This is a genomic window from Streptomyces sp. NPDC058678 (assembly GCF_042714835.1).
Classification (GTDB): Bacteria; Actinomycetota; Actinomycetes; order Streptomycetales; family Streptomycetaceae; genus Streptomyces.
In genome coordinates, this window is record NZ_JBHXSG010000049.1 from 1 (window position 1) to 55,526 (window position 55,526).

General features: G+C 70.0%; 50 protein-coding genes and 1 pseudogene. 20 read left to right on the forward strand and 31 right to left on the reverse strand.

Going from position 1 to position 55,526, the window contains the following annotated elements:
- Positions 1 to 41 precede the first annotated feature (41 nt).
- A complete protein-coding gene (locus ACFWWR_RS34275; protein WP_383872655.1) occupies positions 42 to 635 on the reverse strand; it encodes an NADPH-dependent FMN reductase in 594 nt (197 codons plus the stop codon).
- Positions 636 to 1,106: 471 nt separating this feature from the next.
- Between ACFWWR_RS34275 and eno the strand changes: the two genes are divergently transcribed.
- From eno to ACFWWR_RS34300, 5 genes are all read left to right on the forward strand, one after another.
- Entirely contained in the window at positions 1,107 to 2,417 is a 1,311-nt protein-coding gene (gene eno / locus ACFWWR_RS34280) for a phosphopyruvate hydratase (RefSeq protein ID WP_383872652.1), read from the forward strand.
- A 69-nt stretch (positions 2,418 to 2,486) separates the two neighbouring features.
- Positions 2,487 to 3,491: a VOC family protein gene (locus tag ACFWWR_RS34285; protein ID WP_384307403.1), complete on the forward strand. Its 1,005-nt coding sequence runs from the start codon at positions 2,487 to 2,489 to the stop codon at positions 3,489 to 3,491.
- A 35-nt stretch (positions 3,492 to 3,526) separates the two neighbouring features.
- The gene (locus ACFWWR_RS34290; RefSeq protein WP_383872647.1) at positions 3,527 to 4,078 is read left to right on the forward strand and encodes a carboxymuconolactone decarboxylase family protein; all 552 of its coding nucleotides are present in this window, start codon (positions 3,527 to 3,529) and stop codon (positions 4,076 to 4,078) included.
- A gap of 70 nt (positions 4,079 to 4,148) precedes the next feature.
- A complete protein-coding gene (locus ACFWWR_RS34295; protein ID WP_384307405.1) occupies positions 4,149 to 5,246 on the forward strand; it encodes an alcohol dehydrogenase catalytic domain-containing protein in 1,098 nt (365 codons plus the stop codon).
- A gap of 162 nt (positions 5,247 to 5,408) precedes the next feature.
- The gene (locus ACFWWR_RS34300; protein WP_384307408.1) at positions 5,409 to 6,329 is read left to right on the forward strand and encodes a LysR substrate-binding domain-containing protein; all 921 of its coding nucleotides are present in this window, start codon (positions 5,409 to 5,411) and stop codon (positions 6,327 to 6,329) included.
- Positions 6,330 to 6,657: 328 nt separating this feature from the next.
- Here the strand turns inward: ACFWWR_RS34300 and ACFWWR_RS34305 are convergent, their stop codons facing one another.
- From ACFWWR_RS34305 to ACFWWR_RS34340, 8 genes are all read right to left on the reverse strand, one after another.
- Complete coding sequence (locus ACFWWR_RS34305; protein ID WP_384307410.1) at positions 6,658 to 7,623, reverse strand: electron transfer flavoprotein subunit alpha/FixB family protein; 966 nt, start codon at positions 7,621 to 7,623, stop codon at positions 6,658 to 6,660.
- A gap of 26 nt (positions 7,624 to 7,649) precedes the next feature.
- Entirely contained in the window at positions 7,650 to 8,426 is a 777-nt protein-coding gene (locus ACFWWR_RS34310; RefSeq protein ID WP_384307412.1) for an electron transfer flavoprotein subunit beta/FixA family protein, read from the reverse strand.
- Between the two features lie 37 nt (positions 8,427 to 8,463).
- Positions 8,464 to 9,642 carry an acyl-CoA dehydrogenase family protein gene (locus tag ACFWWR_RS34315; RefSeq protein ID WP_384307415.1) on the reverse strand — a complete coding sequence of 393 codons (1,179 nt, stop codon included), beginning with the start codon at positions 9,640 to 9,642 and terminating at the stop codon, positions 8,464 to 8,466.
- A 62-nt stretch (positions 9,643 to 9,704) separates the two neighbouring features.
- On the reverse strand, positions 9,705 to 10,958 hold the full coding sequence (locus ACFWWR_RS34320) for a CaiB/BaiF CoA transferase family protein (protein ID WP_383872631.1): 1,254 nt from the start codon (positions 10,956 to 10,958) through the stop codon (positions 9,705 to 9,707).
- 59 nt (positions 10,959 to 11,017) lie between these two features.
- Positions 11,018 to 11,446, reverse strand: coding sequence for a hypothetical protein (locus ACFWWR_RS34325; protein ID WP_384307418.1), 429 nt, complete (start codon positions 11,444 to 11,446; stop codon positions 11,018 to 11,020).
- A gap of 446 nt (positions 11,447 to 11,892) precedes the next feature.
- Positions 11,893 to 12,873, reverse strand: coding sequence for a cytochrome c oxidase assembly protein (locus ACFWWR_RS34330; RefSeq protein ID WP_383872626.1), 981 nt, complete (start codon positions 12,871 to 12,873; stop codon positions 11,893 to 11,895).
- A gap of 568 nt (positions 12,874 to 13,441) precedes the next feature.
- The gene (gene lpdA / locus ACFWWR_RS34335) at positions 13,442 to 14,854 is read right to left on the reverse strand and encodes a dihydrolipoyl dehydrogenase (protein WP_384307420.1); all 1,413 of its coding nucleotides are present in this window, start codon (positions 14,852 to 14,854) and stop codon (positions 13,442 to 13,444) included.
- Positions 14,855 to 15,001: 147 nt separating this feature from the next.
- Positions 15,002 to 16,165, reverse strand: coding sequence for a saccharopine dehydrogenase NADP-binding domain-containing protein (locus ACFWWR_RS34340; RefSeq protein WP_384307423.1), 1,164 nt, complete (start codon positions 16,163 to 16,165; stop codon positions 15,002 to 15,004).
- A 91-nt stretch (positions 16,166 to 16,256) separates the two neighbouring features.
- Here ACFWWR_RS34340 and ACFWWR_RS34345 point away from each other — a divergent pair, with 91 nt between their 5' ends.
- Entirely contained in the window at positions 16,257 to 16,886 is a 630-nt protein-coding gene (locus ACFWWR_RS34345) for a TetR/AcrR family transcriptional regulator (RefSeq protein ID WP_384307426.1), read from the forward strand.
- 140 nt (positions 16,887 to 17,026) lie between these two features.
- Here ACFWWR_RS34345 and ACFWWR_RS34350 read toward each other — a convergent pair whose 3' ends face one another.
- From ACFWWR_RS34350 to ACFWWR_RS34365, 4 genes are all read right to left on the reverse strand, one after another.
- A complete protein-coding gene (locus tag ACFWWR_RS34350; RefSeq protein WP_383872614.1) occupies positions 17,027 to 18,088 on the reverse strand; it encodes an LLM class flavin-dependent oxidoreductase in 1,062 nt (353 codons plus the stop codon).
- A 17-nt stretch (positions 18,089 to 18,105) separates the two neighbouring features.
- The gene (locus tag ACFWWR_RS34355) at positions 18,106 to 18,621 is read right to left on the reverse strand and encodes an SRPBCC family protein (RefSeq protein WP_384307429.1); all 516 of its coding nucleotides are present in this window, start codon (positions 18,619 to 18,621) and stop codon (positions 18,106 to 18,108) included.
- 122 nt (positions 18,622 to 18,743) lie between these two features.
- The gene (locus ACFWWR_RS34360; RefSeq protein WP_383872608.1) at positions 18,744 to 19,241 is read right to left on the reverse strand and encodes a winged helix-turn-helix transcriptional regulator; all 498 of its coding nucleotides are present in this window, start codon (positions 19,239 to 19,241) and stop codon (positions 18,744 to 18,746) included.
- Positions 19,242 to 19,378: 137 nt separating this feature from the next.
- The gene (locus ACFWWR_RS34365; RefSeq protein ID WP_383872605.1) at positions 19,379 to 19,798 is read right to left on the reverse strand and encodes an SHOCT domain-containing protein; all 420 of its coding nucleotides are present in this window, start codon (positions 19,796 to 19,798) and stop codon (positions 19,379 to 19,381) included.
- Positions 19,799 to 20,763: 965 nt separating this feature from the next.
- On the opposite strand from ACFWWR_RS34365, the gene ACFWWR_RS34370 reads away from it, so the two are divergent.
- Positions 20,764 to 21,132: an amphi-Trp domain-containing protein gene (locus ACFWWR_RS34370; protein ID WP_383872603.1), complete on the forward strand. Its 369-nt coding sequence runs from the start codon at positions 20,764 to 20,766 to the stop codon at positions 21,130 to 21,132.
- 122 nt (positions 21,133 to 21,254) lie between these two features.
- Here the strand turns inward: ACFWWR_RS34370 and ACFWWR_RS34375 are convergent, their stop codons facing one another.
- The 4 genes from ACFWWR_RS34375 to ACFWWR_RS34390 form a co-directional block, all read right to left on the reverse strand.
- The gene (locus ACFWWR_RS34375) at positions 21,255 to 22,097 is read right to left on the reverse strand and encodes a carbohydrate ABC transporter permease (protein WP_384307431.1); all 843 of its coding nucleotides are present in this window, start codon (positions 22,095 to 22,097) and stop codon (positions 21,255 to 21,257) included.
- Between the two features lie 3 nt (positions 22,098 to 22,100).
- Entirely contained in the window at positions 22,101 to 23,033 is a 933-nt protein-coding gene (locus ACFWWR_RS34380) for a carbohydrate ABC transporter permease (RefSeq protein ID WP_384307433.1), read from the reverse strand.
- A gap of 128 nt (positions 23,034 to 23,161) precedes the next feature.
- Positions 23,162 to 24,502 (reverse strand): ABC transporter substrate-binding protein, encoded by a 1,341-nt coding sequence (locus tag ACFWWR_RS34385; protein ID WP_383872594.1) that lies wholly within the window; start codon positions 24,500 to 24,502, stop codon positions 23,162 to 23,164.
- 69 nt (positions 24,503 to 24,571) lie between these two features.
- The gene (locus ACFWWR_RS34390) at positions 24,572 to 25,594 is read right to left on the reverse strand and encodes a LacI family DNA-binding transcriptional regulator (RefSeq protein ID WP_383872591.1); all 1,023 of its coding nucleotides are present in this window, start codon (positions 25,592 to 25,594) and stop codon (positions 24,572 to 24,574) included.
- A 181-nt stretch (positions 25,595 to 25,775) separates the two neighbouring features.
- Between ACFWWR_RS34390 and ACFWWR_RS34395 the strand changes: the two genes are divergently transcribed.
- Together ACFWWR_RS34395 and ACFWWR_RS34400 are read left to right on the forward strand one after the other, a co-directional pair.
- Positions 25,776 to 27,125 carry a mucin-1 gene (locus ACFWWR_RS34395; protein WP_384307435.1) on the forward strand — a complete coding sequence of 450 codons (1,350 nt, stop codon included), beginning with the start codon at positions 25,776 to 25,778 and terminating at the stop codon, positions 27,123 to 27,125.
- A gap of 29 nt (positions 27,126 to 27,154) precedes the next feature.
- Positions 27,155 to 28,388: pseudogene (locus ACFWWR_RS34400) on the forward strand (glycoside hydrolase family 1 protein).
- 144 nt (positions 28,389 to 28,532) lie between these two features.
- On the opposite strand, the gene ACFWWR_RS34405 reads toward ACFWWR_RS34400, so the two are convergent.
- On the reverse strand, positions 28,533 to 28,865 hold the full coding sequence (locus tag ACFWWR_RS34405; RefSeq protein ID WP_383872585.1) for a hypothetical protein: 333 nt from the start codon (positions 28,863 to 28,865) through the stop codon (positions 28,533 to 28,535).
- 400 nt (positions 28,866 to 29,265) lie between these two features.
- Between ACFWWR_RS34405 and ACFWWR_RS34410 the strand changes: the two genes are divergently transcribed.
- The gene (locus tag ACFWWR_RS34410) at positions 29,266 to 29,793 is read left to right on the forward strand and encodes a DUF1062 domain-containing protein (protein WP_383872664.1); all 528 of its coding nucleotides are present in this window, start codon (positions 29,266 to 29,268) and stop codon (positions 29,791 to 29,793) included.
- Between the two features lie 451 nt (positions 29,794 to 30,244).
- Here the strand turns inward: ACFWWR_RS34410 and ACFWWR_RS34415 are convergent, their stop codons facing one another.
- On the reverse strand, positions 30,245 to 31,123 hold the full coding sequence (locus ACFWWR_RS34415) for an oxygenase MpaB family protein (RefSeq protein ID WP_383872582.1): 879 nt from the start codon (positions 31,121 to 31,123) through the stop codon (positions 30,245 to 30,247).
- An 858-nt stretch (positions 31,124 to 31,981) separates the two neighbouring features.
- Here ACFWWR_RS34415 and ACFWWR_RS34420 point away from each other — a divergent pair.
- The 5 genes from ACFWWR_RS34420 (at position 31,982) to ACFWWR_RS34440 (ending at position 36,111) form a co-directional block, all read left to right on the forward strand.
- Positions 31,982 to 32,296, forward strand: coding sequence for a hypothetical protein (locus ACFWWR_RS34420; RefSeq protein ID WP_384307438.1), 315 nt, complete (start codon positions 31,982 to 31,984; stop codon positions 32,294 to 32,296).
- Positions 32,287 to 33,129 (forward strand): UbiA family prenyltransferase, encoded by an 843-nt coding sequence (locus ACFWWR_RS34425; RefSeq protein ID WP_384307440.1) that lies wholly within the window; start codon positions 32,287 to 32,289, stop codon positions 33,127 to 33,129. Before ACFWWR_RS34420 ends, ACFWWR_RS34425 begins: the two co-directional genes overlap by 10 nt.
- 314 nt (positions 33,130 to 33,443) lie before the next feature.
- Positions 33,444 to 34,532: a type III polyketide synthase gene (locus ACFWWR_RS34430; protein ID WP_384307443.1), complete on the forward strand. Its 1,089-nt coding sequence runs from the start codon at positions 33,444 to 33,446 to the stop codon at positions 34,530 to 34,532.
- Positions 34,529 to 35,047 (forward strand): isoprenylcysteine carboxyl methyltransferase family protein, encoded by a 519-nt coding sequence (locus ACFWWR_RS34435; RefSeq protein WP_383872571.1) that lies wholly within the window; start codon positions 34,529 to 34,531, stop codon positions 35,045 to 35,047. The genes ACFWWR_RS34430 and ACFWWR_RS34435 overlap by 4 nt, the downstream gene beginning before the upstream one ends.
- 11 nt (positions 35,048 to 35,058) lie before the next feature.
- A complete protein-coding gene (locus tag ACFWWR_RS34440) occupies positions 35,059 to 36,111 on the forward strand; it encodes an NAD(P)/FAD-dependent oxidoreductase (protein WP_384307445.1) in 1,053 nt (350 codons plus the stop codon).
- Between the two features lie 532 nt (positions 36,112 to 36,643).
- Here ACFWWR_RS34440 and ACFWWR_RS34445 read toward each other — a convergent pair.
- A complete protein-coding gene (locus ACFWWR_RS34445; protein WP_384307448.1) occupies positions 36,644 to 37,198 on the reverse strand; it encodes a winged helix-turn-helix transcriptional regulator in 555 nt (184 codons plus the stop codon).
- Positions 37,199 to 37,292: 94 nt separating this feature from the next.
- On the opposite strand from ACFWWR_RS34445, the gene ACFWWR_RS34450 reads away from it, so the two are divergent.
- Complete coding sequence (locus tag ACFWWR_RS34450; protein ID WP_384307450.1) at positions 37,293 to 38,060, forward strand: class I SAM-dependent methyltransferase; 768 nt, start codon at positions 37,293 to 37,295, stop codon at positions 38,058 to 38,060.
- 296 nt (positions 38,061 to 38,356) lie between these two features.
- Here the strand turns inward: ACFWWR_RS34450 and ACFWWR_RS34455 are convergent, their stop codons facing one another.
- From ACFWWR_RS34455 to ACFWWR_RS34470, 4 genes are all read right to left on the reverse strand, one after another.
- Positions 38,357 to 38,902 (reverse strand): hypothetical protein, encoded by a 546-nt coding sequence (locus tag ACFWWR_RS34455; protein ID WP_384307453.1) that lies wholly within the window; start codon positions 38,900 to 38,902, stop codon positions 38,357 to 38,359.
- Positions 38,903 to 38,951: 49 nt separating this feature from the next.
- Positions 38,952 to 39,998: a DUF5937 family protein gene (locus tag ACFWWR_RS34460; RefSeq protein WP_384307455.1), complete on the reverse strand. Its 1,047-nt coding sequence runs from the start codon at positions 39,996 to 39,998 to the stop codon at positions 38,952 to 38,954.
- Between the two features lie 27 nt (positions 39,999 to 40,025).
- Complete coding sequence (locus ACFWWR_RS34465) at positions 40,026 to 41,249, reverse strand: M20 family metallopeptidase (RefSeq protein WP_384307456.1); 1,224 nt, start codon at positions 41,247 to 41,249, stop codon at positions 40,026 to 40,028.
- A gap of 203 nt (positions 41,250 to 41,452) precedes the next feature.
- Positions 41,453 to 42,460, reverse strand: coding sequence for an ArsR/SmtB family transcription factor (locus tag ACFWWR_RS34470; RefSeq protein ID WP_383872552.1), 1,008 nt, complete (start codon positions 42,458 to 42,460; stop codon positions 41,453 to 41,455).
- 147 nt (positions 42,461 to 42,607) lie between these two features.
- Here ACFWWR_RS34470 and ACFWWR_RS34475 point away from each other — a divergent pair, with 147 nt between their 5' ends.
- Positions 42,608 to 43,138, forward strand: coding sequence for a peptidoglycan-binding protein (locus ACFWWR_RS34475; RefSeq protein WP_383872549.1), 531 nt, complete (start codon positions 42,608 to 42,610; stop codon positions 43,136 to 43,138).
- Between the two features lie 259 nt (positions 43,139 to 43,397).
- Here the strand turns inward: ACFWWR_RS34475 and ACFWWR_RS34480 are convergent, their stop codons facing one another.
- Positions 43,398 to 44,153: a helix-turn-helix domain-containing protein gene (locus tag ACFWWR_RS34480; protein ID WP_384307459.1), complete on the reverse strand. Its 756-nt coding sequence runs from the start codon at positions 44,151 to 44,153 to the stop codon at positions 43,398 to 43,400.
- A gap of 245 nt (positions 44,154 to 44,398) precedes the next feature.
- On the opposite strand from ACFWWR_RS34480, the gene ACFWWR_RS34485 reads away from it, so the two are divergent.
- Positions 44,399 to 45,070 (forward strand): DUF4097 family beta strand repeat-containing protein, encoded by a 672-nt coding sequence (locus ACFWWR_RS34485; RefSeq protein ID WP_383872661.1) that lies wholly within the window; start codon positions 44,399 to 44,401, stop codon positions 45,068 to 45,070.
- 13 nt (positions 45,071 to 45,083) lie between these two features.
- A complete protein-coding gene (locus tag ACFWWR_RS34490) occupies positions 45,084 to 45,641 on the forward strand; it encodes a GtrA family protein (protein ID WP_384307461.1) in 558 nt (185 codons plus the stop codon).
- Between the two features lie 87 nt (positions 45,642 to 45,728).
- On the opposite strand, the gene ACFWWR_RS34495 is transcribed toward ACFWWR_RS34490, so the two are convergent.
- From ACFWWR_RS34495 to ACFWWR_RS34520, 6 genes are all read right to left on the reverse strand, one after another.
- Positions 45,729 to 46,523 carry an alpha/beta fold hydrolase gene (locus tag ACFWWR_RS34495; protein ID WP_384307463.1) on the reverse strand — a complete coding sequence of 265 codons (795 nt, stop codon included), beginning with the start codon at positions 46,521 to 46,523 and terminating at the stop codon, positions 45,729 to 45,731.
- A 155-nt stretch (positions 46,524 to 46,678) separates the two neighbouring features.
- Positions 46,679 to 47,830, reverse strand: coding sequence for an alginate lyase family protein (locus tag ACFWWR_RS34500; protein ID WP_384307465.1), 1,152 nt, complete (start codon positions 47,828 to 47,830; stop codon positions 46,679 to 46,681).
- Positions 47,831 to 47,919: 89 nt separating this feature from the next.
- On the reverse strand, positions 47,920 to 50,847 hold the full coding sequence (locus ACFWWR_RS34505; RefSeq protein ID WP_384307467.1) for a Tat pathway signal sequence domain protein: 2,928 nt from the start codon (positions 50,845 to 50,847) through the stop codon (positions 47,920 to 47,922).
- A 10-nt stretch (positions 50,848 to 50,857) separates the two neighbouring features.
- Positions 50,858 to 51,739: a carbohydrate ABC transporter permease gene (locus ACFWWR_RS34510; protein WP_384307469.1), complete on the reverse strand. Its 882-nt coding sequence runs from the start codon at positions 51,737 to 51,739 to the stop codon at positions 50,858 to 50,860.
- Positions 51,736 to 52,689, reverse strand: coding sequence for a carbohydrate ABC transporter permease (locus ACFWWR_RS34515; protein WP_383872530.1), 954 nt, complete (start codon positions 52,687 to 52,689; stop codon positions 51,736 to 51,738). Before ACFWWR_RS34515 ends, ACFWWR_RS34510 begins: the two co-directional genes overlap by 4 nt.
- Positions 52,690 to 52,729: 40 nt before the next feature.
- Complete coding sequence (locus ACFWWR_RS34520) at positions 52,730 to 54,058, reverse strand: ABC transporter substrate-binding protein (RefSeq protein WP_384307471.1); 1,329 nt, start codon at positions 54,056 to 54,058, stop codon at positions 52,730 to 52,732.
- Positions 54,059 to 54,415: 357 nt separating this feature from the next.
- Here ACFWWR_RS34520 and ACFWWR_RS34525 point away from each other — a divergent pair, with 357 nt between their 5' ends.
- Positions 54,416 to 55,429, forward strand: coding sequence for a hydroxyacid dehydrogenase (locus ACFWWR_RS34525; RefSeq protein WP_384307473.1), 1,014 nt, complete (start codon positions 54,416 to 54,418; stop codon positions 55,427 to 55,429).
- Positions 55,430 to 55,526 lie beyond the last annotated feature (97 nt).

Below are 55,526 nucleotides of genomic sequence, written 5' to 3' on the forward strand. Positions count from 1 at the left end.
GAGCCAATGTGCTCCGGGCGCCTTCGCATGGGCGGCGCGGGTCAGTGCGTTCCGCTGCGCAGCCGCCTCATGACGCGGGCGGTGCGGGCGAGTTCGTCGAGCACCTGCTCTGCAGCGGCCTCGTGGATCTTGCCGGGCCTGAAATCGCCGTCCTCGACGCGTTCGCTGACGAACGGGATGCTCACGGTCGGACCGATCGGCAGCATCCTGAGGTTCGCCACGACCTGCTTTCCCATCTGCACCGCCCGGGTGCCCGCCGAGACACCCCCGTAGCTGACGAAGGCGGCCGGCTTGTGCTGCCACTCCACGGCGAGGAAGTCCCACGCGTTCTTCAACGGGGCAGGGAAGCCGCCGTTGTATTCCGGGGTGACGAAGACGAACGCGTCCGACGCGTCGACGATCCGGCTCCACTCGCGGGTGTGGCTCTTCGTGTACTGCCGCAGAGCGGGCGGATGCGGCTCGTCGAAGAAGGGGAGAGCGAGCTCGTACAGGTCGACGGTGTGCGCCGCGAACTGGTCGTGATCCGCGGCCCGGAGAGCGAACCAGTCCGCGACGGATCTGCCCACCCGTCCGGGGCGCGTGCTGGCCACGACGGTGGTGAGGGTCATGGGGGCCACGGAGGGCTGGGGTGTCATGTCGGGCTCACTTTCCTGTCGGCCGGGATGCGGGCCGGCGGACCCGTGCCCCCTGTGCTGTCCGTCCGTCCAGGAGAGCGCGGGTCCGCCGGAGTTCTTGCCGGAACACCGCAGGCTGTGCGAACGATAGCATTCGCAGCCCGGCCGACCAAGAGGACATAAACCACGAGTCTGCTGGATCAAGCGTCCCCCTGCCCCTTGACAGAGCAGTCGCCGCTTTGCACGATTGCGCTATCGTTAGCACGAAGAGCCGCAGTGAACGAGCAACCCTCGCCATCACCTTCTCGCTCGCGCCCGACGCCCCCGCGTCTCTTCAGGAGCCGCCCCGCGGGGGCCGGACCGCGCTTGTTCGTCGGCGAGGACTTTCTCCGTACGCCCTCCGTCGCCTCCGGCTGCGGGGACACCCCAGGACGGTAGGCACGGGCCTCTTCCATCGCCCCGATCGTCCGAACTTCGAAAGGTTGCGCCGCAATGACAGACGCGCGGATCGCCAAGCTCTACGGCCGCAGGGTGTGGGACTCCCGCGGTCGGCCGACCGTCGAGGTCGAGGTACACCTCGCAGACGGCGCGACCGGCCGGGCCATCGCCCCGGCGGGGGCCTCGACGGGCCAGGGCGAGGCGCTCGACCTGCGCGACGGCGGCAGCCGCTTCGGTGGGCTCGACGTCCAGCGCGCGGTGGGCTCGGTGAACCACGAGATCGCCCCCGCCCTCGCGGGCCGTGACGCGGGTGACCAGGAGGCCGTCGACCGGCTCCTCGTGAACCTCGACGGCACTCCCGACCGCGGCCGCCTGGGCGGCAACGCGATCGTGGCCACGTCCATGGCGGTCCTGCACGCCACCGCCGCGTCGGCGGGCGTGCCCCTGTGGCAGCACCTGGCGGGCGGACGGCCGGTCCGCATCCCGCTGCCGGAGATCCAGATCTTCGGCGGCGGAGCCCACGCGGACCGTCGCGTCGACGTCCAGGACTTCATGGTGGTCTGCCCGGCGGCACGCAGCTTCTCCGAGGCCCTGGACTGGACGGCGGAGATCTACCGGGCGGCCGGAGCCCTGATGCGCAAGGCCGGCAAGGCGCAGGGCGTGGCCGACGAGGGCGGGTTCTGGCCCGCGTTCGACTCCAACGAGGAGGCGCTGGAGATGCTGACCCTGGCCATCGAGAGCGCGGGCTTCGCGCCCCTCTCCCAGGTGGGCATCTCGCTGGACGTCGCGGCCTCGCAGTTCGGCAGCGGCGGGCAGTACACGCTGGCCCTGGACGACCGCACACTGGACACCGAAGCGCTGATCGACATGCTGGGCGGCTGGGTCGAGCAGTATCCGATCCTCTCCGTCGAGGATCCGGTGGGCGAGGACGACCACGAGGGCATGGTGGAGTTCACCCGGCGCTACGGCCACCGCTGCCAGGTGATCGGCGACGACTACCTGGTCACGAACGCCAAGCGAGTGGAGGCCGCCGCCACCAGCGGGGCGGCGAACGCCGTCCTCGTCAAGCCGAACCAGGCCGGCACCGTCACGGAGGCCTTCCAGGCACTGCGCGCCGGAAAGGACGCCGGTTTCGGCACGATCGTCTCGGCCCGGTCCGGGGAGACCGAGGACGTCACCATCGCCCATCTGAGCGTCGGCTGGGACGCCGGTCAGCTGAAGGTGGGCTCGTTCACCCGCTCCGAGCGAATGGCCAAGTGGAACGAGGTTCTGCGAATCGAGGAGGCCCTCGGCACATCCGCGGAATTCAGCGGATGGTCCGCCTTCACATTCGCGGATCCCGCGGCCTCCACACCCAAGCCGTAAAACGGCACTCGAAGTATTCGAGTATTACAGTCATCGAAATCCAGAGCCGATCGGAGCCCGGAGACCACCATGCTGCCTCCCGTCAATCTGCGCCCCAGTTTCAACATCACCCGCTCCAGTCATGTGCGTCTCACCGTGGCCGACCTGGCCGAGAGCCGGAACTTCTACGTGAACGCCCTGGGCCTCGTCGTCAGCGACGAGGACGAGCGCACCTGCTACCTCCGCGGCCTCGCCGAGGCCTGCCACCACAGTCTCGTCCTGGAGCTGGACGAAGAAGGCGGCGGCACCTGCAAGAGGGTCGGCTACCGGGTGTTCTTCGAGGAGGACCTCGACCTGACATACGACTGGTTCCGTGAGCGGGGACTGCCCGCCGAGTGGGTCGACGTCCCGTACCAGGGCCGCACCCTGCACGTCAGCGACCCCATCGGCACGCCGCTCGAACTGTGCGCGACCATGGAGACGCGGCCGCGGCTGCACATCGACTTCGCGTCCTACAAGGGTGCCCACGCGCAGCGGCTGGACCACTACCAGATCTTCGCGCCCGACGCCTACGAGCTGTGCGCCTTCTACAGCGAGCTCGGCTTCCGCAACTCGGAGTACCTGGAGCACGGCGACAAGCTGCTGGGTGCCTTCATGTACCGCAAGGGCACCTGCCTGGACCTGGCGATCATCGAGAACACCGGGCCCGCCCTGCACCACTTCGCCTACACCGTCTCCGAGAGCCACGACATCTTCACCGCCTGCGACTGGGCGGGCATTCTCGGCTACGGCGACGGCGTGGAGCGCGGCCCGGGGCGTCACGGTCCGGGCGGGATGCTCTTCGCCTACCTCCGCGACCCCGACGGCCACCGCGTGGAGGTCTTCAACAGCCACTACCAGACGATCGACACCGAGATCGAGCCCGTGCGCTGGGACGCGGCCGCCCTGAGCACCAACGCCCGATGGGGCCTGCCCGCGCTGGAGAAGTGGTACTTCGAGGCATCGCCCTTCGTCGGCGTGCCGCAGATCCCGCCGGCCGAACTGCCGAAGCCGATGTCCATGGAGCGGTTCCTGCTCGAGAAGTCCGCCCGCTGACCATTCGTACGATCACGTCCCCAGAAGGAGACACCATGGCACGAGTCCCCTACCTGCGCCGCGAGGACGCGGACGAGGCGCAGAAACCCCTGTACGACCGGCTGGAAGCCGAACGCAAGGTGCCGACGGCGAACATCTTCCTCGCCCTCACCAACGCGCCGACCCAGCTGGACGCCTTCCTGACCTACGCCAACTCGCTGCGCGCCGCCGACCTCAGTCCCAAGCTGCGTGAACTGGCCATCCTGACCGTGGGCCACGCGACCCGGTCCGCGTACGAGGTCGCGCACCACCAGTCGCACGGACTGGGGGCCGGGCTCACCGAGGAACAGCTCGCGGCGGTGGCCGTTTTCGAGTCGTCCGACCTGTTCGACGGGGTGGAGAAGGCGGTGATGCACCTCGCCAAGGAGTCGACGCTCCAGGTCGAGGTCTCGAAGGAGACGTGGAGTGCCGCCGCCGAGCACCTGACGGACAAGCAGATGGTCGAACTGTCCTTGTCCATCGCCTGGTACAACTCCGGCGTCCGCATCATGGGGCTGCTGGACATCGACCTCGAGGACAATTACCCGAACCCGTTCCCGAATTCCTAGGCAATTCTTTATGTCTCCGCCTCCGGCCGCCTGGGACGGAGCAGTTTCAAGGAGTATTTCAATGGCGAAAATGCTCGCTGCACGACTGCACGCGCTCGGTGAGCCGATGTCGGTGGACACCATCGACGTGCCCACCCCTCGGCCGACCGACGTGCTGGTGCGGGTCAAGGCGTGCGGGATCGTGCCGAACATGGCCAACGTGATCAACAACTGGCCCACGTGGTTCCCGCACCAACCCTTGCCCAAGTTCCCCGCCATCTTCGGCCTGGACGCCGCCGGCGTGGTCGAAGCCGTCGGCGAGGCGGTGCTGAACACCAAGCCGGGCGACCGGGTCTACGTCAACCCCCTGCGCGGGTGCGGAAGTTGTCAGGTGTGCCGGGGCGGGGAACTGAGCCGGTGCCGTTACTTCACACTGAACGGCTACTTCAGCACCTCCCGTGACGGTCAGCGGATCTTCGACCTGTACCCGTACGGCGGTTTCGCGGAGTACATGACCGCCCCGCAGTCCTCGATCGTCAACATCCCGGACAACATGACGTTCGAACAGGCCGGCAAGCTCGGCTACATCGGCACGTCCTACGGCGCCCTCAAGAACGCCGCGGCCGGCCCCGGCCAGGTCGCGCTCATCGACGGCGTCACGGGAACCCTCGGTGTCGCTGCGACCATGCTCGCGCTGGCCTCCGGCGCCTCCCGGGTCCTCGGGACCGGCCGCAACGAGGAGCTCCTCAAGCGCGTCAAGGAACTCGACCCGGAGCGGGTCGAGGTCTTCCGGCTGGGTGACGGCTCCACCGGCGAGTGGGCGAAGTCCCGCACCGGTGACGAGGGCGCGGACTACGTGATCAGCGCCCTGGGCGCCAAGGCACCGGTGGAGACCATGCTCGACTCCATGCAGGGCGTCCGTCGGGGCGGCAGGGTCGTCAACGTCGGCGGCGTGGCCGACCGACTGCCCGTGGACGTCAAGTGGCTCATGGACGAGCAGGTCCAACTGATCGGCTCCAACTGGTTCAGCACCGCGCAGGGGCAGGAACTCGCCGACATGGTGGGCACCGGCGCCCTGGACCTGTCCTATCTGCAGGCCAAGCCGTTCCCGCTGTCCAGGGTCAACGAGGCGATCTCAGGTCTCCAGGACCGCGACGGCGGGTTCAGCAACTACGTGGTCATCCCCTGAACCACAGGGCTCAGCGAGTGTCCGGACGTCCCTTGGCCGGCCATGCCCCTGATGCCCCCGTACTCACCCCGCGGCGGACCTGTTCTGCCTTGACGCCGCCGCGGGGTGCTTCACACAAGTTGTGCACACGGCCTGTGCTCTCGTCAGCACAGGCCCGGCAGGATGGAGGAGCCGGTGGAACTGCGCTGGCTGGAATCGTTCGTCATCGTCGCGGAGGAACTGCACTTCGCGCGGGCCGCGGACCGTCTGCATCTTGCTCCGTCGGCGCTCAGCGCCCAGGTCAGGGCGCTGGAGTCGCACTTGGGCGTGCGGCTGATCGACCGCGGACGGCGCAGCCGCCCGGCGTTGACCAGCGCCGGGCGGCTTTTCCTCGAGGAGGCGCGGCTGACCCTCGCCCAGGTCTCCCGGGCCGAGACGGTGGGCCGGCGCGCCGGTCGCGGGGAGTTGGGGCACGCCCAGATCGCGTACGTCGCCTCGGCAACGTTCTCGGGAGTGCTGACCGACGTCCTCACCCGCTGCGCGGCCCCCGGCACCGAGCTGACCGTGCAGGTGCGCGAGCTGGAGACACCGGCCCAACTGGAAGCGCTGGCCTGCGGGGACATCGACGTCGGCTTCCTGCGCTGGCGGCCGGAGTACCCGCCCGAAGTCACGGCCACCTGCCTGCTCACCGAGGATGTCGTCGTGGCGCTGCCGTCCGGCGCGCCGCTGGCGGCGTACGAGGCGATATCGGCGGCGCAGCTGCGCGACGAGTGGTTCGTGGCTCCGCACTTCGACGAGGAGTACGGCTGCCGCGACCAGATTCTCGAGGTGGCTGAGCAAGGTGGGTTCAGCCCGCGTTGTGCTCCCCCGGTGCGGGACTTCATCGCGGCTCTGACGCTGGTGGGCGGTGGTCTCGCGGTGGCTCTGGTCCCTGATTCCCTGCGCCGCGTGCACATCCCCGGGGTGGCCTACCGTCCGCTGGCGGACGTGTCGCTGACCACCCGGCTGGTGGGTGCCTACCGCAGGGGCGAGACCTCGCCCGCGGTGCGCGGCCTGATCCGCCGCCTGCGAGAGGCCGCCGCCGCCACGGTCACCGCCGGCTGAATCGGTGTGTGCCCGCGGTGCTCCTGCGGGCGGCTCCGGCGCGGGCCGCACTCCGTGATCCGCAGTCCGCTCAGGGTGCCTCGGCCCCCTCCCCGGCAGCGCCGTCAGGTCCGTCCGGGGCTGCCGTCCTCGACGCCCGCGACGGCCTTCTCCGCGCGGAGGCCTGAGGGAAAGGTCGTATCACCTCGCTGAGCTTGTCACTGAACGTGGGTGAGCGCCTTGCTGCTGCGGTTCGGTGCCGCCTGGTGTTGCCCCTCATGGTCCGTGACGGACGGTCCGGACCAGAAGGCCCGGACCGCGAGAACGGCGTCCATCTCAGGCGGCCGTCTCAGTCGACGGTGCGGCGGTCGGTCAATTCCTTCGTGAGCTGGGGAGCCACCGAGAAGAGGTCGCCCACTACGCCGTGGTCGGCGAGACCGAGGATGGGTGCCTCCGGGTCCTTGTTGACCGCGAGGATGGTCTTGGAGGTCCGCATCCCGGCGAGGTGCTGGATGGCCCCGGAGATGCCCAGGGCGATGTACAGCTGCGGGGAGACGGTCTTGCCGGTCTGACCGATCTGGTACTGGTGCGGGTAGTAGCCGGCGTCGACCGCGGCGCGCGAGGCGCCCACGGCGCCCCCCAGAGCGTCGGCCATCTCCTCCACGACCTTGAAACCGTCCGCTCCCGCGACACCGCGGCCTCCGGAGACCACGACGGTCGCCTCGGTGAGTCCGGGCCGGTCGCCCGCGAGGGCGGCGCGCCGGGCGGTGATGCGGGCGGACGCCGCGGGGTCGATCGGCGGCGGGGCCAGCTCCTGCTCCCTCGCCTCCACGGGATGCTCCTCCGGCTCGAAGGCGCCCGGACGCACGGCGATCACCGGTATGCCATGGGTGACCCGTGAGCGCACGGTGTAGGACCCTCCGAAGACGATCTGGGTGACCACCCCGGACGAGTCCAGGTCGACCGCGTCGATCAGCAGCCCCGCGTCCAGCCGTGCGGCCAGACGCCCGGCCACCTCCTTGCCGTCCGTCGTGGCGGAGACCAGAACGGCGACGGGAGAGGTCTCCCGGACCGCGAGCTCCAGGGCGTCGACGGCGGGCGTGACGAGAAATCCGGCCGCGTCGGCGGATTCCGCGGCGTGGACGCTCATGGCGCCGTGCCGGGCGAGGGACTCCATGAGGCGCGCGGCTGTGCCGGGGATTCCCACGACGACGGCGGCCGGGTTCCCCAGCCGCCGTGCGGCGGTCAGGAGTCCGTATGTTGATTTGTTGACACGTTCCCCGTCGTGGTCGACGAGTACGAGGACTTCGGGCATGGGGGCCTGTCTCCTGGTCGGGCGGTTCAGACGAGCTTCTGGGCGATCAGGTACGCGGCGAGCTGTCGGCCGGCCGAACCGTCGTCCGTGATCCGGGTTCCGGCGGTTCGCGGGGGACGCGGGACGGCCTCCACCACACGCGTGCGGGACACGAGGAACCCGGCCGTGTCGGGGAACAGGTCGTCGAGGTCGACCGTGTCCACCGGCTTCTTCTTGGCGGCCATGATCCCCTTGAAGGAGGGGTAGCGCGGCTCGTTGATCTTTTCGGTGACGCTGACCAGCGCGGGCAGCGGAGCGTCCAGCGTCGCCTCGCCGTCCTCGGTCTCGCGCTCGGCGCTCACCCGTCCCGAGTCCACGTCCAGCTTTCGTACGTGGGTCACCTGCGGCAGGCCGAGCAGGTCCGCGACGACGGCGGGGACCGCGCTCGCCTGACCGTCGGTGGTCGCGTCACCGGCGAGCACCAGGTCGACGTCCGCCACGGTCCGCACGGCGGCCGCCAGGACCTTCGCGGTGGTCGGCACGTCGGCGCCGTGCAGTCTGTCGTCGCAGATGTGGATCCCCCGGTCGCCGCCCATCGCCAGGACCTTGCGGATCGCGTCGAGTGCGGACTCGGGTCCCATGGAGACGACGGTGACGTGGGCGTCCGCCGTCTCCTTCAGCGTCAAAGCCTCTTCGGCGGCACGCTCGTTGATCTCGTCCAGGACGAGTTCGGCGCCCTCGCGGTCGAGGGTGTGGTCGGCCTGGGACAGGGCGCGTTCGGCACCGGAGTCCGGAACCTGCTTGACGAGTACGACGATGTTCACGGGTGTCTTCCCTCAGCCGTCGTGGTCGGCGTCGTGGTCATCGGAACGCCGCCTGGCCGGTGATCGCCTGCCCGACGACCAGGGTGTGCATCTCACTCGTGCCTTCGTACGTCAGCACGGACTCCAGGTTGTTGGCGTGCCGCAGCGGCGAGTACTCCAGGGAGATGCCGTTGGCCCCCAGGATGGTGCGGCACTCCCGTGCGATGGCGATCGCTTCCCGGACGTTGTTGAGCTTGCCGACACTGATCTGCTCGGGCCTGATGCGGTGCTGGTCCTTGAGCCGGCCCAGGTGCACGGCGAGAAGCGCGGCGTTGCCCACGGACACGCTCATGTCGGCGAGCTTCTTCTGGGTGAGCTGGAAAGCACTGATCGGCTTGTCGAACTGGATGCGGGAGTCGGCGTACTCGATGGCGGCCTGGATCGAGTCGCGGGCCGCGCCGACCGCGCCGAACAGGATGCCGAAGCGGGCCTCGTTCAGGCAGGACAGCGGTCCGCGCAGGCCTTCCGCGAGGGGCAGCCGCGCCGAGTCGGGGAGCCGTACGTTGTCGAAGTAGAGCTCCGAGGTGATGGAGGCGCGCAGCGACATCTTCTGCTTGATGTCCTGCGTGGTGAAGCCGGGCGTCCCGCGGGGCACGAGAAAGCCGCGGACGCCGTCCTCGGTCTGTGCCCAGACGGTGGCCACATCGGCGATACCGCCGTTGGTGATCCACATCTTGGAGCCGTTCAAAATCCAGTCGTCGCCGTCGCGTACGGCCCTGGTGCGCATCCCGGAGGGGTTGCTGCCGAAGTCGGGCTCGGTCAGGCCGAAGCAGCCGATGGCCTCGCCGGCGGCGAGCCGGGGCAGCCACTCCTGCTTCTGCTCCTCCGAGCCCCACTTCCAGATGGAGAACATCGACAGCGAGCCCTGTACGGAGACGAAGCTGCGGAAGCCGGAGTCCGCCGCCTCCAGCTCCAGGCAGGCCAGTCCGTAGCTGACAGCGTTGGTGCCGGCGCAGCCGTACCCTTCGAGGTGCATGCCGAGCACGCCCAACTTGCCCAGTTCCGGAGCGAGTTCGCGAGCGAAGTGGGCGTTCTCGAACCACTCGCCGATGTGCGGGCGCACCCGGTCGGCGAGGAACTTGGCGACGGTGGCCTGGATCTCCCGCTCCTCGTCGCTGAGTGTGGAGGAGAAGTCAAGCAGGTCGAGAGGGTCCTTCATCGGCTTGGCGCCGCTCATGGTGAGCTCCTGGAGGTGGTGGTGAGTGATCGGTTCGGTCGGGGTGTCCGCGACGGGAAGGGTCAGGTGGCCGCTTCGTCCGGCGCGGAATCGTGGTCGGAGAGGCGGTGCAGAATCTCTGCGGTGTGCTGGCCCAGGCGCGGCGGCGGCAGGCGGTACTGCGCCGGCGTGCCGCTCAGCGTGATGGGGCTCGCGACCTGGCGCGAGGGCGTGCCCTGTGCTCCCTCTGCTCCGTCTGCGGGTGCGGCGGGGATGTCGACGATGCCGGGGAGGCCGAGCTTTTGGGCGAAGGCGAATGCGTCGTCGAGGGTGTTGACCGGTCCGGCGGGCACTCCCGCGGAGAGCAGGACGGCCGACCAGTGGTCCGCGCCGGCGCCCCCCAGCCGTTCGGTCAGGATGTCCCGTAGGGCGGCGCGGTGGGCGACCCGGTCGGCATTGGTGCGGAAGCGGTCGTCGGCTGCGAGACCGGGGTCCCCGACCACCTTGGCGAGCTCCGCGAACTGGCGGTCGTTGCCCACCGCGATCGCGATCGGGCGATCGGCTGCCGGGAAGGTCTCGTACGGGGCGATACTGGGGTGCGCGTTGCCCATACGGCCCGGAACCACGCCGGCGACGGCGAACGCCGACGCCTGATTGACCATGGCCGACAGCAGCGAGCCGAGCAGGTTCACCTCCACACACTGCCCCTCCCCGGTGGCGTCCCGGTGCCGGAGGGCGGCGAGGATGCCGAGCGAGGCGTGCAGGCCGGTGATCACGTCGACCAGGGCCACGCCCGCCTTCACGGGCTCGCCGGCCGTGTGGCCGGTCACGCTCATCAGCCCGCCGACGGCCTGCACGAGCAGGTCGTATCCTGGGATCTCCGCGCCCTCGCCGCTGCCGAAACCGCTGATCGAGCAGTAGATCAACCCAGGGTGGCGGGCACGGAGTTCGCCAGGGCCGAGCCCCAGCCGTTCCATCGTGCCGGGACGGAAGTTCTCCACCAGCACGTCGGACTCGGCTACCAGGGCGCGGGCCTGTTCGACGCCGGCGTCGGTCGTGAGGTCCAGGACGACGGACCTCTTGTTCCGGTTGACGCCGAGGAAATAGGTCGACGTGCCGTCGTGGTCCGCAGGAGGGTGCCAGGCCCGGGTGTCGTCCCCGATGCCCGGCCGTTCCACCTTCACCACGTCGGCGCCGAGGTCGGCGAGGAGCATCGTGGCGTAGGGCCCCGCGAGAACCCGGGAGAAGTCGGCGATACGCAGACCGTCCAGCGCGCCGCGCCCCACTCCGTCGAGAACGCCGTCCCATCCGTCCGGTGCGTTGTGCTGGGTACTCACGCACCCTCCTCTCTGATCGTCCTGTGTGTGCGAGGTGACGGTGTCTCGGCCGTCTCCCGTTACCACCAGCGCTCCGGGGGCGGCGCCGGGTGGGTGAGTTCCACGAGCGGCAGGCCTTGGCCGAGGGGGGCGTCGGACCGTACGACGCTCACCCGCGTCCCCACCGTGACCGTCGCCGACCCGGTGACCTGGCACAGCAGGTTGAAGCCCTCGTCCATCGCGACGAACCACGTGTTGTGCGGGACATGGCCGTACCGGCGCACGACGACCCCGGAGCCCTCGCTGCGCTCCCGCTTGAAGGCCATCGACCCGCAGGCACGGCAGAACGAACGGCGGTAGGCCGGAGTGCCGCACCAGAGGCAGCGCTGAAAGAGGAGTTCAGGGCAGACCGCCGGTGCGTTCGGCGTGGCGGCCGCGGCCGTGGCCGTGGCGTCGGCCTTGTGGTCGTCCGTGAACTCGGTGTGTTCACGGGTGTCTGTCTGGGGCATCACGGCCTCCTGCACGCATTTCGGTGACCGGAAAACGGGTGGTCGCCATCCGATGTGGCTCCCTCACCCTGGCCCTGTCGCGGTTCGCCGGTCAACGACGTACTGACGCATCTTTGTGCGCGGAAAGCGCTCTGTTCGCTGAGGTCAGAGCGGGTTTCTCCGCGCTAGTCTCGCTTGGGAGCGCTGGTTGCGCGCAGGCCCTGTCGGCGAGCGGCAGCCCCGGAGGGCGAGTTGTGGACTTCGAGGCCGCCGGACCCGCCTCGGCAGATCTTCGCGGCGGGAGAAGCCGACCGGAGCCGAGCACTCGGACGGACCAACCGGGGCCGCAGCACCACCGGATGGACGGCGGCGAGCCCTGCGAGGGCGACAGTGTGTGGACGGCGCGGGGCCGACTCGGCCGACGCCCCCCCCGACCGCGGCAACGGCCGCTACCGCGGCCGCCTGTGTCAGCGTCCTGGCCGCTGCTGCCGAATCCGCTGGGCGACTTCGCTGTTCTCGGTCTCCCACCACGGACGGACGAGGTCCGGCCCGTGCACGGGCCCCGTCGCCGAGGGCCCCGCGGGGACCAGTTCCGCGTCCAGGCGGCGGTCCAGGGCGGTGGTCTCGGCGCGTTCGGTGCGCGACCACTGCACCAGGACGGCGAGCAGGAAGGGCAAGGCCACCAGTTCGGCGATGCCGATCATGGCGCCGCCGCCGAGCTGCTGGTCATGGTGTACGTCCGGCGCCCATGAGGGAGCGTGGCCCAGGTACCAGGCCCCGGCGATCAGCGTGCCGTGGGTCATCACCACGATGCCCGGCACCGCGTCGATGACCCCGTCGAGGAACACCAGCGCCGCCCGGACCGGATGAGTGCACCACCTCGGCAGCGCCTCCTCACGGGTGAGCACCGGCACCACGAACAGGCATCCGACGAGCAGCAGGTGCAGGTACATCAGCTCATGCAGCCAGCCGTCGCGCAGAGCGGTCTCGAAGTAGGGGGTGAAGTACACCGTCAGTTCGGTCACCAGCACGAGGGCCGTGCTGACCAGCGGGAAGGTGAGCAGGCGCACCGTCCGCCCGGTCAGCACCCGCCGTACGCGACCGGCGGCGGGCTCGGGCAGGGCCCGCAGGGCCAGGCTCAGCGGATCGCCCAGGGCCAGTCCGAGCGGAGCGATCAGGTCGAGAAGAACGTTCTGGACAGCGGCCGGCCAGAAGAGCACACGGTCGTACACCGACAGCGCGGACATCGTGGCCACGACGAGCGTGCCGAGACCGAGCAACGCGAAGGCCGCGACACGGGACCCGGGCCAGCTCTCGCCTCTCCGCTTCAAGCGCAGCACCCCCCGGCCGTACAGCGCGCCGAGCAGGACGACCAGTAGCAGCGCCGGCAGATCCAGATGCCACGAAGAGAGCAATCGTCCCGTGCTGAGCTCGGGCAGACTTCCCATCCCCACCTCCCTCCCTTGTGACATCTTCTGCCGTGTACTCCCCCGCGCCGGTCACGGACTCACCTGATTCGCCGTCGTCACACCGGGCTCATACCTCGCCCATACCTGATGGCCGAGCGAGAGGCAGCCCTGTTGCCCGGCCCCTGCTCAGCCGCGTGTTCCGAACGGTCTTGGACACGCCGGTTCCCCGCTGTGACCGCGCGGCCGGTCGCCGCACTCCGGGGGCTGGTTCCGGTTTCCGTGTCCGACGGTGTGCCGCACGCCCCCGGGCGCCGCGATCGGCTTGGACGTTCTCCGAGGCCCGCCGCCATCGCTCCGGTGAGTGCGAGGTGCTTCGTCCGTCGCCGGATCGGGCGCCCGAGGCGCGCCTTCCGATCGCGATGCCCGCCGCGTCGTGACGGGTCATCGCACGCTTCTTGCCGGTGAGGGACGTCTTCCAGTGCTCGGCCTCACTCGGAGGTGTATGCCGGGTCGACGCAGACCAGGGCAAGGCCTTGCTCGGCGGCCATGTTCACCAGCCGGGCTTGACCTTGCCGACGGCGATCGCGGCGGTGCCGCCGATCCGGTCTCACATGTTGATCATGTGCCCTGCGAGGCCGTGGACGGCCTCCTTGACCGCCTCGCCCAGGGTCGGGTGGGCATGGACGTTGCGGGCCACCTCGTGGACGGTGAGGTCCCACTGCTGGGCCAGGGTCAGTTCGGGGAGGAGTTCGGTGACGTCCGGGCCGATCAGGTGGCCGCCGATCAGCTCGCCGTACTTGGCGTCGCTGATGAGCTTCACGAAGCCACTCGCATCCCCCAAGCCGTGTGCCTTGGCGTTCGCGGTGAAGGGGAACTTCGCGACCTTGACGTCGTAGCCCTTCTCCCGTGCCTGGGCCTCGGTGTAGCCGAAGCTGGCGATCTGGGGCTGGCAGAAGGTGGCGCGCGGGATCATCGCGTAGTCGAGCTCCATGGTCTCCGCGTCCGCGAGGGTCTCGGCGGCGATGACGCCCATCGCCTCGGCGGCGTGCGCGAGCATCAGCTTCGCGGTGACGTCGCCGATGGCGTAGATGTGCGGGACCGACGTGCGGCAGCGGCCGTCGACGTCGATGGCGCCGCGGTCAGTGACCGTCACCCCGGTGTTCTCCAGGCCGTAACCGGTCACATTCGGGGCGAAGCCGATCGCCTGGAGCACCTTGTCGGCCTCCAGAACCTGCTGACTGCCGTCCTTGCGGGTGACCGTGACGCGGACCTGCGGGCCGGACTCGTCGATGGACTCGACCCTGGTGGAGGTGAGCACGTCGATGCCCAGGCGCCGGTACTGCTTGGCCAGTTCGGCGGACACCTCGGCGTCCTCCAGAGGCGCCACCCGGTCCAGGAACTCGACGATCGTGACCTTCACGCCGTAGTTGTGCAGGACGTAGGCGAACTCGATGCCGATCGCCCCGGCACCCGCGATCACGATCGACTGAGGGAGGTCCTCGGCCAGGATCTGCTCCTCGTACGTCACCACGCGGGAGGTACGGCGGGTGCCGGGCAGCAGCTTCGGCGTCGCGCCGGTGGCGATGATGCAGTGGTCGAACCCGATCGTCTGCGTCGAGCCGTCGAAAAGTGCCACGTCGAGCGTGTGCGGATCGCGGAACGTGCCGCGCCCGCTCAGCTCCGCGATCTTGTTCTTCTTCATCAGGTAGTGGACGCCCTTGACCCGGCCGTCCGCCACCTTGCGACTGCGCCGGAACGCCTCGCCGTAGTCGAAGGACACCTGCCCCTCGACCTTGATTCCGAAGGTCTTCGCCTCGCGCGTGAAGACGTGCGCCAGCTCGGCGTTGCGGAGCAGGGCCTTGGTCGGGATGCAGCCGACGTTCAGGCAGACGCCGCCCCAGTACTTCTCCTCGACGACCGCTACGCGCTTGCCGAGCTGTGCGGCGCGGACGGCGGCGACATATCCGCCGGGGCCTGCTCCGAGGACGACGACGTCGAAGTGCTCGCCCTGCTCATCCATGGAAAGTTCCTTTCTGACGGGGCGGTCGGCCCACCCCGTACGAGGGCCGACTCACTCCCGGTCCAACAGCTCGTTTTTTCAATTCAGCAGCGGCCACCAGAAAATACTCCGCCAGCATGCTCCATCAATCGCCCATGGACGGCGAGCTCACGTCTTGTCGGCCTCGTTCAGTCCGGCCTCGGCGGCGCCGAGCCTCAGGGTTTCGAGCCCGAAGGCCGCGACCGGACCGTGCGCGCCCGGCTTGAGTTCGACATCCGGCGCAGCCGCCTGGACGGCGGCCCAGGCCAGGAGGGATCCCGTCATCTCGTACGGATCGGGCCCGGTGAGGGCCGTCGTGGCCAGGGGCCGACCGGAGCCGTCACGGGCGACGGCGATCACCAGGGAACGGCCGTCGGAGTCCGGCTCTCGCTGCGATCCCGGCAGCCGCTCGGACAGTCGCGTCAGCGCGGCCCGTACCTTCGCCGACCGCAGCAGGGGGGCCTGGAGCGTGCTGGCGATCTGTACCGGGCGTGTCCAGCGCCCGAACCAGCCCAGACCCACCTCGACGCTCTCCAACTGAGGGAAGACTTCCGGCAGACCGAGGTGCTCCGAGCCGGGAACCGTCATGGCCGTACGGTTGACGCCCGCGTAGCGGAAGGTGCGGACGCGCTTGCCGACGCGCTCTTCGACCACACGGGCGCGAACCCCGGGGCGGGGGCGCCGGTAGGCGAACCCGGTCTCGGCCGCCCCGCCGACCAGCGTCTGCCGCGTGCCGCCCGTGGTCAGGGTGTAGCCATCGCGCAGGGTGCTGCGGTAGCGCAACTCGTCGCCCCGCCCCGAACGGGTGATGAAGTAGCCGACTTCCACCCGGCGCGCCCGCTCGCCGGCCCGCGTCAGGGCAAGCGCACCGGCGAGGTTGCCCGGCACATAGTCGTAGCCGAACGCGGGCACGAGCGTCGCTCCCCGGCCGGCCGCGACGGAGTCCAGCTCGCGCAGGACGCGGCGGGCGAAGGTCCCCTCCCCCGTCGAGTCGAAGTAGTGGGCCCCCGCCCGCGCCGCAGCCGTGACCGTCGCCGTACCGAGCCGCATGAACGGACCGACCGTGGAGACGACCACATCGCTGGGCTCCAGGAGCCGCGCCATGTCGGCCGGCGAGGTGACGTCGACCTCGGCCACCGGGAGGTCCGCCTGGAAACGGTCGGCCAGGGCCGACATCCTGGCGCGGTTTCGTCCGGCCAAGGTCGGCTTCTCGTCCCGCGCGAGGAGTTCCCGGAGCACCCGCTGCCCGGTGTAGCCCGTCGCGCCCAGCAACACGATCCTGCGCCTGTCCATGGCTGCGCCTTCCGGCTGGGGTGTCATGGCGGCCACTGGCCGACCTTGAGTCATTCATTGACTCCAGGTCACTGAATATACGATGGTGCACATGAGAGCGCCAAACCGACGACAGATGTACGCGGAGCAGACCCGGGCGGATCTGACAGCGGCAGCGCGCAAACTGTTCGTCGTCAACGGCTACGCCGACACGTCGGTCGAGGCCGTCACCGGGGCGGCGCAGGTGAGCAAGGGGACCTTCTACCACCACTTCCCTGACAAGAAGGCGATGTTCGCCGAGCTCTACACGGAGCTGATTCAGCAGGTCGCAGCCCTGGTCGACACAGCGTCGGAGGCGATTCGCGCCACACCGGACGAGCCCGCCATGCCCGCGGTGTCCCACCTCACGCACGCCTTCCTACGGCGAACCATCGACGATCCGCTGCACCGTGAGCTGATGGCCCAGGCGCCCTCCGTCCTGGGCGAGCAGTACCGGCAGATCAACGACACCATCGCGCAGCCGCCGATCGAACGGCTGCTGACCGTCCTGGCCGAACGCGGCGACCTGAAGCCGGACGTTCCCGTCACCACTGTCGCTCGTCTGCTGCTGTCCGGCCTGTGCGAGGGCAACCAGATCATCGCCGCCGTGGAGGACCGGGAAGAAGCCCTGACCAGGACGTTCCGGGCGCTCGCCCTTCTCATGTCGGGCCTGGCGGCCGACGCCGGCAGCGCCCTCGGTTGACCCGGACGAGGGTCTCGCGGACGGCGCCGCACAGCGACCTGAGGCGGCCGTCGTCCCGCCACCGTGACGCACAGCGACCCGAGGCGGCCGTCGTCCCGCTAGTGCGCCCGACGCACAGGGATTCTCGCGACCGTCGTCCGCTACCGAGTGCCCGCGTCCTGGATGTGACGCACCAGGTCGATGGCCCGGCCCAGGGTGGCGAGTCGGGCGTCGAGGGTCTCGCCGGCGGGGTAGAGGCGGACGGTGTCGACACCGGCGTCGCGCCACACCCGCAGCCGCTCGCGCACCATGCCCTCGGTCCCGATCAGTGTGGTCGCCAGCACCATCTCGTCGGTGACCAGGCCGGCCGCGCCGTCCCGGTCGCCGGCCTGCCAGCGGGTCCGGACCTCGGCCGCGACATCGGCCCAACCCTGGCGGCTGTAGGCGTTGTTGTAGAAGTTGGTGGTCGCGGAGCCCATGCCGCCCAGGCTGAAGGCCAGCTCCTTCTTGCGTCCGGCCACCATCACGCGCAGCGCGTCCTCGTCGTCCGCGAAGGCGACCTCGGCGCCCTGGCAGATGTCCAGGTCCGCGCGCGTACGACCGGCGGAGGCCAGGCCCTGGTCCAGGTGGTCGAAGTACGCCTCCTTGGCGCCCTCGGGTACGAAACTGGTACCGAGCCAGCCGTCGGCGATCTCACCGGTCAGGTGCAGCATCTTCGGCGAGAGGGTCGCCAGGTAGACGGGGATGTCGTACTCGGCGCGCATGGACAGGCGCATGGGCTTGGCGTCCCCGCCCGGCAGCGGAAGCTGGAACTCCCGCCCTTGGTACGAGAGTTTCTCTCCGGCGGCGGCCTGGCGGACGATCTCGACGGTCTCCCGCATCCGTGACAGCGGCCGGGCGAAGGGCACGCCGTGCAGCCCTTCGATCACCTGCGGTCCGGAGGGGCCGAGCCCCAGGAGGAAGCGCCCCTGGGAGATCTGCGACAGCGTGATCGCGGCGCGGGCGATGGCCATCGGCGTGCGGGTGCCGAGCTGGATGATTCCGGAGCCGAGCTGCATGCGCTCGGTCTTCGCGGCGAGATAGCCCAGCGGTGACGGCGCCTCGGAGCCCCATGCCTCCGCGACCCAGCAGATGTCGAGGCCGAGTTTCTCCGCCTCGGTGACGTAGTCGACGATCTCCCGCCAGTCGCCCCCGGAGGCTTCGATCGTGGTGGACGTACGCATCAGCGACTCACCTCCCCCTAGGCCTGGGCACTCTCGGCCAGCTTTTTGATCGCTTCGAGGGTGGCGGTCATGTTGGCCTCGAACTCCCGCATGCGTACGAAGACAATCTTCTGCTCCTTCTCCGGCATGCGATCGATCGCGAAGGAGAGACCCGAGCGGGCCGGCCCCATCTGCATCCACTGCCGCAGCAGGGTGCCTCCGCCCTGCGGCTCCAGGGTGAACCGCCAGAGTGCCGTGGGGAGTTGTGGGTCCTCGACCGCCCAGGCAAGCACGCTCGACGGCTCGTACTCGACGATGTGGGACGTGGTGGCCCACTCCCCCAGCGCCTCGTGCTTGCTCCGGCCGATGAATCGGGCCCCCTGGGCAGGGCCGCTCCTGCCGTCCAGCCATTCCACCGACTGCAGCTCGGGGCTCATGCGCGGCATCAGCTCGATGTCGGCCACCAGCGCCCACACTTGCGCCGGCGGGGCGGCGATCCAGGTGTGGACCTCGACCGTCGGCTTGTCCGCATACCGTGCACCCGTCCACTCCATGGTCCTGCGACCTCCCTGCCCGATCCGGGGAGACCCCTGAGAAGATCAGGGATCTGACCAGTAAAGTTGCGTAGATAGACTGACTTGTCAAGGGCGGACGCAGCCCCGTGGAGCCTGCTGAGTCAGCCCGCGAACCGCTCGCGCACGTCGGGCCGTTCGGCCAGATGCGGCGGGTAGCCGGGCCCCATCCGGGGACGGGTGTTGTCCACGCTCATGGGCTCGCCGCAGGCGGCGCACACCACCTCGGCGTGGCTCTCCTGCCCGCACGTGTCGTGGTGCATGACCACCGGCGGGCCCGCCTCACCGGCGAGCCAGCGATCTCCCCACCGGCTCATGACCAACAGGACGTCGTAGAAGTCGCGCCCCTTCTCGGTGAGCACGTAGTCGTACCGAACCGGCTCGGTCTGGTACGGCCGCTTCTCCAGCAGCCCTTCGTCCACCAGGCGGCGCAACCGGTCGGTCAGGGTGTTGCGGGCGATCCCCAGCGACTCCTGGAACGCGTCGAACCGCCGGATGCCGTAGAACGCCTCACGCAGCACCAAAGGCGTCCACCAGTCGCCGAGCAGGTCCATGGTCCGCGCGATCGAGCAGGGCCACTGCGCAAAGGATGTCCGTCTCATGACAGCCAGCATAGGTTCGTCCGGTCGTGAGACCCAGCAGGTCAGCGAGAGGAGCCGGTGCGCGCGATGTTCCGACAGGTGCTCGTCGCCGTCGGGCAGCCGACGCGCGCAGTCGCCTCAGATCCCGCGTGTCGCGGTCAGGACGTCAGGACTTTCTGCTTGGCGTGCTGGAACTCCGCCTCGGTGAGCTCACCTCTGCTCTTGAGCTCGGAGAGCTTGGTCAGCTCGTCCGCGTGGCCGCCCGTACCCGAGCTTCCGACGGTCCCCCGGATGTACGCGTCGAGTGACTCCTGCCGCGCCCTGGCGGCCCGCTGTTCACGCTTGCCCATGTCACGGCCCCGGGCGACCAAGTACACGAAGATTCCGAGGAACGGCAGGACGATCACGAAGAAGGTCCACCCCGTTTTCCCCCAGCCACTCAGCGAGTCGTCGAGGAAGATGTCGCCGATGACGCGGAACAGCAGAATGATCCACAGGATCCACAGAAAAACCCACATCATCGTCCAGAACGCACCCAGGAGCGGATAGTCGTATGCCAGATACAGGTTGTCGCTCATAGTCGTCCTCCTGCCCTTGCCGTGCCTCCCGGCGCGGCAGTGTTGTCTCCCGCCCCCGATGTCACTCCCCTTCGGCCGCGACGCGGCCGGTGTGCAGGGCGTCGGTGAATGCCTGGTGGGTGGGTACGTTCGTCCTTTCGGCGTAGCGTTCGGCGAAGACGGTGAGTGCGCGTCGAAGGCCTCGCCAACGCCGAAGTAGGCGGCGATGGCGAGGCGGGCTCCGGTGCGGGCGCGCGCGGGTGGCGCCACACCGTTCACCGGAGGTGAGCATGTATCGGGGGACCATGAGCTGGGCTCTCGCTGACCTGGCCGGCCATGACGCCACCTCCTGGGCGGAGCGGGGAGCACCTGCCCGGTTCCCGACCCTCTCCCACCGTTCCACACCTTGTACCGGCCGGCATCTCGGCCTCTGCGCCGAGGCAACGGGACCGCCCGAGCCGTGCCACTGAACCTGAATGCCTGGTGCGTCAGGGCCCCAGCAGCCAGGAACCACGTGTGCCGGCGCGGCGCGAGCGACGCCGTGGCCCCCTGGTCGGAGCGGCAGGATCACCTGCTGCCCGCAGGGCTGTCGCGCCCGCTCCCCCTGCCGCGACCAACGCGATTCAGCCTCTGGGTGCTCCTTCGGTAGCGAGCCACACGCTGGAAGAGATGCCAGCCGCCCCGACCGCGTCAAGAACACCCTGGCCTGCGCGGATGACCCGCGAACAACTCATCGAGAGCTGCCGGTCAGGCCTCCCAGGTGCGCGGGGCGGCCCACAGGACGAGATTGGAAGTGCGGAGTTCAGCAAGGACGGGTACCGGCAGCGGCAGGGTGGTCTTCGCGAGAGTTCTGAGGGCTGGATCCACCTGAACACGGGCGTAGTCATCACTCTCACTCTTCGTGATCTGGGCACTGTGCACCGCTCCCGGTCCGTCGGAGCGATCTGTCCGTCGGACCGATGCAGCTTTCCGGATCGGAGACACCCATGAAGGACCTCAAGTTCGAGCAGAAGCGCTCGCTGTCACGCCTTGAGGCGGCTGAGCAGCTCACGGCACTCGCAGCCGCGCTGAGAGAAGGCGAGGAGGCCGAACTGGAACTCGACCCGGGAACGCTGAGCTTCCGGATCCCCGACGACCTTCGTAGCGAGATGGAGGTCGAGATCGGTAATGGAGAGATCCAACTGGAGATCGAGTTCAAGTGGAGGACCGCACCGACCCGGACAGCGCCATCGCGGACGGGCACGGACACAAAGGAAGCCACAGCGAGGAAGAGCGCGCCCGCCAAGCCGGGGCGCAGCAGTTCAGGCAGCAACAGGAGCAAAAGCACGAAGCGGTCCGGTACGAAAACACCCTGAGGCGGGCGCCGCGCCAGCTCCGCGGCGCGGCCTGTCTCCTGTTCATGCCTCCTGTCTCCTGTTCTCCTGCCCCAGCTGGCGCGCCCGGAGGCGCGCTTCAGCTGCAAGTCCGCGGCTCCCGCTCAGCCCTTGACGGCGGAGCTGGCGACACCTTGGACGAACCAGCGTTGGAAGAAGGCGAAGATCACCAGCACGGGCAGGACCAGGAGGACGCCGAAGGCGAGGATCTGGCCCCAGTCCGGGGGCTGCTGGCCCTGGAAGACGCTCATCTCCAGCGGCAACGGACGTACCGCCGGGTCGGAGACCATCAGCACCGGCCACAGGAACGAGCCCCACTGGATGAGGAAGGTCAGGATCGCCACGGAGGCGAAGGCCGGCTTCGACATGGGGACGACGATCGCGAAGAAGGTGCGCCAGGGTCCGGCGCCGTCGATGCGGGCTGCTTCTTCGATGCTCGGCGGGATGGAGCGGAAGAACGTGTGGAACTGGTAGACCGAGAAGGCGTTGGCGATGAACGGGAGCGCCAGGATGGGGAGGGTGTTGCGCTGGTCGTTGAACATGTAGAAGAGCGGCACGGCCACCGACTCGAACGGGACCAGCATCAGCAGCAGGATGAGCGTGAAGACGGCCTCCCGCCCGCGCCACTTCAGCCGGGACAGCCCGTAGGCGGCCATCGAGTTGACGAACAGACCGCCTGTGACGACGACGAATGCCAGCAGCAGTGAGAGGCCCATGAAGCGCCAGAAGTAGCCGGTGCTGTCGGAGTTGAGACTGTCGAGGACGGCGGAGTAGTTGTCGAAGGACAGGTGGGTGGGGAGGAAGCCGGACAGGCCGTTCAGGACCTCGCCGGACGGCTTGAGGCTGCCCAGGAACAGGTAGATCACGGGCAGCACGAAGATGAGGGCCAGCACACTGAGTACGGCGTAGTCCATGAAGCGGCGCAGGGGCGTAGGGGTCGTGCCCATGGGTCAGTCCTCGTTTCCGGGCCGGACGACGCGGCGCTGGATGAGCGTCAGGACGACGACGATCAGGAAGAAGACGACGGTGATCGCGGACGCCTGGCCGATGTTGTTCTGGTCGAAGGCGGTGGTGACGGCCTGGTACATCACGGTGCGGGTGGCGTCCTCATCCAGGCCGCCGCCGCGCACGAGGACGTAGACCTGGTCGAAGACGCGGAAGGAGAGCACCGAGGTGAGCATCGCGACGAAGACGAGGGTGCCGCGGATACCGGGCAGGGTGACGTGGCGGAACTGCTGCCAGCGGGAGGCGCGGTCGAGCTCGGCGGCCTCGTAGAGCTCGCCCGGGATCTGCTGGAGGCCGGCGAGCAGGATGACCATCTGGAAGCCGACGCCCTGCCAGATGGACAGGACGATGATCGAGGCCATGGCGGTGGCGCCGTCTCCGAGCCAGTCGAAGGCGCCCCAGTTGCCGAAACTCACCGCGTCCAGCGCGGAGTTGAGCATGCCCTGGTCACTGCGCGCCAGGATGAGGCGCCAGATCACGGCGACCAGCGCCATGGGGAAGACCACCGGCATGAAGAACAGGGACCGGAACAATCCGATCGCCTTGAGCTTTCGGTTCAGCAGGATCGCCAGGGCCAGCGCCAGGCCCGTCTGCACCGGTACGACGACCACGGCGAAGGTCAGGTTGTTCAGCAGGGCCCGCAGGAACGGACCCGACAGGTCCGGGTCGGTGAACAGCCGTCGGTACTGCTCCAGGCCGAAGAAGGACGGTGCCAGTGGGGAGCCCAGGCGGACGTTGTAGAAGGAGAGCACCACGGCGTAGCCGAACGGCACTCCGACGAAGACGATGAGTCCTACGACGGCCGGGGCGGACATGAGCAGTCCGTGCAGCCAGTCGCGGTTCTTGCGGCCCGGCCGCGCCGACGGCGCGGGCTTCATGGATGTCACGGACGGGGCCTGCTCTGGGCCGGGCGGCGCGGCGTGCGCGGGTTCCACGGGTGTCACGGGAGGTCCTGTTCCCGGCGGGGCGGGCGCGCCTTGCGCGGGCCCGCCCCGGCCGATGGGTCCTACGGGATCTGGTAGCCGGCGTTGTCGGAGAAGTCCTGGTCTATGGCGCGGGCGGCCTTTTCCAGGGCGCTCTTCGGGTCGGCGCCGCCGTAGATGGAGTTCAGGGCCTCGCTGAACTTCGAGGTGATCACGGGGTATCCGGCTGTCACCGGCCGGGTGACGGCGACGCAGGACTTGGTGATGTCGGTGTCGCCGCACGGCTTGGCGAGCTGGTCGGCGAAGAGCTGGAGCGGGCCGCCCTGCTTGTAGAGGCTGCTCTTGGCGAGGGCCGTCCTGGTGGCGGGCACCGCTCCGTTGGCCGTCGTCATCGCGGTGATGTTGGCGTCGTCGAGGAGGGTGTCCAGGAAGGTGCCGGCGGCCTTGGCGTTCTTGCTGTTGGCGCCGATGCCCCAGGCCCAGGAGCCCTGGCCGGTCTTGGGGCCGTTGCCGAAGTCGGGCAGCGGCAGGACGACGAGGTCGTCGCCGAGGGCCTGGCTGTAGGCGGGGTACATCCAGTGGCCGACCCAGCTCAGGGCGACGCGGCCCTTGGCGAAGGCGTTGCCGTCGGTGTTGGGGTCGACGTAGGTCTTCCAGGACTGGAACGTCTTCAGGGCCGAGACCACGGCCGGGGTGTCGAGGGCGCCTTCCGCCTTGCCGTCCTTGAGAAGGGAGCCTCCCGCGGACCAGACGACGGGGGCGAAGCCGTAGGTGCCCCACTCGTTGGCGTAGCCGGCGGTCTCCTGGAGGTCGAGGGGCTTGCCGTCGGAGTCCTTGGACTTCAGCGTCTTGAGCGCGGCGGTGAACTGAGCTGCCGTCCAGTCGTCGGACAGGCCCTTGGGGTACTTCACCCCGGCGGCGTCGAGCAGCTTCTTGTTGCCGTAGATCCCGAGCCCGGAGTCGTACATGCCGAGGCCGTAGTGCTTGCCGTCGATCTCGCCCTGCGCCTTGCTGGCCGGCGTGGCGTTCTCCATGGTCTTGGCGGAGACGTAGGTGTCTATCGGCGCGAGCTTCTTGTTGTAGACGAAGTTCGCCATCGTCGGGCCGTCGAACTCCATCACGTCCGGCAGCTCGGAAGCGTCGGTGGCCGTGATGACCTTGGTGTAGTCGACATCGGGGATCAGCTTCAGGTCGACCTTGACCTTGTCCTGCGAGGAGTTGAAGGACTTCACCGCGGTCTGCAGCGCGCTGGTCTCGTTCTTCTGGCCCTGGTGGGCCCAGACACTGATGGTGCCCTTGCCGCTCCCGGCTTCGGCGGAGGCATCGGTACCGCCGCCCGAGCCGCAGGCGGCCAGCGCCAGAAGGGGGGCCAGAGCCAGGCCCGTACAGGCGGTGCGGCGGTACTTTCTACTGGTTGAGCTCATGGCTGTGCCTCCGTGCTGTGGCGAGGGTTCGAGGTGCTGACGTGATTTCCGGGCGTGGGGCTCAGAGGGTTACTGCGGTCCGCGGGGGCGCGGCGGGGCGGTGGTCTCGCGCAGGACGAGGCGGATGGGCATCTGCACGTGCTCGGCGGGTGGTTCGCCGTCGGGCTCGTCCAGCTGTCGCAGCAGCAGCCGGGCGGCCTCGGCGCCCTGGTCGGCGACCGGCTGGGCGACGGTGGTCAGGCCGACCACGTCGGCGAGTTCGTGGTCGTCAAAACCGACGACGGACACGTCGTCCGGCACCTTGAGCCGGTGCCGGCGCAGGGCGCGCAGGGCGCCCATCGCCATCTCGTCGGACTGCGCGAACACTGCGGTCGGCGGGCGGGCGGCGGCCAGCAGTTCGGTCATGGCCCGTTCGCCGCCCTCGACGGTGTAGTCACCGTCCGCCTCCAGAGCCGGGTCGGGTTCTATCCCGGCGTCGGCGAGGACGTCGAGGTATGCCTGGCGGCGCTCGATGGGGGTGGTCCAGTGCAGCGGACCACTGGTCCCGCTGATCATGCCGATCCGGCGGTGGCCGAGGTTGACCAGATGCCGTACGGCGTTCTCGGTGCCGGCTCGGTCGTCGATACCGACCACGGTGAAGCCGGGCCGGGTGCCGCCGACCGTGGTGGCCAGCGGCACCCCCAGTGAGCGCAGGGCGGCCGACTCCTCCTCGTCAGGGATGAGCAGCGACAGCACCGCGTCCACCCGCTTGCGGACCGGCAGCCTGGTGAAGAAACGCTTGCGTGTCTCCGGCGAGCCCAGGTTGTACAGCAGCACGTCGTACCCGGCGGTGCTGAACACCTTCTCGGCGGCGTCCAGCACGGTGCCGAAGAACCAGCGGCCCACGTACGGGACCAGCACGCCGATGGTGAAGGTGCGGCCGCTGGCCAGGCTGGAGGCGGAGCGGGAGGCTGTGTAGCCGAGCTGTGCGGCGATGGCCGTGATCTGGGCGCGCACCTCGTCGGAGACGCCCGGCCGGCCGCGCAGGGCGCGGGACACGGTGGACGGCGAGACTCCGGCGGCGCGGGCGACATCGGTGATGCTGGCCGTCACGGCGTATTCCTCCCGTTGATTTCACGTCGGTGTGATCTGTGGGTGACGTGACCGTAAACCCGCCCACCTTGTTGCGCAAGCGTTTGCGTTCATATTTACTTGGGCCGATCCTCAGGAGACCTTTTCGTTATCAAGCGTCAGCGCACACGTTTGGGCGCTGCGGAGCCGACAGGAACTGTGCATGCGATACGCCCCGCCCGGCCTCTGCGTGAACGACTTCGCCCTCCTGCGCGACGAGGACGGCACCTACACGGTGCTGCACCTTCAGGGCCCCTGGACACCGGAGTTCGACCACCTGCGGATGGAGACCTCCTACGGCCGGGCCACCTCCCCCGACCTGGTCCAGTGGCAGCCGCAGGGCACCGCCTTCGGCAACGGTCTGCCCGGCCGGTTCGACCAGCAGGCGGTGTGGACGATGCACCCGTTCCGGCACGGCGGCGGCATGGCGATGTTCTACACGGGCGTCTCCGGTCTCACGCCCGGCGGCTGGCCGCTCCAGTCGGTCGGGCTGGCGTACTCCGACGGCACCGACGGCACGGGCTGGCGGCGCCACGGGGCAGGACCGGTCGTCGAGGCGGACGCACGCTGGTATCGCACCGGTGAGCACATGGGCTGGCGCGACCCGTTCGTCGTCCGCGACGACGAGTCGGACGGCTGGGTCATGGCCGTATGCGCCAGCGACGCCTCCCTGCCGGTGGAAGTCGGCGGCTGCGTCGCCTGGGCCACCTCCGACGACCTGGAGCACTGGACCGTCCACCCACCGCTCATCTCACCCGGCGACGTCGACGAGTTGGAGTGCCCGGTCCTGGAACGCCTCGACGACGGAACCTGGCTGCTGATCGGCTCCATCGGCGCCACACGCGGCTTCGAGGCATGGACCGCACCCCGCCTGCGCGGGCCCTGGACCCGCCGGGGGCCCCTCGGGCCGACCGGCTCCTACGCTCCGCGCGTCATCGCCGCGCCCGACGGCTCCCGCGTCGTGCTGCACACCACGCCCCGCCGCGTCGGCCTCAGCGACGCCGGTGACCGCTGCCGCGGCATGCTCGCCCAGCCGAAGCTCCTGGTCACGCCCGAGGACTCGGCGCCCCGCCTGGAATGGTGGCCCGGCCTGAACGCCTGGCTCGGCGAGGAGACCGACCGCCCCGTCCTGCACGCGGTCGGCGAGCTCGGCATATCCGGACCCGTCGAGATCACCCTGCGCACCGACACCCCGGACAGCGACGGTCCGGCCCTCGCGGTGGGCTGCGACGGCAAGAACCTCTGGGCCACCGGCCCCGACGGGACCCGGCTCGGCGGGACCGTGCTGACCGAACCGGCCGCCGCCCTGCGCATCCTCACCATCGGCGAGTATGTCGAGGTCTACGCCGACAACGTCTTCGCCCTGACCACCCTGTGCTACTCCGGCCATCCCGCCCGATGGACGGCCGTCGCCGATGGACGCGAACGCGCTGTTCCCGTCCGCCCGATCCGGCTGCCCCATCCCCACCGCGACGACGCCTCGGCCATCTGGCCCGGCCCGTCACCGTGCTGACCCGAACTCTCCTCCGGAAAGGCCCAGTCATGCCCGCCGTGAACGTCACCGCCGACGGTCTCCGCTTCCCCGATGGCTTCCTGTGGGGTGCCTCCACCGCCGCCCACCAGATCGAGGGCAACAACGTCAACAGCGACTGGTGGCAGATGGAGCACAGCGGCGGCTCCATCACCGAGCCCAGCGGCGACGCCGCCGACAGCTACCACCGGTGGCGCGAGGACATGGACCTGCTCGCCCGACTCGGCTTCACCGACTACCGCTTCAGCATCGAATGGGCCCGCATCGAACCCGCACCCGGGCACTTCTCCAAGGCCGAGATCGCCCTCCCCCATAGCCTTAAGGGCATGGGGGTGCCCCCATCCGGCGCATGGTCGACGGCGCCGTCGAACGCGGCCTTCGCCCCATGATCACCCTCCACCACTTCACCGTCCCGCGCTGGTTCGCCGAGCGCGGCGGCTGGACCGCGGACGGCGCCCCCGAGCTGTTCGAGCGGTACGTGCAGGCGACCGCGCCGATCATCGGCACCGGCGTACGGCACGTGTGCACCATCAACGAGCCCAACATGATCGCGGTCGCCGGCGCCATTCGTGAACTGGGCACCGAAGCACCTCCCACGGCGGGACTCGTGCTACCCGACAAGGCCACCACCGACGCCCTGATCCAGGCGCACCATCGCGCGACGGCCGCCGTCAAGGCCGTCTCCGCCGACATCCAAGCCGGCTGGTCCATCGCCAACCAGGTCTACCAGGCCCTGCCGGGCGCCGAAGCCGCCTACAGCCACCCCCGAGAAGACGTCTTCATCGAAGCCGCCCGCGACGACGACTGGATCGGCGTCCAGTCCTACACCGGCACCAGAATCGCCCCCGAGGGCCCCATCCCCGCCCCCGACGACGCCGAACGCACCCTCACCGGCTGGGAGTACTACCCACAAGCCATCGGATACGCCCTGCGCCACACCGCCGAGATCGTCGGCCATGTCCCCCTGATCGTCACCGAGAACGGCATCGCCACCGACAACGACACACGCCGCATCGACTACACCACCGGAGCGCTCCAGGAAGTCTCCGCCGCCTTGGAGGACGGCCTCCACGTACACGGCTACCTGCACTGGAGCGCACTCGACAACTAGGATGGGGCTCCTACCGGCCCACCTTCGGCCTCATCTCCGTCGACCCCGAGACCTTCGAACGTACCCCCAAGCCCTCGGCGGCCTGGCTCGGCGTGCTCGCCCGCACCGGCACACTGCCCCGAGCCACCTCCTGATCGACCCGTGCGGGCCAAGTCCCCGGCTCCACCCCTGTCTTCGCCAAATCACCGACAGCGCGGTGCGGTTCAGAGGTGCTCGCTTCCTGGCCTGACGAAATGCCTCCGCTTTCGCTCGATCACGGGGCGGGTTGCCGGGTCCCGTCAGGTCACCTCCCAGGCCGCGAAGATGTACAGCGCCGCCTCGATCTGTGCCTTTGTACGACTGTCGAGTCCCCCTGCAAACCTGACGAAGACCACAGCAAATCCTGGATCGGCTGCTACGAACAGTGTCAGCGGTACGCGGCCCAACAGCGGGTAGTCGTACCACTCGGACCGTTCGACATCTGTAGTCGGCAGGGCGGTTTCAATGGCCTGCCAGTCCGAGTCGTCGAACTCGTACCCCACGAACCATGCGACCGATTCACACAGCGGCCGCAGGTTGGTCTCGGTGATCCAGCCACCGTCGAGAACGTTTCCAGAATCCAGAGTGGTCATCTTCCACCGTCCGCTCTCGTTCGCCTGGCCCACCGAGGATCGAGCCGCACCTGCAGGGCATCCGTCCCCAGCGGCTATTAGATCAAGGCCAAAGCCCACTTGTACTGCGAGATTTGCCGGACACATGGGGACCGGAGTGCCGTCGCGGGGCTCCGGCTTCGTCCGTGATCCGCCGGATGGGCCCTGGCAGTGTCGCGCTCAAAAACCAGTGGAGCACCGCCGCTGTGCGCCACTACCGTGCTGCCGAACCGAGTCGCCCAGGCAAGGACGTGCCGTTGTACACCCTGTGAGACCTCCCGAGCGCTGATTTGTCGCGCGTCGCACATGTGCGCCGCGCTCCTTTTTGCTGCGGACTTCTCACTGAAACCGGTGTACTTCTGTGCTCAATACCTGGGTGGTCATGCCCACCTGCCTGCCGACCGTGCTCCGCCGTTGCCACACGTGCGCGTCCGGGCGCTTCCGGGCAAACGGTAAGTTTCGCGTCAACGCCAACCACAAGCTCATCGACGCATGGCTCCTCGTGCTGTGTACCGCTTGCGGGGACACGGCAAAGCTCACGGTCCTGGAGCGGATGAACGTGCGCTCCGTACGACCTGAGCTGCTGGACCGGATGCATGACAACGATTCTGGCCTGGCAGCTGAGCTGCTCCGGGATCCGGTCGTGCGGCGCCGTAATCGCATCGCCCTCGACTGGGACAACGCCTGGCGCCTCGACACCGGCGGATCGGATCACCTGGACCGCGAGGTGATCGACGTCTCGGTCCGCTTCGCGGCGCGGATCCCTGTCCGGCCGGTGCGACTGATCGCTGACGGTTGCGGTCTCTCGCGGGCCGAGGCCGGGAGACTGATCATGGAGGGGAAACTCGTCTCGGCAGTCCGGCTGAACGGCAAGCTCTCCGGCGACTTCACCTTCACGCTCAAGCGCTGAGCCTCCTCGGGACCAAGGGCCTGTCCGGCAAGATCGACCGGACAGGCCCTTGGCCAGGGACAGGCTCGTTCATGGAGAGTGGGACAGTTCCTCGCAGATCGCGGGGAAGTCGCGGCGAAGGGTGGTGTTGGCGATCTTCAGGCGGCTGGCGAGTGCGAGGACGCTCGGCGTGTGCCCGGTCTCGGCGGTGATCGCGTCGGCGGCGGCTCGGACGTCCTCGCGACTGGGCAGCGGTCGGCGGGGCGGGCTGTGGAGTGCTCTCGGCGTTGGTGAGAACGGGCCGGAGTTCGTCTCGCGGAGGCGTACGAGGTCGGTCAGGAGGAGCGGCGGGAGGCCGGGGCGGGTGTGGGCTTCGGTGCCGAGGCGGTCGGCCTGGCTGCCGGACGATGCCGACAGGCCATCGGTTCAGTGGCCAGCTCCCCTGTGCTTGACGGCGTGCCGCCGGAATCCCTCACCGGACGTCGGTCGGGGGCGGGGGATTCATGCTCCACCTGATCGCCCTGGTCAGAGCATGGCCGGTGAGCGGTATCGCGACGGCCTCCAGCACGGGGATGCGCGGAAGCCCCAGCAGTCTGCGGGCCCACTCGGGGAGGGACGTCACCGCGTTGGCGGCGAGCAGGGCGTAGGCGGGCCGGGCGGCAAGCGGCAGCGGTGGTTGTACCAGCAGGTAGCGCGCGGTCGCCCTGCTCTCCGGGGTGGCGCGGAGTTCCGGACGGTACGCGGCCAGACGTGCTTCGAGGTCCGCCCGCGTCCGTGGCGGGTCCGGCACCCCGAGGGCCGTGGCCACCTTCGCAGTGTCCGCCACGTAGGCGTCGTAGTCGGTGGAAGCGAAGGGCCGGGCCCCGAAGCGCTCGTGGGCGCGCAGGAAGCTGTCCGTCTCGGTGACGTGCACCCACTCGAGCAGGTGGGGATCGGCGGCGTGGTAGTGCTCGCCCTCCGCTGTCTGGCCGCTCACCCGCTCATGGATCGCACGGACCCGCTCGACGGCGCTGCGGGCGTCTTCGGCGGTTCCGAAGGTTGTCACGGCGAGGAACGTACTGGTGCGCTGCAACCGCCCCCAGGGGTCGCCGCGGTACCCGGAATGAGCGGCCACGGCGGCCATGGCCAGCGGGTGCAGGGACTGCAGCAGCAGGGCGCGCAGTCCGCCGATGAACATGGAGGCATCGCCGTGTACGACGCGGATGGGCCGCTCCGCGCCGAACCATCGCGGCCCCGGGGTGTCGTGGATGCGAGCCCGGTTCGCAGGACCGTCCGGCCCCGCGACGCGGCTGAAGAGCGCCTTGCCGAGCCTGTCCCGCACGCCGGAAACCGTGAGGACGTCCCTGTCCATAGTCCCATTCTGCGACGTCGGCATCCGCGGCGGAACAGATGGCGGCATTGTCGAAGGGCACGACGGGCACGACGCGCAGCGCAGCGAGGGCTTCCGAGGCTGCGGACGTCCGGACGCCCACCAAATGCCGGAGTGCCTCGTGTGAGCGGGCGGGCATCGTGGCAGCGATCCTGTATGCCCCTCATGGTCACACGTGCAACGGCAAGCACCGGCTCCGTTGTTGTACGACGCCCGCATGCCGAGGGCACGCTCGACCTCCTCGACCCGGTCCGGCGGCTTCCCGACGACTCCGGCAGCCGGGGCGTCGACCGGGGCTCGGTCGAGGTGAGCGCCGCGTCCTGCCACGGGACATCGTCGGCAACCGCCGGGTGCGCCGAGCCGTCGCCGGGACCGGCGTCACGCGACTGTTCCACATGGCCTCGCCCAGTGCCTGCTCACCGAAGCAGGACGACCGCCGGCTCGAAGAGTCCTCGCCCACCGAAGGCGCCCGACTCGCGGCACGGCCGACACGAATCGCCGGTCGGGTGCCTCCTCCACCAGCACGACGCCTCCGGCACCGGCTCGCGCTTCACCCGCCTGCAGCCCGTTGTCGTCGGCCCGGGCGCCACCGGCATCCGCCCTCCGACACCGCGCACTGGCGCCCCCGCCATCCGCCCTGTTCCGGTACGGCGAACCGGCGCCACCGGCATCCGCCCTCTTCTGGTACGGCGTACCCGTCAAGATGCTCGGTCTGCTGCCGGTCCCGCCGATGAGCCGAGGGCCGCCCGTCCAGACGGTCCCCACCGCGCTCCGCCGGCGCGCGGGCGGTCCGTTCACATCTGCCGCCGGTACGCCCGTGACCGCGGCGGTATCGCGGACGTGTTCGTCGCCGGGCCGGTGCACGCGCCCAAGGCGGCGGTGGTCCGCGCCGCCCTGTCGGTCGCCTGGCACGTACGCCTTCAGCACGTCGACACCGTGTGGCTCGACATGGACTGCCGACTCCCGATGACTAACCCGAGCAGCGCGCGCACGGAGCCCGGCCGGCCCCCGGCCGAGCACGGCTCGGCCGTGTCCACCGAGGTGGTCGAGAGGATGATGGGCGCCTCGTCCGGCAGAACGCATGTGCCGCGCCCGCGCACGGTGCTCGGCGCCACGATCCGTCCTGGGCCGGTCGGGGTGCGGCGATGCCCGTGACCACCCGCGCGGTCCCGGCGCGCTCCGGACCCTCGCCCGTGCACGCGCTGCTCACCGCCGCCCATGGCGGGCCCGCCCTTGCGGTCACCGCCGTCACGGGCCTGCTCGCACTCCGCGCCGACCTGCACCCGCTCGACGCCGTCGCCGTCACCGCGGCGGTGTTCACCGGCCAGCTCACGATCGGCTGGGGCAACGACCTGCTGGACCTCCGTCGCGACCGCGCCGTCGGTCGCACCGACAAGCCGTTGGCCGTCGGAGCCCTCCCGGTCAGCCGGGTGGTGCCGGCCCTGGTCGTGGCCGCACTCGCCTGCCTCGTGCTGTCCGCGCTGGCCGACTGGCGCAGCGCGCTGGTCAACGCCACCCTTGCCACCGGTGCCGGCCACGCCTACAACCTTGGGCTCAAGGCGACCGCGTGGTCCTGGGCGCCGTACGCCTGCGCCTTCGGGACGCTGCCCTCGGTCGTCACCCTCGCCGACCCCGCCCAGGGCTGGGCGCCGCTGTGGATAACGGGCGCCGGCGCCACGCTCGGTGTCGGGGCTCACCTGCTCAACACGCTGCCCGACCTCGCCGACGACGAACGGACCGGCGTCCGCGGCTTCCCGCACCGGATCGGCGAACGCCGCTCGCGCGTCCTTGCCGCCGTGCTGCTGTCCGCCGCCTCGCTGATCGCCGTGCTCGGCCCCGCAGGACCACCCCCGGCGTGGGCGTGGGCGGTCCTCGCGCTGGTGACCGTCCTGGCACTGCTCACGCTGGTCACCCGCGGTCGTGCACCCTTCCGGGCCGCGGTGGCCATCGCCCTGCTCGACGTCGTCCTGCTCGTGGCGGCCGACTGATGGCGCCCCACCCCGGCAATTCGACCTCCCGGTGGCCGGCGCCGCCACCCCGGGGCTGGTCGCACGCCGGTCCGGGCCTTCGCGTCGCCCTCCTGGACCGTCGGGACCTAGTGCGCCAGCCGTGCCGCACCGCCACGCTCGCAACACGCGGGGCCTCGGAGCGGGCTGCGCGAGCCGGCCGCCGAGCAGCATGTCCTCGACGGCTTCGTCGAACTCGACGGTGCCCGGGGCCGAGTCATCCCGACCGTCGCGCTCGGCCTCGGTCGTGCGATCGTCGCGCCCACCCGCTCGACCAGCCGACCACAGGAGCCAGCATGACCATGCGCGTCCTCAGCGTTCGCGGCGCCCTGCCCGAACACCGCCACCGACAGGAGGACATCACCGAGTCCTTCACCTCCATGCTGGTCGGGGGCACTGCCAAACACGGCATCGTGGAACGGTTCCACCGCAACGTGTGCGTCGAGACCCGGCACACCGTGCTCCCCCTGGAGGAGTACGCCCGGCTCGAGAGCTTCGGCCAGTCGAACGACGTCTTCATCCGGGCCGGCGTCGAGCTCGGCGCTCGCGCGGTCGTCGACGCGCTCAAGAGCGTCGGCCTCACACCGGCCGACGTCGACTACATCGTGTCCTGCACGGTCACCGGCCTGGCCGTCCCCTCGCTCGAGGCCCGCGTCGCAGCGGAGATCGGGCTGCGGCCCGACGTCGTGCGTCTGCCCCTCGTCGGCCTCGGCTGCGTGGCGGGCGTGGCCGGTATCGCCCGCCTGCACGACCTGCTGCGCGGCCGCCCGGACGGGGTCGCGGTGCTGATGTCGGTCGAGCTGTGCTCGCTCACGCTTCAGCGCGACGACGCCTCGGCCGCCAATCTCGTGGCCAGCGGCCTGTTCGGGGACGGCGCCGCGGCCGTGGTCGCCGTCGGGGCCGAGCACCCACTGGCGCAGTCCGACGACCCGGCTCGTCCCGAGGTCCTCGCGTCGCGCAGCCGTCTCTACCCCGACTCGGAGCGCATGATGGGCTGGGACGTGGGCTCCGGCGGGCTGAAGATCGTGCTCGACCCCTCGGTCCCCGACCTGGTACGCCGTCATGTCGGCGACGATGTCCGCGGCTTCCTCGCCGACCACCACCTGGCCGGCGACGACCTCGGCTGGTACGTGGCGCACCCCGGCGGCCCCAAGGTCCTCGAAGCGCTGCAGGACGCCCTCGGGGTCGAGCGGGACGCCCTGGGCGTGACCTGGGACTCGCTTCGCCGGATCGGCAATCTGTCCTCCTCCTCGGTGCTGCACGTCCTGGCGGACACACTCGCCGACCGTCCGCCCCCGCCCGGCTCCTACGGCCTCATGCTCGCCATGGGCCCGGGCTTCTGTTCCGAGTTCGTGCTCCTGCGCGCTCCGGGTGGTGAACAGTGAGCAGCGAGGTCCTCTTCACCGTCCTGGTCCTGGCCGTCGGCCTGGAGCGGGTCGCCGAGCTGGTCGTGTCCCAGCGCAACGCCGCCCTCAGCCTCGCGCGGGGCGGCGTGGAGTCCGGGCGGGGGCACTACCCGTTCATGGTGGTGCTGCACACGGGCCTGCTCGTCGGCGCACTCGTGGAGGTGTGGACGCGCCGACCGGACACGCCACCGGCCCTCGCCTGGTCCATGCTCGCCCTCGTCGTGGCCTCGCAGGCCTTGCGCTGGTGGTGCATCGCCACCTTGGGACGGCAGTGGAACACCCGGGTGATCGTCGTGCCGGGTGCCGCGCGCGTGACGGGCGGCCCCTACCGTTGGATCCCGCACCCCAACTACGTCGCCGTCGTCGTGGAGGGACTCGCCCTGCCCCTGGTGCAATCGGCCTGGGTCACGGCGGTCGTCTTCACCGCGCTGAACGGGTTCCTGCTGGCCACCCGCGTCCGCACCGAGGACGCCGCCCTGGCACAACTGGCCTGAGGGAGACGCACATGGACCTGCTCGTCGTCGGCGGCGGGCCCGCGGGCCTGGCCACGGCCCTGCACGCGGCCCGGGCGGGGCTCGACGTCGCCGTGTGGGAGCAACGCGCCGGCACCGTCGACAAGGCGTGCGGCGAGGGACTGATGCCGGGTGCCGTCACCGCCTTGGCCGCGCTCGGCGTGCACCCGCCGGGGCACGACCTGCGCGGCATCCGCTACGTCGCAGGGCCACGCCGGGTCGATGCCGATTTCGGAGCGGGCCCGGGCCGGGGGGTACGTCGCACGACGCTTCACGCGGCGCTGCGTGAGACGGTGCTCGCCGCGGGCGTACGAGTTGAGCAGCGCACCGCGCACCGTGTCGAGCAGCACGAGGACGGGGTGGTGGTCGACGGCACCCGTGCCGGCCATCTCGTCGCGGCCGACGGCCTGCACTCCCCGATCCGCCGGGCCCTGGGGCTCGACCGGCCACGCCGGGCCCGCACGCGACACGGGCTGCGGCGCCACTACGAACTCGCCCCCTGGAGCGATCACGTCGAGGTGCACTGGGCCCGAGACGCGGAGGCCTACGTGACCCCGGTGGCCGGCGACCTCGTGGGCGTCGCGGTGCTCACCACCGCCCGCGGACCGTACGACGACCACCTCGCAGCCTTCCCCGAACTGCGGGAGCGGCTGGCCGGGGCCGGGCACGCCGGACCGGTGCGCGGGGCGGGCCCGCTCCGCCAGGACACGAGCGCACGCACCGCCGGGCGCGTGCTGCTCGTCGGCGATGCCGCCGGCTACGTCGACGCGCTGACCGGTGAGGGCATCGCGCTGGCGCTCGCGCAGGCACCGGCGGCCGTCCGAGCGGTCACCAGCGGTGACTTGGCGGGCTACGAGCGGGAGTGGCGGCAGCTCACACGGCGATACCGCTGGCTGACCCACGCGCTGCTCGGCGCGACGCGGGTGCCCCCGGCTCGAGCGGCGCTGGTGCCTGTGGCACAGCGGCTGCCGTGGCTGTTCTCCGCGACCGTCGACGCGCTGGCCCGCCCGTCCGGGCAGTATCGGGCGAGCCGGCCGACTGGATAGAGATCGGCGCGGTCACCGGCTCGATCGTTCCCTCACGTGCCTGTTCGTCGACGAGCAGGCACGGTTCGGTCCGGACGGGAGTGCCGTCGCGGCCGGCCTGAACCGACCGTCCTGTCGGCGGCCTACTTGAGCCTCTGGCGGCAACACCATCGCCTCAGGTTCGCCCGGGATCTGGCGCTCGGTCAGCAGCCCGTGGCCCAGGCATGGGCGCTGCCACCAGTCGTTGGCGGTGGCGTTGGAGTGGGCCTTGCCCCCAGGGCGCCGACAGCTCGTCACCGCGCCACCGGTGGACGGCCACTGGATGGCGCGCTGGTGCACCTTGACGAGGGTGCGTGCTCAGGGCTCGCAACACGTGTGGGGGCTGGGCGGGCGCGGCCCGCGTGATGATCCGGCCGTTCGTGGTGCGTGAGCAGTCAGCGGTGGATCGTGGACGACGGACTTCAGATGCGGTCAAGCCGCTACTACCGCCGAGTTCCGCGTGGCCTGCGCCGGGCAGGACGCCCTGGGTAACGAGAGCCGGGCGGCGGCGAGATCAGGAAGGAGCTGATCTGGCGTCATCTGCGGTGGTGGCCGGGGCCGGGCTCTTGTCCCCCCGTGCGGCGATCAGCGGTCCCAACAGCCGCGTGCCCGGCCCTACCTGCCCGCCGGGGCCGGGCAGTTGTGTCGTGTCGGCCACCGTGAGCGGCTTCCGGCAGGCGTCGCAGGCCACGACCGGCACAGTGACGTGGCCGCAGGCGTCGTGGCGGATCCGGGCGGGCGGCCCCGCGGGCCCCGCGTACCACTTGTCGCCCCAGGTCATCAGCGCCAGCAGGACAGGGTAGAGCTCCTGGCCCTTCTCCGTGGCCACGTACTCCTCGCGCGGCGGACCGACCTGGTACCGCTCGCGCGTCAGCACGCCCTCCTCGACCAGCCGGGCCAGCCGCGCGGCGAGGACCTTGCGGGACAGGCCGAGGTCCTCCGCCAACTCGTCGAAGCGGCGGATGCCGACGAGGACGTCGCGCATGATCAGGGCCGTCCAGGCGTCGCCGAACAGGTCAGTCGCGCGGGCGATCGAGCACGCGACGCCGGAGAGGGGAGTACGGGTCACGCTCCCAGCGTATCGTCGCCGGGTTCCCTCAGGGAACCTGGGAATTGGTAGGTTCACTCAGGGAACCTGACCCCGAACGTCGAGGGATCCTGCCATGGTCACCGCCCCACACATCGCACTCGACTCGGCCGGGCCCGCGGCCGTCGACGGCCGCCACATCCGGGCCCTGACCTTCCAGTCCGTACGGCTGGAGTACCTGCGGCACGTGCTGGCGGAGCTGAGCCTCGGGCCGGCCGGCAGTCGGGCGCTCGTCGTCGGCAGCGGGCGCGGCCTTCTGGCCCGCGGCCTCGCCCAGCTCGGTTTCGAGGTCGTCGCCGCCGATCCGTCCCCCGCTGCGACGGCCCTCGCATGGGACGCGGACGACGGGCTGGGCGTCACCTACCTGACGACACCCGCGGAGGAACTGCACCTGCCGGACAATTCCTTCGACCTCGTGTACTGCGCCGACACCCTCGAGATCACCGAACGGCCGGACTCGGTCCTCGAGGAGGCGGCGCGCGTTCTGCGTACCGGCGGAGCCTTCGTCTACGACACGGTGAACCGCACCCCCGTGTCCCGCCTCATCTACCTCGGTGCCTTCCAAGCCTTCCCGGGTACCCGGATCATGCCCCGCGGTCGCTACGCCGCACACCGGCTGCGCCGCCCCGTGGAGCTCGCCGAGTCCCTCGACCGGGCGGGGCTGTCCGCGAAGGACGTCTCGGCGTTCAAGCCGCGAGACGTACGCAGCCTGGTGCGCGCGACGCGCGGGCGCAGGCGTGGCACGCTGACCGACGATCAGCTGCCGGAGCTGGTCGACATGGTGCTCGAGCCGGAGGGCAGCCCGGTGGTGACGTATCTGGGATACGCGGTCTGCCGGGCGTGAGTGACGCCTCCCGACCCCGGCCCGGCCCTCCCGGGCGCACCAACGAGAAGACCGTGTTTCGCTCGCCGTTCGCGACACCGCACGAGAAGTCGTCACGAGCAGGTGCCGCACGCATCGCGCTCCATGGTTCCTCTTCAGACGCCGAGATCAAAAACTGGCGCCCAGCCATCGACGTGCGCTCGGTCACGCAGGTCTGTCCGCCGCCGTGCTTCCCGCGGGGCAGTGAGCTCCCGGATACGGATCTGGTGATCACGGCCGAGCTCCCCTTTCGTGCGGGCGCCTCGCCCCACGCCAGGTCAGGCCTCCATGGCGTGAAGATCTGCGGGCCCCACATCCACATCGGCGAGCACACGCACTCCGGGGACGGTCCTTCGGGCCGACCGCGCCGTGAGCAGCATCGTCAGCGCCCCCCGCAGGCCCCGCTCGTCGCCCGGCGCAAAGGCACCGTCGAGCTCGAACGGCGTGCGGTCCTGGGCGAGGAAGCGGCGGGTGTTCCGGACGGCGTCCGTGTTGCGGGCCCGGACGACCGCGACCGGGTCGAGGACCGTGCAGCGGTAGGTCACCGTGACGGGGAAGTCCAACGCCGAGTCGCGCGCCGCCAGCGTCCACCCGACGACCAGCCCCACGTCGCGGCTCAGATCGACGACGCTCACGGCGGTGGCCCGCGCCGCGAGAGAGGTGTCGGCCGTGCCGGCCGTGTACGTGTCCCGTCCGGTCCGGTACACGAGGATCTCGTCCGCCTCGGCGGCCAGGGGCCGCCGGCGCAGCGCGCTCCACGGAAGGGACGGCCAGAGATCGCGATGCCTGACGATCGGGTAGCGGCGTGTCATATAGCTGGTCACGGCTGGACTCCAAGGTCCGGGAAGGCACTTCCAAGTGGCGTCGGAGCGGTCAGTACTGCAGCGCCGTCGCCACGTCCCGGCCGATGCGCTCGACAGCGGTGAGATCGAGGCCGTAGTGGACGTAGCGGCCGTTGCGCTGCACGCGTACGAGCCCCAGGTCGCGGAGGGTGCGCAGATGACGGGAGACCTGAGGGCGGGTCATCTGCAGCCGGTCCGCGAGGTCGGCGGTGGTCATGGCCTGACGGGCGATCAGCCGGCACAGCCGTACCCGGCGCGGATCGGTGAGCGCGAGCATGCGGCTGCGGGCCAGGGTGACGCCCACCTCCGGGGTGTCGACCGGGAAGTGCACGACCGGCGGCAGGCCCGGCTCGTCCTTCACGAGCAGGTGCGGCGCTCCGTACCTGGTGGGGATCAGCAGTACGGGCGTACGGGCCGGGGTGATCACCGCGTGGTGGACCTTGTCGAGGACGACGCGTGCGGGTCCGGACAGCCGGGTGCTGGACGTGCTGAGTGAGAGCAGGGCCGCGGCGGGCCCCTCGTCCGCGAGCCGTTGCCGTAGGCGGTGTGCGGCGCGGGTGAGGGTGGGCTCGGTCTTCTGCCACAAGGAATCGAAGAAGACACCACGGCACAGTTCGAGGAAGCCGAGGACGTCCGCGCGCAGTGCCTCGGCGTCGCGCAACAGGTCCTCGGCGAGGGCGAGATGCGGCTCCGGCAGCCCGGAGGCCGCCTGGCGCAGTGCGGCGGCCTGCGCCGGGTCGTGGCGGACACGGCCGAAGCCGAAGCCGCGGTAGCCGCTGGCGCAGGTGTAGGCGGTGAGCTCGGCGAAGCGGTCGAGCGGAAGCCGGCCCAGGGAGACGTCGAGCCCCGGATAGAAGCCCCGCCACCGCAGCGCCGTCCACAGCGGTGCGAACCGTCGCAGGCCGGCCCGGAAGGCGGGCGGGGCGGAACCGGTGACCTCTTCGGCCCACGGCGCGTGTTCGGTGTGGTGCGCGTGCCCCGTCAGCACGTGCAGGCTCGCCGCGAGCTCCGCGAGCGGCGACACGGTGACGGCGAAGCGGTCGGGGGCGGCCCCTTCCAGGACGATCACGACCGACATGAGCTGGAGTGTAGGTCCGCGGCCCGCTCACGTCAGCACCTCGGCTTCCGCCGCGAACTCGGCCCGCGCCGCCGCCAACAGTCCCGGCTGCGTGAGCAGTTCGGCGACGACCGTACCCAGACCCGCCGCCGCGACCTGCGTACGGTCATGGGCGAAGGGCGTCGCGGCCGCCGCACACATCGCCTCCGAGTGACTCGGTGTCCCGGCCGGGGCGACCTGGATGTACGGGTGGATGACCGGCAGCAGCTTCGAGAGGTTGCCGATGTCGGAGGAGCCGGCCGGGCCGTCCTGGTCGCCGGGCGCGATGTCCAGGCCGAGCGCTCGTACCGCCTCCCCGAACCGCTCCGCGAGCACGGTGTTGTTGCGGCGCTCGGCGTACAGCGGACCGGTCTCGGTCAGTTCCGCCTGCGTCTCGGTGGCGAGCGCCGCGCCCACCGCGGCCGCGCGCACCCGCTCCACCAGGGCCCGGGCCGAGGCCGCCGTACGGTCCCGTACGTACAGATCCACGGCGGCGCGGGCCGGGACGACGTTCGGGGCCTGCCCGCCGTCCGAGACGATCCCGTGGATCCGGGCGCTCGGCGGCACGAACTGCCGCATCGTGTCGAGCGCGTTGAGGAACAGCTGGGCGGCGGCCAGTGCACTGCGCCCCTCCCAGGGGGACTTCGCGGCGTGCGCGCTCACACCGGTGAAGGCGACCCGCAGATGCGCCGCCGCGAGCGCGTGCGCCGCGGTCAGCGAACGGTCACCCGGGTGGAACATCACCGCCGCGTCGACGCCGTCGAACACCCCGGCCTCGGCCAGCCGCACCTTGCCCGCGCCGCCCATCTCCTCTCCGGGCGTGCCGATCACGGCGACCGTGCCAGGGTGCCGGGGCAGGGCGCGTACGACACCGATCGCGGCCGCCGCCCCGCCGGCCGCGATGAGATTGTGCCCGCAGCCGTGCCCGACCCCGGGCAGCGCGTCGTACTCCGCGAGGACGGCGACGTACGGCCCGGGCCGCCCACTCCCGTGCACGGCCACGAAGGCGGTGTCGAGCCCGCCCACCGGGGCCGTCACCGAGAATCCCGACTCCGCGAGCCAGCCGGTCAGGACGTCGCGGGCGTGGAACTCGGCGAACTTCAGCTCCGGTCGCGCGTGGACGGCCAGGCTCACCTCCTCCATCCGGGGGCGCAGTGCGGCGAGTTGGGTGACAAGGTTCTCCAGCCAGGCGGGCGCGGCAGGCGTGGCGGAGTTGGCAGGCGTGGCGGACATGGGGCTCCCGTCGTACGAGACCGAGGCGACGCGCGTCACGCGCCGCGTACGACGAGACTGCGGCCCCGACGGCCGGGGCGGCGCCGGGTTACCGCTGCCCAGGTAACCCTCACCGGACGCCCCGGAGTACCTGGTGGGAGATGTGAAACGACGGGTCCGTCCTTGCCGGAACCGTGGTCGGGCCGGGTACCGCGTTCGCGCGCCTACGACTTGGAACGCGCCGCCTTCGCCCCGCCGAAGGCCTGACTCAGCAGGGCGGCCCCGAGCGGGGTCAGCGTGTGGAGGACCGCCGGGCCGATCTGCCGGCTGGTCGTCAGCCCGGCGTCCCGGAGCACCGAGGCGTGCCTGCTGGCGGCGGAGAGCGAGACCCCCACGGCGTGCGCGAGCTCTCCCGTCGTCAGGCCGTCCGCGACACACCTCAGGACGCGCGCTCGCGTAGCCCCGAGAAGGGCTCCCAGGGATGCTCCTTCACCGTGGTGCGAATCCTCCGGCGCCGTCGGACGGTTCAGCGGATACGACAGAACGGGCGGCAGCTCGGCGTTCGCCAGCGCGACCGGGGTGCCCCACGAGAAGTACGTCGGCACGATCCTGAGCCCTCGCCCCCGCAAGTGGAGGTCACGATCCGTTCTGTAGTCCACTTCGAGAACCGGATTGCGCCAGCGCATCCGAGGCCCGAGGCTCGACAGCACGCCCTCGATCCCGTCGGTCAGCAGGGCACGGGCGAGAAGGCTCCGGTGCGCGATGATCCCGCTGTCCATGCGCTCCGCGAAGGGCGCGACCGCGACCGCGTGGAAGCGGCGGATCAGTTCGGTGAGCTCCCGCCGCTCGGCCTGTTGCCCCAGCAGCAGGGCCCAGGACGGGACACCGCACACGCGGTCGAGGAGCCGTATCTCGTCGAGCACGTCCTGCCGGGACAGGCGCAGGATGCCGTCGAGGCCCGTCCCCAGGCCGCCCTCGGACTCCATCGGCGTCAGGAAGTCAGGCAGGTACGGCCCCAGGGGATACAGGGCGAACAGCACCTCTCGCACGGGCCGGGCCAGTCCGGCCGCGCCCAGGTCGGCACGGACTGTGCGGTGCCAGGCGGCGAACTGCCAGCGGCCGACGCGCGACTGGAGGCGGTGAAGGGTCGCGAGCACTTCCCACATCGAGTCCGGCTCCGTGGCGACACGGACACGAGCCAGATCGACCTCGGTGAAGTGAATACGGAGCACGCCATTCCCCCCGGAGATCTCCATATTTGCGCTCAGCCGCAAGAGTGTGTCGTTCCTGACGAGTCCCTGCCAAGGTTCCGCCAGGCCAAGTAGCCCCAGTGGCCCGAATCCGACGGTCCACCGTCACCCGAACCAGGAGGAACTCCCGTGACCTCGAAGAGATCCAGGCTTGCCGCCTGCACGATCGGCGCCCTGACCGCCGCCGTCGTCGCACTGAGCGCCACCCCGGCGTCCGCGAGCGGCACCTACAGCGGCCTGGCCTACGTCTACGGCGGAGGGGTTTTCGCCGACGACTGGGACAACGAAGGCATCGTGGACACCGGTCACAACAAGCAGTCCAACGCGACCTGCCTGTGGCAGAAGATCCTGTGGGCCGACGGCGAACTCGCCGCCTCCGGCGTCGACGGTGACTTCGGGAGCGCCACCGCGGCCGCGACCGCGAGGTGGCAGACCAAGTTCCAAGTGGGCAGCGACGGCTCGGCCGGACAGAACACCTGGACCGCGGCCGGCAACTGGCTGCGCAACGCCGACGGCGGGACGGGCGGCAACACCGTGGCCTACTACATCGGCACCAGCCACCGCCTCACCCTCTCGCGCGACAGCGACGGCTACTACCACTTCCCCGACGGCGACGGCAGCGGGCGCATAGCGGGCTACAACTACCGGACCTGCAGCTAGTCGATGCGGCGCGGTGCGTGAGGGAGGTCAGGCACCGTTCCTCAACCCCTCACACACCGCCGGCCGCAGGCTCCGACACTCCGACCCACCCCGGACCGTCGCCCCTGCCGAATCAGCGCATCATTGTCGGGTCGCTGCCGCTGTCAGGTCGCTGCCACTCGCGCACCGCTCGTCTCGTCCCAGTCGCCCCTGCCGCCGTCGATGCGCAGGGGCGCTGCGCGTCGTCCAGCCGTTCGGCTGTGACCAGTAGGACAACCGACTATCCGAGACCCGTACCTGGCGTGTCAGTGCCCCTCGAGGCCGTCTCGGGTTTCGTGTGGAGGATCTCGCGGGCCTGCTCGGCGGCGCGGGCGATGCTCTCGGAGACGAAGTCGAGGAAACGGGCGACGTTCTCCAGGCGGGCGGCGGCCGGGGTGTCGGGGCCGAGCACGCCGACGCCCTGGCGTGCGATCTCGACGATCTGGGCGGTGGACCGGGCGCTGGCCATCATCGACTGGTACCAGATGTCGTCGTCGACGACATAGCGCTCGCGGCGGCGTTCGTCGCGTTCCCGGCGGACGAGGCCCTGGCTCTCGAGGAACGCGATCGCTTTGGAGATCGACGCCGGGCTGACCTTCAGGCGCTGGACGAGCTCGGACGCCGTGAGGCTGCCGGCGTCGGTGAGGGTGAGGCAGGCCATCACCCGGGACATCATCGTGGGCATACCCGAACCCATGAGGACGGTGGTGAACACCTCCTCGTACTCGCGCACGGCCTCGGCGTCGCGTCCATGGGCCTGCGGGGGCGCCTCCGCTCCTCGAGGCGCGGCCTGCCGACGCCGGTGAGCGCGGCGTTCGGTGGCGCGGTGGGCCAGGTCGGCACGGTATGCGGTGGGGCCCCCGTTGCGCATCACCTCGCGCGTGACCGTCGAGGTCGGACGATCGAGGCCTCTGGCGATCTCCGCGTAAGCGAGGCCGTCGGCCAGCCCCAGCGCGATCTGCTGGCGTTCGGTCTGGGTGAGCCTGCCTCCCGGCATCGCGGCCTCCTTAGTCGTACTGCTTGGTGTCCCACCATAGCGTTCACTGCCCATTCATTGCAACGAACGAGATGCGCGACGTTGCATTAGGTCGCAAATCATTGCAACGATTTATGGCCATCTACCTGCATCGATAGTTAGAGCACGCAACAGCTCTGTTGCCAGTTACGTGAACGCAACGTAGCTTTTCCCTCATCAGAAACAGCGAGCCAAAGAAGCGCCCGCTACAGAAGAGGGAGAGCATGATGCAGAAGTTCGACACCCCCGCCGCGATCTCCGCCGTCCTCGACATCCCCGCGGGACGCATCCAGTTCATCGCCGCCGACCGGGCCGACACCACGGTCGAGGTCCTGCCCGCGGACGCCTCGAAGGACCGCGACGTGAAGGCGGCGGAGCAGACCACGGTCGAATACGGCGACGGCGTGCTGCGGATCGAGACCTCACCGGCGAAGAACCGGATCCTCGGCCCCTCCGGATCCGTCGAGGTAACCATCCAGCTGCCCGCAGGCTCCCGCGTCGAGGCGAAGGCGGCCGCCGCCGAGTTCCGGGGCGTCGGACGGCTCGGTGACGTCGCCTTCGAGGGCGCGCAGGGCTCGGTCAAGCTGGACGAGACCGCGAGCGCCCGCCTCACCCTTCTCGCCGGTGACATCTCGGTCGGCCGCCTGGGCGGCCCCGCCGAGATCAGCACCCAAAAGGGCGACCTCCACATCAACGAGGCCGTGCGCGGCAGGGTCGTGCTGCGCACCGAGTCCGGCCAGGTGTCCATCGGCGCCGCCCGCGGAGTCTCCGCCCGTCTGGACGCCGGCACCACCTACGGCCGGATCCACAACGCGCTTGTGAACACCGACGGCGCCGCCGCCCAGCTCGACATCCACGCGACCACCGCCTACGGCGACATCACCGCCCGCAGCCTTTAAAGGAGCACCCGCCATGAAGTCGCCACTCGCACAGAAGCCCGAGATGGCGACTTCGGGCGCCCCTGGCCCCATCGCCTCCTTCCTACGGTTCGTGATCTTCGGAGGTGGCGTTGGGGTCCTCTCCAGCTTCGCGGTACCGCTGTCGGCCATGGCCATGCCCTGGGCCGCCTCGAACGCGCTCATCACCGTCGCCTCCACCCTGCTGTGCACCGAACTCCACGCCCGCTTCACCTTCGGCAAGGGGCGCAGCGCCAGATGGCGGGAGCACTGGCAGTCCGCGGGCTCGGCGACCGCCGCCTACCTGGCGACCAGCATCGCCGTCTACATCCTGCACATGGTGCAGCCCTCCCCCGGAATGCTGACCGAGCAGATCGTCTACCTCAGTGCCTCCGGCCTCGCCGGCACAGGCCGCTTCGTCATCCTGCGCCTCTACGTCTTCGCCGGCCGCCGCAGCCGGACCACACGACCGTCGACGCGGCAGGGGTCGACGGCCGTATCCGTCCCGACGGGAGTGCGGCGGTCGTCGTGCACGAGTGGGCCGAACCGGAAACGGCAACAGCTGGCGGCATGAGCCCCGACCCCATCGGGCCGGCACCCACCGGTCAGCTGGAAGCCTTCGACCTGGGCTGCGTGGCCTCGCCGTCGGTCAGCGCCTCGTTCACTGCGGAACGGCTCCACTCACCCAGTCCTGAACGAGCCGCACGGTCCGCTCGGGGTGTTCCTCGTGCAGGTAGTGCCCGACGCCGGGCCAGTGGTCCACCCGCGAGCCGGGCACGTGCAGCGTGCCCCTCTCCCAGCGGGCGGCCTCGGCCGACGTCCACACCGTAAGGGCCGGCTGGGTACGTCGGCGAAGGTACGCCTCACTGCGCGGACGGACGCCGACCGCATCCCGGTCGGTGTACATGCCCGCGTACGACTGGGCGATGACGTGATCGGGGGTGCCGAGCATGGTGCGGACGTGCGCGGTGCGCAGCCCCGCCGGGGCCTGCGGGGAGAACGCTCCTGCCACGAAGGCCGCCGCCGCCCGGGAGCCCCGCTGCCGGTACTCGGCCAACCGGCCCGGGATCCCGTCCACTTCGGCACCGTGGGCGCCGTGGGCGGGGTCGAGGGCGATGACCGACCGGACCAGCTCCGGGTGCCGTACGGCGAGCAGGTTGACCACCTGCCCGCCCATGGAGTGGCCGACGGCGACCACCGGGCCGCAGCCGAGGATCTCGACCAGCGCGGCCAGGTCGTCCGCCATGTCCATCGGCGTGTTGCCCTGTTCCGGCACCTCGGATCGGCCGTGGCCGCGCAGGTCGGGGACGATCACGCGGAAGCGGTCCGCCAGGGTCTCGGCATGCGCCGACCATTCCCGGCCGTCGCCGCCCCAACCGTGCGACAGCAGCAGGGCGGGGGCGTCGACGGGCCCCAGGCTCGTGCTGAACAGGCGGATGCGTCCGAGGTCGATCACGTGTGGTGCTCCTGGTAGGTGGCGTACGCGAAGTCCCCGACCATCATCCGAAGGTCGAGGTGGCGACGTGGTGGTCGCTGCCCGCGCGCGGAATCACGGGTTCGGGTTCGCAGCCGCGCAGGACGGGGTGGTGGATCACATGGTCCGATCGGAACTCAGAGGGAGAACAGGAGGGTGCCGAAGCCCGGGTGGTCGCACTGGACAGGAGCGCCCTCCGGCCGCAGGCGCGCCGCCACTTGCGCGGTGTACGGCGCGGTTCTGCCGGCCCGCTTCACGTAGTGGTTGTACGCCATCTCGTAGATGGGCCGGAACGTGCCACGCCCGTCGGTGGAGATGGCGGACCAGTGCCAGTTGCACCGGCCGAAGGTGGCGTCGTACGGGACCGTGTTGCCGAGGTTGTATTTCGCCGTGTACTCGAAGCCGGACAGCAACAGGGCGTCGGACGCGCCGTACAGGTCGAGGCCCTGGATCCAGCCGGTCTGACAGATCTCGGCGAGCGAGCCCAGGATCAGCTGGGTGTGCGCCTGGTCGCGGCCGGACTCGCAGCACTGGCCCGTGCCGGGCTGGATCAGCTTCGTCAGTGCACAGCAACCGTTGGTCTGGAAGGCGTTGTAGGCGTCGTTGAACAGGGTGAGGTTGTTGCAGGCCACCGCGATCTGCAGCATGCCCTTGACGCCCATCAGGCCGTAGCCGCCATCGCCGTAGACATTGACGAGAGGCACGAAGACGTTCTCGAACATCGAGACCGTGGCCGCGAGTTCCGCGGCCGACCAACTTCCCGACGGCCCCGTGTAGTGCATGATCTCGACGGCGGCGGCCAGTTTGGCGCCGTAGATGCCGGCGGCGAGTTCGGCGTCCTTGCCGTTGATCTCCCTGAGCGCGTTCGTCCAGGACTTGATGATCTGCAGGGCCTTGGTGGCGTGGGCGGTGTCGCCGGTGATGTACCACATGAGGGCGTTCTGGTAGGCGGCGTTGCAGTCGTACCAGAGCTCTGTGTTGCCGTCTTCGGTGTCGCTGCCCCGGGTGACCGTCGCCCGGCCGCCCGCCACCACATAGGAAGAACGGGAGAAGAAGTCGGCGGCGAAGGCGTTGTAGCCACTCAGCCAGGGCTCCGTGCCCGCGGCGACCTTCGTGCGTATCCGGTCGAGGTCGGCCCGGCTGTGCAGCACGCCGGGGTGGGTGAGGGAGGTCAGGCCCGAGGTGACGGCGGCGGCCTGGTCCGCGCCGGTCAGTGCGGCGCCGGCGGCCGCACCGGCCCCGACTGCGGTGATCTGGAGGAAACGGCGGCGGGAGCGCGGCTCGTTCATGTGATTCCTGTTCACTCGGCGTTGAGTGCGGAAGGAGCGGCAGAGCGCGGGTCGGTGCGGCCCTCGTACCGCACCGACCCGGTCGTACATCAGCCCCGGTACAGCACGAGGGTGCTGCGCGGGCCGAGCTTCGGCCGGTTCCCGGCACCGACGGTCCTGCCGGTGGCGAGGTCCCGGGCAGGGCCGAAGCCGGTGCGGGCGGGCAGGGTGAAGGTCTTGTCGGCGCTGGTGTTCATGGCGATGAGGTAGTCGCCGTACTCGCAGAGGTAGAAGGGTGCGCGGCCGACGAGCATGGTCTCGACGCCTTCGAAGTGGACGCCGAGGGTGGGGTCGGGGATGTCGTCGGGCACGGGAGCGAGCCGGTACACGTCACCGGCGAGCGCCTGGTGGAGGGTGTCGCCGGGCGGCGGGAAGCCGCCGGGAGGGATGTGCGAGGCGCCGGGGTCGTTGATGGCGTAGTCCCACAGGACCCAGTCGCGGGCCGTGTAGGTGGCGTCGGTGGTGCCCGCGCTGCGCTCGCGCAGGGTGGCCGAGCGCTGGTCGACGGGGGTGACGTGGTGGACGCGGGCGTAGTTGTTCACCCCCTGGCGGGAGCGGAAGTAGAGCGAGGCGAAGAAGAGCTCCTGACCGTTCTTGACCGCGACGCAGCCGTTCTCCTCGTCGGTGAAGACGAAGTCGGGCTGGTCCCAGCCGGTCGGGATACGGCCGGGCCGGGAAGCCAGGGACTGGAAGTCGTCCCAGTCTCGGGAGAGGAACCGCAGGGCGTTCAGGCCCACGCGGGTCCAGGGGTGGTTGGCCTGGAGGTGGATCTGCGGATAGAGCTGACCGTCGACGACCATCTCCTGCGTCCAGCCGACGATCTCCGGGTCCTTGAACACGGCGGCCGACATGAGGGGGTTGGAGTCCCAGGCGGTGCGGGAGGCGTACGCGGTCTCGCCCGGGTAGACCTCGTTGCGCCAGCCGATGACGGTCTCGATGCGGGAGATCCGGCAGTGGTCCTTGTCCACGTCGATGACCCGGAACTTCCCGCGTGCCTTGGTCATCATGACCATGTGGTCGCGCAGTTCGGGCGCCTCCTGGCCCTGGTGTCCCCGCGTGACCGACTCGTACATCATGACCAGCCAGTCGATGACCTCGCCGTAACTGCCGACGTAGCCGAGTTCGCGGGTCAGGCCGGCCCTGGTCACCTGGTAGTAGCCGTCGCCGAGCGGCTTGGTCGGGTTGCCGTCCTTGTCCTCCGGGCCGAGGTAGGGAACCATCCCGATCGACTGGTACAGATAGTCGCGGGCCTTCTCCTCCGGCAGGGCCAGGTCCGGGGCAAGGAGCTGCAGTCCGCGGTTGGCCTGGTAGAGGCCGATGGCGCAGATCTGGGCCTGGTTGCTGTAGTGCGGGAAGTGCCGGCGCCAGTAGTCGCGGCTGGACTTCAGCATGTCGACGTACGCGTCCTTGCGCACCGGCGGCACGGGTGTGGTCGTGGCGGTGGGGGCGACGAGGGTGACGTCGTCGAACCAGGCCGTGCCGGGGCCGGACAGGCGCAGGTGCATCTCCATCTGGGTCACGCCGACCGGGGTGTCGAAGACGAACTCGACGTACTCCCAGTCGTGGGTGCCCTTGCTCGCGTACACCTTGTGGTCGCTGCCGACCAGCTTGCCGCTCGCGTCGAAGAAGAGGGGGTCGATGTGGGCGCCGGTGCCCGTGACACCGTCGGTCTTGATCCAGGCACCGTACGTGTACGTGCCCTGACCTATACGGGTTCTCGGGGCGGAGTTGACGTAGCTGTAGCCGTTCGTGGTGGTGACCCGCAGCTTGAGGGAGGCGGAGCCGGAACGGGAGACGGTGGTGTCGCGGGTCCAGGTGCCGCCACCGCCGGTGGCCCAGCCGGGCATCTCCCAGGAGGTGGGGGTGTTGGTGCCCAGCTCGAAGCCGGGGTTGGCGATGGCGTACGGCGATCCGGTGACCTGTTCGCTCAGACGGTCACCGAGATGCTCCCACAGCAGGGCCAGCACCAGGCCGACCCTGCCGAAGCCCTGCCACTGCTGGTCGGAGCCGGTCAGGACGGTGCTGTCCGCCTTCCAGGCCATGTAGCGGCCGTCGACGGCCCGCAGCACCCGGTCCAGCGCCTGCGGGTCCTGGTGAGCGGGGCTGCCGGACCACAGATAGCCCTCGGCCAGCGACTGCATGGCCCAGCCGTCCATGGTGGCCGGGGTCGCGGTGGTGAGGAGGTTCTTCTGGTCCTTCAGCACCCGCGCCTTGATGGCGTCCATGACCTCCTCGCCGCCGGTGCGGGCGGTCGCCCTGGGCGCGGTGCCCTGGACCTCGCCCCTGGGCGGTACGAAGTAGGGGTCGGTGTGGGTGTAGAGGCGGTAGATGCCGCGCGAGGGCGTGGTCATGGTCCGGTACAGCTGGCTCGCGTCCTGGCCGTAGGACCAGATGCGGCCCATCGCCCGGATCTCCAGCGTCACTGTGTCCTTGCCGGCGGTCATCTTCTCCGGCAGCGGCAGGGTGTGGAAGAAGAAGCGGCCCGGGGTGCGCGGGGCGGTGTCCAGGATGTCGAGGCTGTCCACGGCGCCCTGGTCCTCGTAGCCGACCTGCTTGCCCTCGCAGAAGAGCTGGAGCCGCCACATGTCGGTGCCGGACGCGGCCTCCTCGGAGGTGTCGTCGTGGTCGTCGCCCCAGAGCCGGACCGTGACGTAGGTGGTCCCGGTCGGGCTGACGGCGACGTCGAACTTCAGCCTGCCGCCCCAGAAGGACGCCGGATCCGAGGGGTTGAGTACACGTGCCGGCTGGCCGAGGCCGCCGGTGACCGTGTCGGAGCGAGTGGCGTTCAGGTGGTGCGCGGCCTCGGAGTCCGCGTCTCCGAAGACGACGACGTCGAGCGGGGTACGGCCAGGTGTGCGTGACGCGTCCGGTTCGGCCGCGGCGGCGGGCGGGGCCAGGGGCAGGCCGAGAGCTGTCGCGGCGACACCGGTCGCTCCGGCGTACTTCAGGACGTCGCGTCTTCTGGGTGCGTTGGGCACGGTTGTTCCTTTACTTGAGGCTGCCCATGAGGATTCCGCTGCGCCAGTACTTCTGGAGGGCGAACATGAAGACCGCCAGCGGAATGATCGACAGCAGCGACCCGGTGAGGACGAGGGTGTTCATGTCGCGGGAGGTCTGCGCCTGTTGCACCCAGGAGAAGAGGCCCAGGGTGACGGGGAAGGAACGCTCGCCGTTGAGCATGAACAGGGGGAGGAAGAAGTTGTTCCAGATGTTGACGAAGTCGAGCATGAAGATCGTGATGCCGCCGGTGCGCATGAGCCTGAGCGCGACCGAGAAGAAGATCCGCGTCTCGCTAGCGCCGTCGATGCGGGCCGCCTCCATCAGCTCGGTGGGCACAGAGGTGTCGGCGTACACCTTGCCGAGGTAGACCCCGAACGGGTTGATGAAGTACGGGATCAGCACCGCCCACACCGTGTTGGTGAGCCCGATCTCCGCGAAGACGAGGTAGAGCGGGAACGCCAGCAGTGTGCTCGGCAGCAGCGAGGCGCCGACGATCACGCCGAACAGGGCACCCCGGCCTTGGAAGTCGAACTTCGCCAGGCCGTAGCCGGCGGCGAGCGAGACGAAGGTCGACCCCGCGGCGCCGACGGTGGAGTACAGGACGGAGTTCCAGATCCAGCGGCCGAAGACGCCGTCGTGGTACTCCCAGATCGCCTGGAAGTTGTCGGCGAGGTGGTTGGAGGAGAACCACAGGCCGAACGTCGAGTACAGGTCCGCCTGGTTCTTCGTCGACGCCACCAGCAGGAACCAGGTCGGCGCGAGCGAGTAGAGCAGGAACACGATCAGCAGGCCGGCGGTGAGGGCCACCGCGCGGCGCGTCGGGCGGGCTCCGCCGCCGGTGGCGGTCGCCGCATTCGTGACGCTGCTCATGACACCTTCCTGTTCGTGACGCGGTAGAAGACGAAGGCGAGGATGCCGGTGACGACCGCCAGGACGAGCGACTCGGCGGCGGCGTACTGGTAGTCGCCTGTCTTGAACGCCCGGTCGAAGATCTCCAGCATCGGCGTGAAGTCGGTGCTTATGGACTCCGGCGCCACGTACCGCAGGAACAGCGGCTCGGTGAACAGCTGGAGCCGGCCGATCAGGGAGAACATGCCGGTCAGCACCAGGATGCCGGTGATGTTCGGCACCTTGATCGACCAGGCGATCCGCCACTCCTTCGCCCCGTCGAGCCGGGCCGCCTCGTACAGCTCGCGCGGCAGTGCCTGCAGGGAGGCGGAGATCAGGATCATGTTGAAGCCGATCCCCTGCCAGGTCAGCAGGTTGCCCAGCGACAGGTAGGTGTTGAGGCCGCCGAAGAACGTGACACTCGTCCCCGCCTTGTCCGCGAGGTCGATGATCGGGCTGGCCGTCGGGCTGTAGAGGAACAGCCAGATCAGCGTCGACACCACGCCCGGGATGACGTACGGGATGAGCAGTCCGGCGCGGAAGAAGCGGACCGCGCGGGCCGCGATCCCGTCGAGCAGAAGGGCCAGCAGGAGGGAGATGCCCAGCATCACCGCGATCTGCGCGGCCCCGAAGAGGAGGGTGCGCAGCATGCCGGCCCAGAAGGTGCCGTCCACGAGGATCGCCGCGAAGTTGGCGAAGCCCGCGAAGACGACCTTCGTCGGGCCGAAGCCGATGCCGCTGCTCTTCTTCTCGTGCAGGCTCTGGTTGAGGGCGTAGCCGATCGGCACGACGTAGGTGAGGAGGAAGCCGATCAGGAAGGGCAGCATGAACAGCAGGCCCTTGTAGGCTCCCCGTCTCCCGGCCCGGCGGGGGGAGGTCCGCCGGACCGGGGAGTCGGTGGCGACCTTCGCCGGTCGCGTCAGGGTGGACAACGATGTCTCCAGGTGAGATGCGTCCGTGGGGCGTTGGCGGTCAGCTCGCGGCGACGGCCTTGACGCCCTTGTTCTTCAGATCGGCGAGCACCCACTTCTGAAGGTGCGTCAGCATGTCCTTCACGGTGAGCTCCTTCTTCATGACCTTGCCCCACTGCTTCTGCATCTCGGAGTACATGGCCGCGTAGTTCGGCCCGTACTGCCACTGCTCGCCGACGCGGGAGGCAGCGGTGGTGATGATCTGCGCGCTGTCCGACTTCCCGTTGAACATCTCCGCCGGGATGATCTTGTCGACGTACGGGGAGACGTCCTTGACCGCCGGGAAGAGCCCCGACTTCGAGGCGGGGTCGGTGAGCGCGGTCAGCGACTCCTTGCTGCTGGACAGCCAGGCCGCGAACTGGGCGGCGCGGTCGGAGTACTTGCAGCCCTTGAGTACGGCCGTGACGTCGAAGTTGCTGGAGGTCTGCGGCTTGGCGGTGTCGAAGACCGGCGCGTCGGCGAGCTGCCATTTGCCCTTGGACTTGGGGAAGTTGGTGTCGTAGATCGGCAGCTGCCAGGTGGAAGTGGTCATGAGGATGGTCTTGCCGAGGTCCCAGGTCTTGAAGACGCCGGGGTCGGCGTAGGAGGCGTTGGAGGCGAGGCCGTTGTCCACGAGCTGCTGGACGATGTCGCCGGCCTTGAGCGCGTCCGGTGAAGTGAAGCCGATCTCCCAGTGGTCGCCGGCGATCCTGTACCACTGCGCGCCCGCCTGCCATGACAGGTCGACCAGTGTGCTCGGATCCTCGCCGGCCATGTTGAAGACCTTGACGTCCTTGACCTTCTTCTGCACCGCCTTGCCCGCGGTGATCAGGTCGTCCCAGGTGGTCGGCGCCTTGACGCCGTACTTCTCGAACAGGTCCGCCCGGTAGGCGGTGAACAGCGGGGAGGATCCGGTGGGGATGCCGTACGTGGCGCCGCCGGGGCTGACCGCGTTCCAGGCGGGGACCGTGTAGCGGGACTTGTACGGGGCGGCGACCTTGGTGATGTCGGTGAGGAGGCCGTCGGCGGCGAAGTTCGCCAGGTTCATCCCGTCCATCTTCGACAGGCAGGGCGCGTTGCCGGAGGTGATCGCGGCGCGCAGCTTCTGGTAGACGGTGTCGCCGGCCGCGTTGACGTACTTCACCTGCGTCTGTGGGTGCTCCTTGTTCCACACCGCGACCTGCTGCTGGATGCCCTCGGTCCAGCTCCAGAACTCCAGCTGCACCTTGCCTTTGGTGGTCTTCGCCGCCGCCGTGTCGGTGTCGCCGCCGCCACCGCAGGCACTCAGGGCGAGGGACAGGGAGAGGGCGGCGGCCGCGCCGGCGAAGGCTCTCGTACGGGTGGTGCTCATCGGTCCTCCGGAGATGGGCGGACAGCGCCTGCGGCGGGGGGAAGGGCGCGGGCGGCTGAAAGCAAGACGGGGAAAGAAGAAGCGTCGGTTGTAGAAACCGTTTCCCGGGACCGTAGGACGTCCAAGGGCCCACCACAAGAGGCAGGGGGTCAATTGTTTCGCCAGGCTTGCGCGCGAGTTACGCCACTTGCGCCCCTGATCTGCATTTTCGCTGCCAGAGCTGCTTCGAGTCCTGGTCGACCCCGCCCCCGTAACCTCCCACAGGGCCGTTGACCGACAGCCTCCGCGAGGCTTAGCGTGGAATACGGTTACTACGCCGTTTACCTCTTCCACTCCTCCCGCCAGATGCGGAGCCCCATGCCCACGCCACAGCTGCCTCGCGCCCTGTTCGCCATGGACCCGGTGCACCTTCCCGCGCTCTTCCCGCCCCGGCTGATGGCACGGCTGACGTCACTGACGCGGCTCGATCCCGCCCTGGTCGTACGGGACTTCACCGACCCGGCGATGGCCGGGCCGTTGGCCGAGGCGGAGGTGCTGATCACCGGCTGGGGGTGCCCGCGCGTCGACGAGGACGTCCTGTCCGCGGCGCCCCGGCTGCGAGCCGTGCTGCACGCGGCGGGCAGCGTGCGCGCCCTGCTCGCACCCGCGGTCTGGAACCGGGGCGTCACGGTGTCGAGCGCGGTGCACGCCAACGCGCTTCCGGTGGCCGAGTACACACTCGCCGCGATCCTGCTGGCGGGCAAGGACGCCTTCGGACTGCGGGAGCGCTTCCGCACCGAGCACGTGTTCCCGCCGTCCGGCGACTACCGGAGGGTCGGCAACCTCGGCAGGCGGGTCGGGATCATCGGGGCCTCCCGGGTCGGACGCCGCCTGCTCGAACTCCTGCGGCCCCTGGACTTCTCGGTGACGCTGTACGACCCGTACGTCGACGCCTCCGAAGCTGCCGCGCTCGGCGCCGCACTCCTGCCACTGGACGAGCTGATGGGCACCAGCGACATCGTCAGCCTGCACGCTCCCGACATCCCGCAGACCTACCGGATGCTCGACCGTCGGCGGCTGTCGCTGATGCCGGACGGCTCGGTGCTCGTGAACACCTCCCGGGGCGCGCTCGTCGATCCCGACGCGCTCACCGACGAACTGGTCACCGGGCGGATCGGCGCCGTGCTGGACGTGACCGAACCGGAGCCGCTGCCCGCGGACTCACCGCTGTACCGATTGCCCAACGTGTTCCTCACCCCGCACATCGCCGGGTCGCTGGGCAACGAGCTGGAGCGGCTGGGCCGCACCGTCGTGGACGAGCTGGCACTGCTCGCCGCGGGAGTACCGCTCGCGCACGCGGTGGTCCAGGCCGACCTGGTCAACAGCGCCTGAACCGCGGTGGTCCCAGGGCACAGGCCCATCTGCGGCCGGCGTGTGCGGACCCCTTTCCCACAGCCCGAAGTCGCGGCGGCGACGCGGGGCGATACCC

Excerpts from the sequence above, each read along its gene's own strand:
- ACFWWR_RS34375 (WP_384307431.1), bottom strand. The coding sequence starts at position 22,097 with ATGGGCACGACCCCTACGCCCCTGCGCCGCTTCATGGACTACGCCGTA.
- ACFWWR_RS34285 (WP_384307403.1), top strand. The coding sequence starts at position 2,487 with ATGCTGCCTCCCGTCAATCTGCGCCCCAGTTTCAACATCACCCGCTCC.
- ACFWWR_RS34430 (WP_384307443.1), top strand. The coding sequence starts at position 33,444 with ATGACCATGCGCGTCCTCAGCGTTCGCGGCGCCCTGCCCGAACACCGC.
- ACFWWR_RS34315 (WP_384307415.1), bottom strand. The coding sequence starts at position 9,642 with ATGAGCGGCGCCAAGCCGATGAAGGACCCTCTCGACCTGCTTGACTTC.
- ACFWWR_RS34290 (WP_383872647.1), top strand. The coding sequence starts at position 3,527 with ATGGCACGAGTCCCCTACCTGCGCCGCGAGGACGCGGACGAGGCGCAG.
- ACFWWR_RS34275 (WP_383872655.1), bottom strand. The coding sequence starts at position 635 with ATGACACCCCAGCCCTCCGTGGCCCCCATGACCCTCACCACCGTCGTG.
- ACFWWR_RS34365 (WP_383872605.1), bottom strand. The coding sequence starts at position 19,798 with ATGAGCGACAACCTGTATCTGGCATACGACTATCCGCTCCTGGGTGCG.
- ACFWWR_RS34350 (WP_383872614.1), bottom strand. The coding sequence starts at position 18,088 with ATGCGTACGTCCACCACGATCGAAGCCTCCGGGGGCGACTGGCGGGAG.
- ACFWWR_RS34385 (WP_383872594.1), bottom strand. The coding sequence starts at position 24,502 with ATGAGCTCAACCAGTAGAAAGTACCGCCGCACCGCCTGTACGGGCCTG.
- ACFWWR_RS34510 (WP_384307469.1), bottom strand. The coding sequence starts at position 51,739 with ATGAGCAGCGTCACGAATGCGGCGACCGCCACCGGCGGCGGAGCCCGC.
- ACFWWR_RS34295 (WP_384307405.1), top strand. The coding sequence starts at position 4,149 with ATGCTCGCTGCACGACTGCACGCGCTCGGTGAGCCGATGTCGGTGGAC.
- eno (WP_383872652.1), top strand. The coding sequence starts at position 1,107 with ATGACAGACGCGCGGATCGCCAAGCTCTACGGCCGCAGGGTGTGGGAC.
- ACFWWR_RS34305 (WP_384307410.1), bottom strand. The coding sequence starts at position 7,623 with ATGCCCGAAGTCCTCGTACTCGTCGACCACGACGGGGAACGTGTCAAC.
- ACFWWR_RS34380 (WP_384307433.1), bottom strand. The coding sequence starts at position 23,033 with ATGAAGCCCGCGCCGTCGGCGCGGCCGGGCCGCAAGAACCGCGACTGG.
- ACFWWR_RS34525 (WP_384307473.1), top strand. The coding sequence starts at position 54,416 with ATGCCCACGCCACAGCTGCCTCGCGCCCTGTTCGCCATGGACCCGGTG.
- ACFWWR_RS34480 (WP_384307459.1), bottom strand. The coding sequence starts at position 44,153 with ATGCCGGGAGGCAGGCTCACCCAGACCGAACGCCAGCAGATCGCGCTG.
- ACFWWR_RS34405 (WP_383872585.1), bottom strand. The coding sequence starts at position 28,865 with ATGACCACTCTGGATTCTGGAAACGTTCTCGACGGTGGCTGGATCACC.
- ACFWWR_RS34440 (WP_384307445.1), top strand. The coding sequence starts at position 35,059 with ATGGACCTGCTCGTCGTCGGCGGCGGGCCCGCGGGCCTGGCCACGGCC.
- ACFWWR_RS34360 (WP_383872608.1), bottom strand. The coding sequence starts at position 19,241 with ATGAGACGGACATCCTTTGCGCAGTGGCCCTGCTCGATCGCGCGGACC.
- ACFWWR_RS34500 (WP_384307465.1), bottom strand. The coding sequence starts at position 47,830 with ATGAACGAGCCGCGCTCCCGCCGCCGTTTCCTCCAGATCACCGCAGTC.
- lpdA (WP_384307420.1), bottom strand. The coding sequence starts at position 14,854 with ATGGATGAGCAGGGCGAGCACTTCGACGTCGTCGTCCTCGGAGCAGGC.
- ACFWWR_RS34490 (WP_384307461.1), top strand. The coding sequence starts at position 45,084 with ATGAAGTCGCCACTCGCACAGAAGCCCGAGATGGCGACTTCGGGCGCC.
- ACFWWR_RS34355 (WP_384307429.1), bottom strand. The coding sequence starts at position 18,621 with ATGGAGTGGACGGGTGCACGGTATGCGGACAAGCCGACGGTCGAGGTC.
- ACFWWR_RS34410 (WP_383872664.1), top strand. The coding sequence starts at position 29,266 with ATGCCCACCTGCCTGCCGACCGTGCTCCGCCGTTGCCACACGTGCGCG.
- ACFWWR_RS34415 (WP_383872582.1), bottom strand. The coding sequence starts at position 31,123 with ATGGACAGGGACGTCCTCACGGTTTCCGGCGTGCGGGACAGGCTCGGC.
- ACFWWR_RS34425 (WP_384307440.1), top strand. The coding sequence starts at position 32,287 with ATGCCCGTGACCACCCGCGCGGTCCCGGCGCGCTCCGGACCCTCGCCC.
- ACFWWR_RS34465 (WP_384307456.1), bottom strand. The coding sequence starts at position 41,249 with ATGTCCGCCACGCCTGCCAACTCCGCCACGCCTGCCGCGCCCGCCTGG.
- ACFWWR_RS34485 (WP_383872661.1), top strand. The coding sequence starts at position 44,399 with ATGCAGAAGTTCGACACCCCCGCCGCGATCTCCGCCGTCCTCGACATC.
- ACFWWR_RS34370 (WP_383872603.1), top strand. The coding sequence starts at position 20,764 with ATGAAGGACCTCAAGTTCGAGCAGAAGCGCTCGCTGTCACGCCTTGAG.
- ACFWWR_RS34450 (WP_384307450.1), top strand. The coding sequence starts at position 37,293 with ATGGTCACCGCCCCACACATCGCACTCGACTCGGCCGGGCCCGCGGCC.
- ACFWWR_RS34325 (WP_384307418.1), bottom strand. The coding sequence starts at position 11,446 with ATGCCCCAGACAGACACCCGTGAACACACCGAGTTCACGGACGACCAC.
- ACFWWR_RS34460 (WP_384307455.1), bottom strand. The coding sequence starts at position 39,998 with ATGTCGGTCGTGATCGTCCTGGAAGGGGCCGCCCCCGACCGCTTCGCC.
- ACFWWR_RS34330 (WP_383872626.1), bottom strand. The coding sequence starts at position 12,873 with ATGGGAAGTCTGCCCGAGCTCAGCACGGGACGATTGCTCTCTTCGTGG.
- ACFWWR_RS34345 (WP_384307426.1), top strand. The coding sequence starts at position 16,257 with ATGAGAGCGCCAAACCGACGACAGATGTACGCGGAGCAGACCCGGGCG.
- ACFWWR_RS34300 (WP_384307408.1), top strand. The coding sequence starts at position 5,409 with ATGGAGGAGCCGGTGGAACTGCGCTGGCTGGAATCGTTCGTCATCGTC.
- ACFWWR_RS34395 (WP_384307435.1), top strand. The coding sequence starts at position 25,776 with ATGCGATACGCCCCGCCCGGCCTCTGCGTGAACGACTTCGCCCTCCTG.
- ACFWWR_RS34340 (WP_384307423.1), bottom strand. The coding sequence starts at position 16,165 with ATGGACAGGCGCAGGATCGTGTTGCTGGGCGCGACGGGCTACACCGGG.
- ACFWWR_RS34520 (WP_384307471.1), bottom strand. The coding sequence starts at position 54,058 with ATGAGCACCACCCGTACGAGAGCCTTCGCCGGCGCGGCCGCCGCCCTC.